Annotated in this window: 48 protein-coding genes, 4 tRNA genes and 1 pseudogene (1 of these 53 running past the window's edge); 28 read left to right on the forward strand and 25 right to left on the reverse strand. The window is 63.7% G+C overall.

From position 1 onward, the window contains the following. The 12 genes from E2583_RS01775 to hemH all read right to left on the reverse strand — a co-directional run. A partial coding sequence (locus E2583_RS01775) for a rhodanese-like domain-containing protein (protein ID WP_291592625.1) occupies window positions 1-358 on the reverse strand: 358 nt, incomplete at its 3' end. A 215-nt stretch (window positions 359-573) separates the two neighbouring features. Then, the gene (locus E2583_RS01780; protein WP_291592626.1) at window positions 574-1,110 is read right to left on the reverse strand and encodes a (2Fe-2S)-binding protein; all 537 of its coding nucleotides are present in this window, start codon (window positions 1,108-1,110) and stop codon (window positions 574-576) included. Further along, the gene (locus E2583_RS01785; RefSeq protein ID WP_291592628.1) at window positions 1,107-3,389 is read right to left on the reverse strand and encodes a molybdopterin cofactor-binding domain-containing protein; all 2,283 of its coding nucleotides are present in this window, start codon (window positions 3,387-3,389) and stop codon (window positions 1,107-1,109) included. The genes E2583_RS01780 and E2583_RS01785 overlap by 4 nt, the downstream gene beginning before the upstream one ends. A gap of 6 nt (window positions 3,390-3,395) precedes the next feature. After that, window positions 3,396-4,193, reverse strand: coding sequence for an FAD binding domain-containing protein (locus tag E2583_RS01790; RefSeq protein ID WP_291592630.1), 798 nt, complete (start codon window positions 4,191-4,193; stop codon window positions 3,396-3,398). 24 nt (window positions 4,194-4,217) lie between these two features. Then, complete coding sequence (locus E2583_RS01795; protein WP_034410271.1) at window positions 4,218-4,730, reverse strand: nucleoside deaminase; 513 nt, start codon at window positions 4,728-4,730, stop codon at window positions 4,218-4,220. 20 nt (window positions 4,731-4,750) lie between these two features. Next, complete coding sequence (locus E2583_RS01800; protein ID WP_034357975.1) at window positions 4,751-5,512, reverse strand: ABC transporter permease; 762 nt, start codon at window positions 5,510-5,512, stop codon at window positions 4,751-4,753. Window positions 5,513-5,542: 30 nt separating this feature from the next. Then, a complete protein-coding gene (locus E2583_RS01805; RefSeq protein WP_043371228.1) occupies window positions 5,543-6,322 on the reverse strand; it encodes an ABC transporter ATP-binding protein in 780 nt (259 codons plus the stop codon). 68 nt (window positions 6,323-6,390) lie between these two features. Then, the gene (locus E2583_RS01810; RefSeq protein ID WP_291592647.1) at window positions 6,391-7,389 is read right to left on the reverse strand and encodes an ABC transporter substrate-binding protein; all 999 of its coding nucleotides are present in this window, start codon (window positions 7,387-7,389) and stop codon (window positions 6,391-6,393) included. 40 nt (window positions 7,390-7,429) lie between these two features. Continuing rightward, the gene (locus E2583_RS01815) at window positions 7,430-8,230 is read right to left on the reverse strand and encodes an alpha/beta hydrolase (protein WP_291592649.1); all 801 of its coding nucleotides are present in this window, start codon (window positions 8,228-8,230) and stop codon (window positions 7,430-7,432) included. 11 nt (window positions 8,231-8,241) lie between these two features. Continuing rightward, the gene (locus E2583_RS01820; RefSeq protein WP_291592651.1) at window positions 8,242-9,195 is read right to left on the reverse strand and encodes a 2-oxoglutarate and iron-dependent oxygenase domain-containing protein; all 954 of its coding nucleotides are present in this window, start codon (window positions 9,193-9,195) and stop codon (window positions 8,242-8,244) included. A 192-nt stretch (window positions 9,196-9,387) separates the two neighbouring features. Beyond that, the gene (locus E2583_RS01825) at window positions 9,388-10,365 is read right to left on the reverse strand and encodes a LysR family transcriptional regulator (RefSeq protein ID WP_291592652.1); all 978 of its coding nucleotides are present in this window, start codon (window positions 10,363-10,365) and stop codon (window positions 9,388-9,390) included. Between the two features lie 45 nt (window positions 10,366-10,410). Continuing rightward, complete coding sequence (gene hemH / locus E2583_RS01830) at window positions 10,411-11,508, reverse strand: ferrochelatase (protein WP_291592654.1); 1,098 nt, start codon at window positions 11,506-11,508, stop codon at window positions 10,411-10,413. Window positions 11,509-11,580: 72 nt separating this feature from the next. Here hemH and E2583_RS01835 point away from each other — a divergent pair, with 72 nt between their 5' ends. Genes E2583_RS01835 through E2583_RS01845 form a run of 3 tightly spaced genes read left to right on the forward strand, consistent with a single transcriptional unit; the run spans window position 11,581 to window position 13,487 of the window. Then, window positions 11,581-12,330: an HAD family hydrolase gene (locus tag E2583_RS01835; RefSeq protein WP_291592655.1), complete on the forward strand. Its 750-nt coding sequence runs from the start codon at window positions 11,581-11,583 to the stop codon at window positions 12,328-12,330. Window positions 12,331-12,375: 45 nt separating this feature from the next. Next, entirely contained in the window at window positions 12,376-13,224 is an 849-nt protein-coding gene (locus tag E2583_RS01840; RefSeq protein WP_291592657.1) for a DUF2189 domain-containing protein, read from the forward strand. Window positions 13,225-13,271: 47 nt separating this feature from the next. After that, complete coding sequence (locus tag E2583_RS01845) at window positions 13,272-13,487, forward strand: DUF2788 domain-containing protein (protein WP_003057514.1); 216 nt, start codon at window positions 13,272-13,274, stop codon at window positions 13,485-13,487. Window positions 13,488-13,608: 121 nt separating this feature from the next. On the opposite strand, the gene E2583_RS01850 is transcribed toward E2583_RS01845, so the two are convergent. The 4 genes from E2583_RS01850 to hpnC form a co-directional block, all read right to left on the reverse strand. Further along, window positions 13,609-14,631: a tripartite tricarboxylate transporter substrate binding protein gene (locus E2583_RS01850; protein WP_291592663.1), complete on the reverse strand. Its 1,023-nt coding sequence runs from the start codon at window positions 14,629-14,631 to the stop codon at window positions 13,609-13,611. A gap of 149 nt (window positions 14,632-14,780) precedes the next feature. Continuing rightward, window positions 14,781-16,127 carry a hydroxysqualene dehydroxylase HpnE gene (gene hpnE / locus E2583_RS01855; protein WP_291592665.1) on the reverse strand — a complete coding sequence of 449 codons (1,347 nt, stop codon included), beginning with the start codon at window positions 16,125-16,127 and terminating at the stop codon, window positions 14,781-14,783. A gap of 9 nt (window positions 16,128-16,136) precedes the next feature. Further along, window positions 16,137-16,976: a presqualene diphosphate synthase HpnD gene (gene hpnD, locus E2583_RS01860; protein ID WP_291592666.1), complete on the reverse strand. Its 840-nt coding sequence runs from the start codon at window positions 16,974-16,976 to the stop codon at window positions 16,137-16,139. Between the two features lie 132 nt (window positions 16,977-17,108). After that, window positions 17,109-17,990: a squalene synthase HpnC gene (gene hpnC / locus E2583_RS01865; protein WP_291592736.1), complete on the reverse strand. Its 882-nt coding sequence runs from the start codon at window positions 17,988-17,990 to the stop codon at window positions 17,109-17,111. Between the two features lie 190 nt (window positions 17,991-18,180). Between hpnC and E2583_RS01870 the strand changes: the two genes are divergently transcribed. From E2583_RS01870 to E2583_RS01915, 10 genes are all read left to right on the forward strand, one after another. Next, a complete protein-coding gene (locus E2583_RS01870; RefSeq protein WP_291592667.1) occupies window positions 18,181-19,419 on the forward strand; it encodes an efflux RND transporter periplasmic adaptor subunit in 1,239 nt (412 codons plus the stop codon). Beyond that, on the forward strand, window positions 19,416-22,625 hold the full coding sequence (locus E2583_RS01875; protein WP_291592669.1) for an efflux RND transporter permease subunit: 3,210 nt from the start codon (window positions 19,416-19,418) through the stop codon (window positions 22,623-22,625). Before E2583_RS01870 ends, E2583_RS01875 begins: the two co-directional genes overlap by 4 nt. An 85-nt stretch (window positions 22,626-22,710) precedes the next feature. Beyond that, window positions 22,711-22,797, forward strand: a tRNA-Leu gene (locus E2583_RS01880). A gap of 344 nt (window positions 22,798-23,141) precedes the next feature. Then, window positions 23,142-24,452 (forward strand): trigger factor, encoded by a 1,311-nt coding sequence (gene tig, locus E2583_RS01885; RefSeq protein WP_291592671.1) that lies wholly within the window; start codon window positions 23,142-23,144, stop codon window positions 24,450-24,452. Window positions 24,453-24,585: 133 nt separating this feature from the next. Continuing rightward, entirely contained in the window at window positions 24,586-25,194 is a 609-nt protein-coding gene (gene clpP / locus E2583_RS01890; RefSeq protein WP_291592673.1) for an ATP-dependent Clp endopeptidase proteolytic subunit ClpP, read from the forward strand. 176 nt (window positions 25,195-25,370) lie between these two features. Continuing rightward, window positions 25,371-26,633: an ATP-dependent Clp protease ATP-binding subunit ClpX gene (gene clpX / locus E2583_RS01895; protein WP_291592675.1), complete on the forward strand. Its 1,263-nt coding sequence runs from the start codon at window positions 25,371-25,373 to the stop codon at window positions 26,631-26,633. Window positions 26,634-26,785: 152 nt separating this feature from the next. Then, entirely contained in the window at window positions 26,786-29,200 is a 2,415-nt protein-coding gene (gene lon, locus E2583_RS01900) for an endopeptidase La (RefSeq protein ID WP_291592677.1), read from the forward strand. 109 nt (window positions 29,201-29,309) lie between these two features. Then, window positions 29,310-29,385, forward strand: a tRNA-Gly gene (locus E2583_RS01905). A gap of 57 nt (window positions 29,386-29,442) precedes the next feature. After that, window positions 29,443-29,518: transfer RNA gene (locus E2583_RS01910), tRNA-Gly, on the forward strand. Between the two features lie 16 nt (window positions 29,519-29,534). Further along, window positions 29,535-29,608 (forward strand) — tRNA-Cys (locus tag E2583_RS01915). Between the two features lie 158 nt (window positions 29,609-29,766). Here E2583_RS01915 and E2583_RS01920 read toward each other — a convergent pair. Further along, window positions 29,767-31,389 (reverse strand): annotated as a pseudogene (locus tag E2583_RS01920) (5-methyltetrahydropteroyltriglutamate--homocysteine S-methyltransferase); the annotation flags it as partial. 152 nt (window positions 31,390-31,541) lie between these two features. Next, window positions 31,542-32,759: an MFS transporter gene (locus tag E2583_RS01925; protein ID WP_291592679.1), complete on the reverse strand. Its 1,218-nt coding sequence runs from the start codon at window positions 32,757-32,759 to the stop codon at window positions 31,542-31,544. Window positions 32,760-32,909: 150 nt separating this feature from the next. Here E2583_RS01925 and E2583_RS01930 point away from each other — a divergent pair, with 150 nt between their 5' ends. Further along, on the forward strand, window positions 32,910-33,476 hold the full coding sequence (locus E2583_RS01930; RefSeq protein ID WP_291592738.1) for a TetR/AcrR family transcriptional regulator: 567 nt from the start codon (window positions 32,910-32,912) through the stop codon (window positions 33,474-33,476). 755 nt (window positions 33,477-34,231) lie between these two features. Here the strand turns inward: E2583_RS01930 and E2583_RS01935 are convergent. From E2583_RS01935 to E2583_RS01945, 3 genes are all read right to left on the reverse strand, one after another. Further along, window positions 34,232-35,092, reverse strand: a complete 861-nt coding sequence (locus E2583_RS01935; RefSeq protein WP_291592681.1) for an isocitrate lyase/PEP mutase family protein — start codon at window positions 35,090-35,092, stop codon at window positions 34,232-34,234. A gap of 128 nt (window positions 35,093-35,220) precedes the next feature. Beyond that, window positions 35,221-36,213, reverse strand: a complete 993-nt coding sequence (locus E2583_RS01940) for a tripartite tricarboxylate transporter substrate binding protein (RefSeq protein ID WP_291592683.1) — start codon at window positions 36,211-36,213, stop codon at window positions 35,221-35,223. Window positions 36,214-36,287: 74 nt separating this feature from the next. Further along, complete coding sequence (locus tag E2583_RS01945; RefSeq protein ID WP_291592684.1) at window positions 36,288-37,262, reverse strand: tripartite tricarboxylate transporter substrate binding protein; 975 nt, start codon at window positions 37,260-37,262, stop codon at window positions 36,288-36,290. Between the two features lie 183 nt (window positions 37,263-37,445). On the opposite strand from E2583_RS01945, the gene prpR reads away from it, so the two are divergent. Both prpR and E2583_RS01955 read left to right on the forward strand, forming a co-directional pair. Continuing rightward, window positions 37,446-39,455: a propionate catabolism operon regulatory protein PrpR gene (gene prpR / locus E2583_RS01950; protein WP_291592686.1), complete on the forward strand. Its 2,010-nt coding sequence runs from the start codon at window positions 37,446-37,448 to the stop codon at window positions 39,453-39,455. Window positions 39,456-39,648: 193 nt separating this feature from the next. Next, window positions 39,649-40,596, forward strand: a complete 948-nt coding sequence (locus tag E2583_RS01955; protein WP_291592688.1) for a sensor domain-containing diguanylate cyclase — start codon at window positions 39,649-39,651, stop codon at window positions 40,594-40,596. Between the two features lie 50 nt (window positions 40,597-40,646). On the opposite strand, the gene prpF is transcribed toward E2583_RS01955, so the two are convergent. The 4 genes from prpF to prpC all read right to left on the reverse strand — a co-directional run bounded on the left by prpF (window position 40,647) and on the right by prpC (window position 46,389). Beyond that, a complete protein-coding gene (gene prpF / locus E2583_RS01960; protein ID WP_291592690.1) occupies window positions 40,647-41,840 on the reverse strand; it encodes a 2-methylaconitate cis-trans isomerase PrpF in 1,194 nt (397 codons plus the stop codon). A 193-nt stretch (window positions 41,841-42,033) separates the two neighbouring features. Beyond that, window positions 42,034-44,661, reverse strand: a complete 2,628-nt coding sequence (gene acnD, locus E2583_RS01965) for a Fe/S-dependent 2-methylisocitrate dehydratase AcnD (RefSeq protein ID WP_291592692.1) — start codon at window positions 44,659-44,661, stop codon at window positions 42,034-42,036. A 65-nt stretch (window positions 44,662-44,726) separates the two neighbouring features. Next, on the reverse strand, window positions 44,727-45,170 hold the full coding sequence (locus E2583_RS01970) for a GntR family transcriptional regulator (RefSeq protein ID WP_291592694.1): 444 nt from the start codon (window positions 45,168-45,170) through the stop codon (window positions 44,727-44,729). A gap of 13 nt (window positions 45,171-45,183) precedes the next feature. After that, window positions 45,184-46,389 carry a 2-methylcitrate synthase gene (gene prpC, locus E2583_RS01975; protein WP_291592695.1) on the reverse strand — a complete coding sequence of 402 codons (1,206 nt, stop codon included), beginning with the start codon at window positions 46,387-46,389 and terminating at the stop codon, window positions 45,184-45,186. A gap of 170 nt (window positions 46,390-46,559) precedes the next feature. Here prpC and E2583_RS01980 point away from each other — a divergent pair, with 170 nt between their 5' ends. From E2583_RS01980 to E2583_RS02035, 12 genes are all read left to right on the forward strand, one after another. Then, entirely contained in the window at window positions 46,560-48,035 is a 1,476-nt protein-coding gene (locus tag E2583_RS01980; RefSeq protein WP_291592697.1) for a short-chain fatty acyl-CoA regulator family protein, read from the forward strand. Between the two features lie 224 nt (window positions 48,036-48,259). Beyond that, the gene (locus E2583_RS01985; protein WP_291592699.1) at window positions 48,260-48,991 is read left to right on the forward strand and encodes an SDR family NAD(P)-dependent oxidoreductase; all 732 of its coding nucleotides are present in this window, start codon (window positions 48,260-48,262) and stop codon (window positions 48,989-48,991) included. Between the two features lie 12 nt (window positions 48,992-49,003). Continuing rightward, window positions 49,004-49,771 carry an SDR family NAD(P)-dependent oxidoreductase gene (locus E2583_RS01990; RefSeq protein ID WP_291592701.1) on the forward strand — a complete coding sequence of 256 codons (768 nt, stop codon included), beginning with the start codon at window positions 49,004-49,006 and terminating at the stop codon, window positions 49,769-49,771. A gap of 16 nt (window positions 49,772-49,787) precedes the next feature. After that, on the forward strand, window positions 49,788-50,435 hold the full coding sequence (locus E2583_RS01995; protein ID WP_291592703.1) for a nuclear transport factor 2 family protein: 648 nt from the start codon (window positions 49,788-49,790) through the stop codon (window positions 50,433-50,435). A 9-nt stretch (window positions 50,436-50,444) separates the two neighbouring features. Next, the gene (locus tag E2583_RS02000) at window positions 50,445-51,527 is read left to right on the forward strand and encodes an alkene reductase (protein WP_291592705.1); all 1,083 of its coding nucleotides are present in this window, start codon (window positions 50,445-50,447) and stop codon (window positions 51,525-51,527) included. A 282-nt stretch (window positions 51,528-51,809) separates the two neighbouring features. After that, window positions 51,810-52,712 (forward strand): VOC family protein, encoded by a 903-nt coding sequence (locus tag E2583_RS02005; protein WP_325801716.1) that lies wholly within the window; start codon window positions 51,810-51,812, stop codon window positions 52,710-52,712. A gap of 16 nt (window positions 52,713-52,728) precedes the next feature. Continuing rightward, window positions 52,729-53,607: a CoA transferase subunit A gene (locus tag E2583_RS02010; RefSeq protein ID WP_291592709.1), complete on the forward strand. Its 879-nt coding sequence runs from the start codon at window positions 52,729-52,731 to the stop codon at window positions 53,605-53,607. Between the two features lie 12 nt (window positions 53,608-53,619). After that, entirely contained in the window at window positions 53,620-54,390 is a 771-nt protein-coding gene (locus tag E2583_RS02015; RefSeq protein WP_291592711.1) for a ketoacid CoA transferase, read from the forward strand. A gap of 1 nt (window position 54,391) precedes the next feature. Next, complete coding sequence (locus E2583_RS02020) at window positions 54,392-55,294, forward strand: enoyl-CoA hydratase (protein WP_291592713.1); 903 nt, start codon at window positions 54,392-54,394, stop codon at window positions 55,292-55,294. Beyond that, window positions 55,291-56,379 carry a nitronate monooxygenase gene (locus tag E2583_RS02025; protein ID WP_291592715.1) on the forward strand — a complete coding sequence of 363 codons (1,089 nt, stop codon included), beginning with the start codon at window positions 55,291-55,293 and terminating at the stop codon, window positions 56,377-56,379. Before E2583_RS02020 ends, E2583_RS02025 begins: the two co-directional genes overlap by 4 nt. A gap of 22 nt (window positions 56,380-56,401) precedes the next feature. Then, complete coding sequence (locus E2583_RS02030; RefSeq protein ID WP_291592717.1) at window positions 56,402-57,160, forward strand: enoyl-CoA hydratase family protein; 759 nt, start codon at window positions 56,402-56,404, stop codon at window positions 57,158-57,160. A 28-nt stretch (window positions 57,161-57,188) separates the two neighbouring features. Further along, window positions 57,189-57,377, forward strand: the 5' portion of a protein-coding gene (locus E2583_RS02035) for an acyl-CoA dehydrogenase family protein (protein WP_291592718.1). Its footprint extends 966 nt past the window's final position; only the first 189 of its 1,155 coding nucleotides appear in the window; it begins with the start codon at window positions 57,189-57,191; the stop codon falls past the right edge of the window.

Here is a 57,377-nt window from a genome sequence, read left to right on the forward strand (position 1 = left end):
ACACACGCGCCGCGGCACCGAAGTCCGTGGCATCGGCACCGCTGGAGATCACGATGGCATGCGTGGCTGGCGTCAGGCCCAGGGACTGGACCAGCGCCACCAGCTTGGCCTGATCGGGCAACTCACCGGGATTGGTGGCCGGGCCGCGCCATTTGCCGTAGGGGGCGTTGGCAGCCTGGGCGATGTGGCCGGCCTCGAAGGCTTTGGGGTCGCGGATATCGATGAGGCGGACATCGGCCTGCTGCAGCAATGGCTGCAGCTGTTCGGGGTTGAGCAGGGGCTGGGCCGCGAGCGCCCAACTGCTGGTGCCCAGGCTCAAGCCCAGACCCAATGCATAGCTTGTCAGAGAGTTTTTCATGGCAGGAGTCGGCAAAGCCGATTCGTCAGGGGCATGGCTATGCCCAGGGCCTCTATTGTCCGGCCTTGCCGCGACAGGGCCAACCAAGAAAAACTTGTCTGTTTATTGCCTGGGGTCATGAATAGGCGAACAAACAGCGTGGTTTCTGATAACTGTGGTTAAAAGTGGCTGATTCGCTTTGTGAGTAAGCGATTGCAGCTATCAAACTTGAGCAATCATGCGCTCTGCCCGGCCGGAAACAGCTCCTGCACCGCCCGCCGGATGCCGCCATAGCCCGTACAGCGACAAAGGTTTCCGCACATCTGGGCCTCGGCCTCGGCGGCGGTGGGACGGGGCTGCTGCTGGTGCAGCCAGCTCATGCTCATGACCATGCCGGAGGTGCAATAGCCGCATTGCACGCCGCCGCAGCGCGCCAGCGCGTCGCGCACGGGTTCGCTGGCGCTGTCCTGTGCCACGGACTCGATGGTGCGCACCGTCTGGCCCTGGATCTGATAGGCCATCAGCAGGCAGGCATTCACGGGCTCGCCGTTGAGCCAGACCATGCAGGCGCCACAGCGTCCCACTTCGCAGCCGGGCTTGGCCCCGGTGAGGTGCCAGTGCTCGCGCAGCAAGGTCAGCAGCCGGGTGTCGGGGCTGCAGCTGGCGATGACCGGCTGGCCGTTCAGATTCAGCTGCAGCACAAAAACCGAGGCCTCCTTTGCGCAGGCTGGGGGTGGCTTGCCGCCGTGCTCCGGGATGTGGGTCGTCGTCATGGTGTGGAGGACTCCGCGCCCGCCTCCAGCAACGCGATCACGCGCTCCGGGGTCATGGGCAGTTGCGTGATGGGATGCTGCAGTGCGGCGGCCAAGGCATTGGCCACCGCGGGCAGGGCCAGGTTGACGCTGATCTCGCCGGCTCCGCGCGGGCCGATGGGATCGCCCTCGGGAAGGTTCTCGATCGCCAGCACCTGCATTTCAGGGGCATCGGCCAGCGTGGGGATCAGATAGCCGTCGAGATTGCGAGCCTGGTAGTGGCCGTCCAGGCAAGCCAGCTCCTCCAGCGTGCCCATGGCCAGGCCCATGAGGGCGCCGCCTTCCATCTGGCCCAGATAGCCCTGGGCCGATGCCACGGGGCCAAGGGCCGAGCACATCACCAGCCGCTGAACCTGGACCATGCCGCTCCAGGTGTCGACGCGAACCTGGGCAATGGCGGCGCAGGCTCCGAAGACGAAGTGGGTGTCATGCGCGTTGTCCTCCGGGTCTTCGGCCTTGAGGTCGATGAAGATGCAGGGGAGGCGTTCGCCCGATGCCTTGGCCAGATCGGCGTAGCTCAGGCACAGGCCCGCAGCGCTTTCCAGGCCCCATGCGCCGCAGCGCAGAGGGATATCGGGCAGCAGTCTTGCGGCGGCCAGGCGCAAGGCTTGCTGCCAGGGCCGGGCGGCCTGCTGCAAGGCACGCCATACCAGCGTGGTGGCGCGCGAGGCGGCCACCGGGCCCGAGTCGGGCGTGAGCCGCGTATCTCCGAGCACGGGCCGGATCGCGTCGGCAGCACAGCCCAGATGCCGAGCCCCCAGGCTCTGGATGGTCCCGACCAGGTTCTGTCCCAGCTCGGTGAAGCCGCAGCGCAGCTCGATCGCACCATCGGCGGCCAGGGCCAGCTCCATGCGGCAGTCACTGGGGCCACCCTTGCCAAAGCCATCGCTGCGATGGATCAGCGTGAGGCCCACGCCGTGCAGATGACGGCCGTCCGCGCTGACCCAGCGATGCGGCCCGCGCCACAGCGCCTGCTGGCGTGCGACATCGAGTGCGCGCCGGGCGCCGTCAAACGGCGCGACATGCTGGCCCAGCGGGCCGGGTGCCTCGGGAGCGGCGAGGTTGAGGGCGCGAAACGCATCGGGCGTCATGCCGACCAGCGCAGCCAGTCTGTCGATCTGCTGCTCAAGTGCAAATTGCACCTGCACGGCACCGAAGCCGCGAAACGCACCGGCGATGCCGTTGTTCGTATAGGCCAGCCTGGCGCCGAGGTCCAGCGCCAGATACCGGTAGGGGCCGGGGGCATGTTCGAGCGCGGCATCCAGCACTTCGGGGCCATGCGTGGCGTAGGCCCCGGTGTCGGCCACTATCCGCACCTGGTGGTAGGTGAGCCGCCCTTGTGCATCGCAGCCGGTCTGCATTTCGATCTGCATGGGATGTCTCTTGACACCCAGATCCACCGATTGCGGACGTGTCAGGTGCAACCGCACGGGGCGCTGCGCCCTCCAGGCCAGCAGGGCCGCGATGGGTTGAATCGTCAGCTCGTCCTTGCCGCCGTAGGAGCCGCCCACGGGCGTGGCCACGGCGTGAACCCTGTCGTGTGGCAGGTCCAGCATGTCGGCGATGACCTGCTTTTCCCGCGCTGGGTTGTGGCCGCCGAAGAACAGGCGCAGGCCGCCCGCGCCATCGGGCTCGGCTACACCGCCTTCGGTCTCGAGAAAGGCATGCATCTGGCGTGGCGTGACATAGCTGTCCTGTACCCGGTGCACTGTGCTTGCCCGGGCTGCAGACATGTCTCCCTGGCGGTGGCTGGCGGCATGCAGCAGATTGCCGTCCTGATGGACTGGCTGCTCGGAGGCCGCTGTGTCGTCAAGGGCGGCGACCGGGTCGCAGACAGGGGGCAGGGGTTCGTAGTCAACCCGGATCAGCGCCAGAGCCTGCCGCGCCGTCTCCATGTCCACGGCCGCAACGGCGGCGACCGGGTCGCCCACATGGCGCACCTTGTCGATGCAGAGCACGGGCCGGTCCACCTTGCGCAATCCATAGTGCTTGATGCCGGGGATATCGGCATGGGTGACCACGGCATGGACGCCTGGCAGGGCTTGGGCGGCGCTGGTATCGATATGCAGAATGCGCGCATGGGGATGAGGGCTGCCGAGAATCGCTCCGCGCAATTGACCCGGCTGAATGCGGTCGCTCAGAAAGCCCGGGTTGCCGCCGAGCTTGGCCTTGGCATCGGGCCGGACCGGCAAAGTCTCCAGGCCGAGCTCGCGGATGTGATGAGGGGTGGGGAATTCCATGATGGTTCAGGCCAGCAGCCCGCAATGTCCGGCAATCAGGCGGCTGGCAATCCGGGCCAGATCGGGAGGCAGGCTTTGCTCGCAGGTGGTACGTATATCGCCGAGGGAGGGCCGGATCTGCAACTCCTGCGCATAGCTCAGCAGCTTTTCCGTGGCTTGCAGGCGGTGCACGCCTATGCCAGGGGCCGCCGCAGCAATGCGGTCCAGGTTCAGGCGCTTTTGTGCATCGCTCCAGCGCAGGGCCATGCGCAGCCGCGCGGGGGAGAATGCCGCGCGATAGCCGACCTTCTCGAACACCAGTGGCCGGGGCTCCATCACATCGCTGCGCGGCAGCAGGAACGAGAGCATCAGAGGCCGGTCCATGAGCTTGAGCGTTTGCGCCAGCGACTGCAGGTTGCCGTCCGTCAACTCGACCTGCGCATCCATGGCCAGCAATACCGGGCAGCAGTCGCCTTCGCCCCAGCCTATATTGCCGCCCAGGGTTCCCAGGCGGCGTACTCCCATGGCCCCTAGCTGGTCCAGGGCCTGGACGAGCACGGGGGCGTGCTGCTGAACCCAGGGGTGACGGCGCACGGCCTCCAGCCGCATGCCTGCACCGATGTGCAGATATTGCGGGCCGAGGTGGATCTGCTGCATCTCGGGCCAGTGCATCACATTGATGAAATGCGTGGCCGACGGCGCCAGGCGAGGCTCTGCCCATGACTGCTGCAGCAGCGTGCCCCCGGCGATGAAGCAGGCGGCATCGCCGAGCTTGCGGGCCAGGGCCTGCGCGGCCTGGGGTGACGAGGGGTGGGTAAGCAGCATGGCAGCCTCCTGCTGGCGTGATCCTCAGCGCTGCGCCCAGAAGGCTTGCTGCTGGGCGGCGATCTCGGCCTCCATCTCGGGTACGGGGCCGATCAGCTCCACGGCCTTCTGGCAATGGTCGAAGACATAACGCGACGAGACACTCATGGTCGGGTTCTCGCCATGACTGCCCGTGCATTCCAGCAGACGGTGCTCGGTCATGCCGAACACGATGCGACCGATATTGGCCCAGTAGGCCGTACCGGCGCACATGCAGCAGGGCTCCACATTGGTGTAGAGCGTGCAGCTCCAGAGAAACTCGGCCGTGTAATTGGTGGCCGCCATGCGCGCTAAGGTCGATTCCGCGTGGTTGACGGTGTCGATATTGCACTGCTCCATGAGCACGGTCTCCTGGTCGGGGCCCACCAGTACCGCGCCGAAGGGGTGGTGGCCCATCTCGGTGGCGCGCTGGGCCACGGCCTGCGCGCGACGCAGATTGCGCTGGATTTGTTCGGCAGAGGGCGTCAGGCCCTGCGGGGGAAAGTTCTTGTCTGTCATGGTGGCGGTCCTTGTGTCGGTCATGCGGGAGTGCTCTGGCTCCAGGGAAAGAGGCGCTTGTGCAGCTGCTGCACCCCCCCATAGAGCAGCAGGCTGCACAGCACCAGCAGTGCCAGTGCGGCAAAGGCCACGGGTACCTTGAAGGAGGAGGTGGCAAACAGGATCAGATAGCCCAGGCCTTTTTCCGCCGCCACGAACTCGGCGACCACGGCGCCCACAATGGCCAGCGTGATGGAGACCTTGAGGGCCGAAAACACATAGGGCACGGCAAACGGCATGCGAATCTGCCAGTACTGGCGGCTGGTGGTGGCGCGCAGTGAGCGCGACAGCTCCACCAGCTCTGCCGGCACCGAAGCCAGGCCCAGGGCCGTGGAAACCACCAGCGGGAAAAAGGCAATCAGCGTGGTGATGACCACGCGGGGCAGCAGGCCTGCACCCAGCGTGACGACGATGATGGGAGCGACGGCCACGATGGGGGTGGACTGGATCACCACCAGCCAGGGCATGATGATTTTCGAGAGCAACTGCGAGCGCGTGATGGCGATGGCCAGCGGAATGGCCAGAGCGATCGCCAGCGCATAGCCTATGAGCGCGACCTGCAAGGTGGCCGTGACATGCTCCAGCCAGCGCTGCAGCCCCATCTCGGCAGCAGCCAGCCAGATCTGGCTGGGAGCGGGAAAAATGTACTCGGGTATATGCGCCAGGCGGCAGGCGCACTCCCAGAACAGCAGGACGGCGAGGAAAACCAGCAGCGACGCATGGCGTTGTATGAGGGCAGACATAGGGGGCCTCTTGGGGCTGCGGGAGGATCTTCAGGCGTGTGCGGGGTGTTTGCTGAAGACCTGGAGACGAATCTCGTTGGCCATTTCGGTGAACACGGGATCGGCCAGAGTGGCCATGCTGCGCGGGCGTGCCAGCGGCACATCGAGGATGTCGGCCACGCGGCCCGGGCGGGCGCTCATGACCACGATGCGGTCGGATAGCAGCAAGGCCTCCTGGATGGAGTGGGTCACAAAGACCACGGTCTTGGGGCGCTCGTTCCAGATGCGCAGCAGCTCCAGGCTCATTTCGTCGCGGGTGAGTGCGTCCAGCGCCGAAAAGGGCTCGTCCATCAGCAAGATGTCCGGGTCGTGGAGCAAGGAGCGTGCAATCGCGACGCGCTGCTGCATGCCGCCCGAGAGTTCGTGGGGCCGCTTGTGGCCGAAATCCCTGAGGCCGATCATCTCCAGCAACTGCTGGGCGCGGGCCTCTTCCTTCATTTCCACATGGCCGTATTTGTGGCGCATGGGGAAGGTGATGTTGTCAAGCACCGAGAGCCAGGGCAGCAGCGTGGGCTTCTGGAACACCATGCCGATCTCGTCGCGTGGTTCGGTCACGGGCAGATCGAAGATGCGTACCTCGCCGCTGCTGGGGCGGATCAGGCCCGCAATCAGGCGCAATATGGTGGACTTGCCGCAGCCCGAGGGGCCGATCAGCGAGACGAATTCGTGGCGGCGCAGATGCAGGTCCACGCCCTGCAGGGCCGTGACAGGGCTGCCATCGCTGGAGACAAAGGTCTGGGTGACCGCGTTCAGATCGATTACGTATTGCATGGCAGGCGATCAAGGAAAGAACAAGGGCGGGAGCGTGAGGGCGGCGCTGTGCCGCCCTCGCATGGGATTTACTGGCTCAGAAAACGGCGATCCACCAGCGTTTCCGGGTCGACCTTCTTGAGGTCGTAGCTCATGGACTGGGCCACCCAGCCCCAGGTGGCAGCCAGCAGCCGGGGCTCGAATTTGCCAAGGCCGTCGCGTTGGCTGATCTCGTTCCTGAGCAGCGGGATGGAGGCTTCAAATTCGGCCTTGACCACGGCCGTGTCGGCCTCGGGCACCTGGGCCTTCAGCGACTCGGCCGCCTTTTGCGGGTTCTGGATGGAGAACTCCAGCGACTTGCCCAGTGCTCGCACATAGCGCTTGAGCACGTCGGGGCGGTCCTTGATGGTCTTGTCGCTGGCCATGACGGACCAGCCATAGCCGTCGAGACCGAACTGCGTCCAGGGCAGGACCGACAGTTCCTTGCTGGCCTGCTTGAGCACGGAGCCGAAAGCCGGAGCCACGGTCACCCAGTTGATGGTCGCGTCCACGCGGCCCTGGGCCAGCATGGGTGCCAGCGTCGCCGGGTCCGACTTGATGACCTTGATCTTGCTGGCGTCCACGCCGTTCTTCTGCAGCACGATGGGCCACAGGGCATTCGACGAGGAGAAGGTGGGCATGGCCACCGTCTTGCCTTCCATGTCCTTGAGGCTCCTGATCTTGCTGTCGGCGCGCGTGAAAAGCGCATCGGGCTGTTTGGAATACAGCGACATCACGGCCTTGACGGGAATCCTGCCTTCGGCAGCGGCCATCATCAGCGCCGAGATGCCGCCAAAACCCACATCGGCAGAGCCAGAGGCCACCTTGGTCACGGCATCGGCCGAGCCTCGGCCGGGAACGATCTTCACGTCCAAGCCTTCGTCCTTGAAAAAGCCTTGCTGCACGCCGGCATAGACAAAGGACTTGTCGCCCCCGGGCAGCCAGTCGAGCTGCACCGTGAGCTTGTCGGCTGCCTGGGCCGCTGCGCCACAGGCGACGAGCAGGGTGGCAAGAACGGGGCGTCTGAAGGAAGTCGGGGGGCGTGTCATGAATAACTCCTGAAGCATGTGAGGCTGGGACGACTGGTTGCTATGTATTGATGAGCGGCATGCGCAAGCTCATAAAGGGTTTCGATTGAGCTTCATCCAAGACCGGGAGCAAGGCATCGCTCAGCGCCTGCGGACAGGCCAGCTGGGGCACATGGCCGCAATCGAGGCTGACGCGCCTGGCGCCCGGCGTGAGCTGCTGCATGCGTTGCTGCACGGGAAGCGTCACCGAACGGTCCTGGCGACATTCCACATAGATACGTGGCACCCGGCCAAAACGGTCTGCAGTGAGCCGGTTCACCATGGTCCGCCCCGTCTCGGGCTGGACGCAGAGACGGCTGGCCGCCTTGAGCGCTGCGGTCGGAGGGCAGTCATGCAGGAACAAGGCCATGGCGGCTTCCAGCGGCACACTGCTGGCATTGCGCTGCTCGTTCCATGCCAGATGCGGGCCTATGCCCTGGTAGTCAAAGCCCGGATCGGCGGCGCGGCATTGCGCGATCACATCGCCATAGCTCATGCCGCTGGGCAGCATCATTCCGGCCAGGTAGACCAGGGCGCTGACCCGCTCGGGGGCGGCCTGGGCGACCTGAGACGCCGTCATGCCGCCACCGCTGTGACCGACCACCACGGCAGGGCCATCCAGCGATTCCAGCACGCGCAGCACATGGGCGGTGTAGCCGTCGAGATTGGCGCAGCTGTCGTCTTCGGCGGCGGCATCGTTGCCCGGCAGATTGACAGCAAGCACTTTCCAGCCTCGGGCCTGCAGCAGCGGCGTCCAGGCGGCAAATGCCCAGCTGCCCTGCCAGGCCCCGTGGATCAGCACCATATGGCGTGAGCGTGTCATGGCTGTCTCCGTCAACCGTAGGTGCGGCGATAGCACTCGATCTGGTGCTGCTCCACCGTGACGGGCGCATACCGGGGTTGCTCGCCTTCATCCAGGCAGGTGGGAATGCACTCCACCTTGTGCAACGGGTTGCCCGTGAAGAAGAAGGGGACGGAATAGCGCTCGCGCCCCGAGACATTGATGACCCGGTGCAAGGTGGAGACATAGCGGTCATTGGTCCAGCGCGCGAACAGATCGCCGATGTTGACGACAAAGGCACCGGGCACCGGGGGCGCGTCGATCCAGCGGCCGAGATCTTTGTCCCAGACCTGCAGGCCGCCGGCCTCGTCCTGCAGCAGCAAGGTCACGCCCCCGAAGTCCGTGTGCTCCCCGCAGCCTTTCTCGCCGGGTTCGGGGTTGGCAGGCTGGGGCGGGTAGTGTAGAAGGCGCAGCGTCGCGGCAGCGTCCTTGAGATAGCCGTCAAAGTGGCTGACGGGCACGCCCAGCGACAAGGCCAGGCCGTGCACGATGGTCGCGCCCAGGCCATGGGCGGCCTGGTAGTAGTTCTGCATCACGGCGCGGAAGTCGGGCAGGGTTTCGGGCCATTGGTTGGGGCCGGTATTGAAGCGGCCCGACAGCACGCGCGCATCGTCGGTCGCCACCTCGGCACCGACGTAAAAGCTTTCCTTGAGATCGGGGGGGGCACCGCTTTCCAGCGTCTGCGCACGCAATGGCTCGTAGCCGCGATTGCAGCGCGAGAGCTTCTTGTCCACGGCCAGCTTTTCCGCCATGGGCAGGTCGAAAAAGCGCTGGCTGGCCGCAAACAGGCTGTTGATCAGCGCGGGGTCTATGCCATGGCCGGTGATATAGAAGAAGCCGCGCTGCTCGCAAGCCTGGCGCAATTGCTCGGCCACCATGTGCTGATCCACAGGGTCATGGCTGCGCAGGCCGCTGATGTCGATGATGGGGAGGGCAGAGGTGCTCACAAATCGCTTCCGGAAACTGAAGAACTGGACCCAGTTTAGAAAGCGCAGCCCGTGCTGGATAGCGCAGCTTTTGCTGCGGGGTGATCTAAAAATGTGAGCGACAATCGTTGATAGGAAAAGCACTGCACGGCATTGGTGCATTCGCAGAAGGCGATGCGCACAATGCCGGTGCGGACACAGGCAGGTGGGGGCTCAGCCCCGGGGCAAGTCCGCCTGAGCGGCAGTCTGCGTCCTTGCCACCCATTCGCGCAGGGCGACGCTTTCCTCATCCTCGCGGGTTTCGATGGCGTCGGCCACAATGCGGTTGAAGGCGTCGAGCGCCGATGGCAGCGTGCGCCCTGCACGCACATAGACGCCGAGTTCGGAGTACAGCGTGGTGGGGGTGTCCAGCGGCACATGGACCAGCCGGCCTTCGCGCAGTTCGCGCTCCAGCCCCAGGCGGCTCTGGAAAAAAATGCCCACGCCGCGTTCGGCAAGGCTTTTGGCCAGCTCGATGGACGAGGTTTCCAGCAATACCTGCAATGCACGTTTGTGGTGCGCCAGCAGGGGCTGCAGCAGCTCGTGCATGGAGAGTTCGGGCGTTGGCAGAATCAGCGGAAAGGCCGCGCATTGTGCAAAGTCCACGCGCTCCAGCAGGGCGATCGGGTGCTTGGGCGGCACGATGGCGCCCAGCGCAAAGCGGCCCATGGTGCATTGGCGCAGATTGTCGTGGCGCCTGACCGAAAAGCCTATGCCCACGTCCGCATCACCCTGAATCACGGCCTGTGCCGCCTGCTGGGAGCCGCAGGTGCGCACATGGATCTGGATCGTCGGGTAGCGCCGGTGCATCTGCGTGAGCACGGCCGGCATCAGGTCGGCGTTCAGGCCTTCCACGGCGGCCACGCTGACCGAGCCGCGACGCACGCCGCGCAGCAGCTCCAGTTCGGTGCTGAGGCGGTGCTCGTCCTGCAGCACCGTGATCACATGGCGCGAAAACACTTCGCCAGCAGCCGTGAGCCGCAGGCCCGAGCTCAGGCGCTCGAACAGCGGGCTGCCGATTTCGTCCTCAAGCTGCAGCAACTGGCGGTTGACTGCCGACGAAGCCACATGAAGATGGCGTGCGGCTTCCCGTATGGAGCCGCAACGGCGAATCATGTCGAAATAGCGAATGGAGCGGGCGTGAATATGCATGCTGCCAGAGGCAGCATATGCCGTGCCAGTTCGCTGGATGGCCGCCTACAGCGGCGCGCCGGCCGCCTTGGCGTGCTGGGCGCGGGCCTTGAGCTCGACATCGTCCTCGCGCCCGGTGGGCCAGCCTTGCATATGCCGTTGGGCAATATCGCTGAGCGCGGTGATCCAGGGCGCACTGTCGTTGAGGCAGTCTATGTATTCGAACTGCTGGCCGCCCGCATGCAGAAAGGCTTCACGCGCCTCCTGCTTGATTTCCTCCAGCGTCTCCAGGCAGTCGCTGGTGAAGCCGGGGCAGACCACATCGACACGCCGGACGCCGGCCTGGGCCATGGCAATCAGGGAGGGTTCGGTATAGGGCTCCAGCCACTTGGCCTTGCCAAAGCGCGACTGGAAGGTCACCAGATACTGCTCGTTGCCGAGCTTGAGCCGCTCGGCCAGCAGGCGTGCCGTCTTGTGTGATTCGCAGTGATAGGGGTCGCCCAGATGCAGGGTGCGCTCGGGCACACCATGAAAGCTCATGACCAGCTTGTCCCCGCGACCATGGGCGCGCCAGTGGGCTTCGATGCGCTGTGCCAGCGCTTCAATATATCCGGCATCGTCGTGGTAGCGGTTGACGAAACGCAGCTCGGGAATATGGCGCTGGGTTCTGGCCCAGTCATAGACGGCGTCGAATACGCTGGCCGTGGTCGTGCCCGAGTACTGGGGGTAGAGCGGCAGGATCAGGATGCGCGTCACGCCGTCTTTCTTGAGGGCATCCAGCTGGGCCGCAATGGACGGCGTGCCGTAGCGCATGGCCGGCAGCACCAGCACATTGTGACCGCGTTCGCCCAGCCATCCGCGCAGCAAGGCGGCCTGGCGCGTGGTCCAGTGCAGCAGCGGGGAGCCGTCCTTTTCATGCCAGACGGTGGCGTATTTGGCGGCCGACTTGGCAGGGCGGGTCCGCAGGATGATGCCGTGCAGAATCGGCCACCAGGCGAGCCTGGGAATCTCCACCACGCGATCATCGCCAAGAAACTCCGCCAGATACGGGCGCACGGCCGCAGCCGTGGGGGCGGCTGGTGTGCCCAGGTTGCACAGCAGGATGCCGGTGCGTGCGGATTGATCGTGGCGGAAGCGGGGTTCGGGCGCAAAGCGTGATGGCATGGTGCAATTGTGTCAGCTAATCGGATAGGCGCATCCGTTCTGCGGCATTGGGCGGAGCGCTATTCTTCGGGCATGCCATCCCAAGACACCACAGACATTGCCATTGAAACCCTGAAGCGCCTGCGCCATAGCGGCCAGATTCGCGCCATCAGCCTGGATCTGGACGACACGCTCTGGCCCATCTGGCCCACGATCGCCAAGGCAGAGGCCGTTTTGCTGCAGTGGCTAGCCAAACATGCTCCCGCGACGGCAGAGCATCTGGGCGATACGGACAAGGTGCGCGCCTTGCGCCATGAAATCGTGACATTGCGCCCGGATCTGAAAGCCGACCTCAGCGGTTTGCGCCGCGAGTCCATCCGGCTGGCGTTGACCCGCGCCGGCGACGATCCTGCCCTGGCCGAACCGGCCTTTGACGAGTTCTTTGCCGCTCGCCAGCGGGTCGAACTGTTTGACGACGCCTTGCCGGCGCTGCAGTTTCTCTCGCAGCGCTGGCCGGTGGTGGCCCTGTCCAATGGCAATGCGAATGTGCATGTGGTGGGTATCGGCGAGCATTTTCGCGCCTCGCTGTCTGCCAGCACAGCCGGCATGGCCAAACCCGATACGCGGTTTTTCCAGGCCGCAGCGGATGCGGCCGGCGTGGCCCCCGAGCATGTGCTGCACATCGGCGACGATGCGCAGCTGGATGCCCGGGGCGCCATGGATGCGGGTATGCACGCAGTCTGGCTCAACCGCGGGCAGGTAGCATGGCCTTGCGTGGGTCCTGAACCCCACGTCACAGTCGCCAGCCTTTGGCAGTTGTGTCAGGGGCTGGCAGATCGTTGACCGGGACGAGCGGGAGCTTTGCGGGTCAGCGAACAAGGACCGCCTATGCCTACCTGTCTGTCTGCCTGCCTTCTCACGCCACCTCCGCTGGCACCTGTGCGAACCATTGCCTGGAGCCGGCCTCTGGTGTGGCTGTCCAGAGCCTTGCAGGACATTTCTAAGGCTCCGTTAATCAGTCTGGCTCATGGTCTGGCCTTGATCCTGATCGGTGCAGCAATCCTGACCCTGGGGCACAATCGCTTCTGGTTGATGGCAGGAGCCTTGTCGGGCTTTCTGGTGGTGGGGCCTCTGGTGGCCACCAGCCTCTATGCCATCAGCCGGGCCATCGAGCGCGGTGAGGTGGCAGACTGGGGTCTGATCCGCCGCACCTGGACGCAATGGCAGAGCTGCCATGCCACGGGCCGGGGAGGGTACTGGTGCATGGTTCGGTTTGGTGCCTTGCTGGCGCTGGCGGCCACGGGCTGGGTGCTGATTTCTGCGTCGCTGATCACCGTGATGTCGCCCGTGCGTGTGCAAACCCTGCAGGATTTCATGGTGCATGTCGTGCTGGCCAGAGATGGTCAGCTGTTTGTGCAATGGATGGCTTTGGGCAGCTTTCTGGCTGCTCCGATTTTTGCGTCCAGTGTGGTGGCCATGCCGCTGATGCTGGACAGGCGAGTGACCGTGCGTCAGGCCGTGTTGACCAGTTGGTCCGTGGTGCTGGCCAACCCGGGCCCTATGGCCTTGTGGGCGGCGCTGATTGTGATGTTGACTTTGCTGGGCCTTGGCAGCTATCTGCTGGGGCTGTTGGTTGTGATGCCCCTGCTGGGCCATGCCAGCTGGCATGCCTATCGCGACCTGGTGGATGCCTCTGCATTCCCCGCCAGGGAGGACGCGACGGGGCCTGTCGTCTGAGTGTTTGGCGGCCAGGGCCTGGCAAAGGCTGTAAGGACCTGGTTGTCGTGATATTCGGTTATACGGAAGAGCAGATTGCCCACTTTTTCCTGACCTGGGGCGTGGGCGCCTTCATCTTGTTCATGGTGTTCATCATCCTGCAGCTGGCGCGTCAGTCCAAGGCAGGCAAGTTCGGCACCTTTGTGATTTTTCTGGGTCTGGGCGTGGGCTTTGTCGGCTATCTCGCCAAAATCATCATCCAGTGGTGGATAGAGAGCCACTGAGCCGCGCCACGCGCTGTGCCATAGGGCGCTGACCGGCCCAGGAGATCGCGCAAGGCCGGCCCCGCAATGAGGATTTCTCACCCCTTCCGAAAAGAAGGGGGAAGGCGAGATGCCTCGGGGTTCAACCCGGTTTCACCTGTGCGCGCTTGAGCACTTTTTGCCAGCGGTTCTGTTCCGCGGCGATGAACTGTGCAAACTGCTCTGGGGTGCTTCCAATGGGCTCGGCCGCATCGCCCTGCAGGCGCTTGAGCGCATCAGGTGCCTTGACGGCCTTGGCGCATTCTGCGGCCAGCTTGTCCACATGGGCGCGAGGCAGGCTGGAAGGGGCCAGCATGCCGTACCACTGGGTCATCTCGAAGCCTGCAAAGCCCTGCTCGGCCACCGTCGGGACGTCAGGCAGTTGCGGCAGTCGCTTGGTCGAGCCGGTGGCGATGCAGCGCACCTTGCCGGCCTTGATGAAGGGCAGCAGTGCAGCGGCACCGACCGAGGCCGCGTCAAGACGGCCCGAGAGCAGGTCGGTCATCATCGGACCGGTGCCGCGATACGGTACATGGAGCATGAAGATGTCGGCCGTCATCTTCAGATATTCGAACGCCAGGTGACCTGCGCTGCCATTGCCTGCGGAGCCATAGCTGAGTTTGCCGGGGTTTTTCTTGGCGTAGGCCACCAGATCCGCGATGTTCCTGACGGGCAGATCGGGATGCACCACATAGAGGCTGGGAACCTTGGCCAGCAGGCTCACAGGCACAAAGTCCTTTTTCGGGTCCCAGGACAGCTTGTCGAAAATATAGGGGTTCACGGCCAGTGTTCCGATATGGCCGAGGATGACCGTGCTCTGGTCATCGGCGCGAGCCACTTCCTGCATGGCGATGTTGCCCGCAGCGCCGGGCTTGTTGTCCACGAATACGTTCTGGCCGATGGTCTTGGACAGTTCGGCCGCAGTGGAGCGGGCCACGATTTCAGAGCTTCCGCCCGGTGCGAACGGTACGACAAAGCGGATCGGACGGCTGGGCCAGCTGTCATCGGCAGCGCGGGCCAGGCCGGGCAGCAGGCTGCTGCAGGCCAGGGCTCCGGCGCCGGTCAGCAGATGGCGGCGCGAAATGCTCAGAACTTCGCGCGTGGAATGGTCGAACGTGGATGCCATGGTGTCTCCGTTGCTTTGGGCTCTATTCGGCTGAGGGCTTGCCTCTCCAGCCATGGTTGCAACTATGGCTGTCAAATCGCTGTCAAACCTGTTGCAGCAGGACTGTCCAGGCATCAGGATTGTCCTGATAGGGTTTGCGCTAGAGTTGCTCATCCCAGGGCCATCCGGGCCAGGTCTTCGGCAGCCGTGGCTCCGCAGCGCACCGCACCTTCCAGCGTCGCCGGGTAGGGGCCGCTTACATAGTCGCCGCAAGCCCAGAGGCCATGGCCGAGTTCCATGCCGGGGCGCCTCACGCCGGGTCTGCAGGCAAATGTGGCACGCTTTTCCACCACGGTCAGCACTGCCTGAATGTCCTCCCAGCCCAGTTGTTGACGGGCTTGCTCCAGCACCTGCTTCTCCAGGGCCAGGCGATCCGTGCGGCAGTCGCTGATGACAAAGGCCATCAGTCCTTGCTGGGCAGCTTCTGCGGGTCGCAAGTGCCCGCGGTCAAACACGAACTGGGCCGGAGCCTGCGTTGCGGGCTGCAGTGCCAGCCAGGGCAGCTCGGCGGCAAGGCGATGGCGGGTGCGGGCATAGACGGTGCCAATGGCCGTGTGCTCCAGGGCCAGTGCGCTCTGTGCCCAGTGCTGGTAACGCACGCCGTCGCGCGCGGGCAGGCGCGGATCTTCGGCCGCCAGCAGGGCCAGGCGAGCGGCTTCCTGCGGCGGGCAGGCCAGCAGTACGGCATCAAAGCGCAATTGCTCAAGCACCGGTGCAAGGGCGGGGTTGGCGCTGCGCAGCAGCCATTGCGGTCCCTGGGGACTCAGTTCCTGGATGCGGCTGGCCCTGTGCACGGCATGGCCGCGGCCCTGAAGCCATTGCGCAGCCGGGATGGGAAACAGATCGCCCAGGCCGCTGCGCGGCACCAGAAAGTGCGAGCCGCCCGTGCCGGCAAACAGCGCGTCATGCAGCACCCGCAAGAAGATGCTGCCACTTGCCTGCACGGCCGGAAGATTGAGGGCTGATACACACAGCGGCTCGATGAACTCGTCGAGCAGGCGCCCAGGCAGACCACTGCAGATATCGGCAACGGTTGCCGTCTCCGCGCAGCGAAAGCCCTGCACCCGCCAGCGCAGCGCGCGGCCCAGAAGGGCGGCACGTTCACGCAGTGACCAGCCGCTCGCTGCGGCAATGCCGATCAAGGCGTCCAGTGGTGCCGGCAGGTTGGGAAAGGACAAGCCGCTGCCCTGGGCGTAACGCATGGCAAGTGGTCTGCGCAGCAAGGCATGCTCGGGCGCAGCGCCCACTGCGCGCATGAGTCGCAGGCACTCGGCATAGGCACCAATCAGGATATGCTGGCCGTTGTCGGCCAGGGTTGCGCCCGGCAGTTCCAGATTGCGGGCCCGACCGCCCAGTTGGCGGCCGGCTTCGAAAACCGTGGGCTGATGGCCGTTGAGAGAGAGCTGTACCGCGGCGGCCATGCCGGCCCATCCGCCACCGATGATGGCAACGTGCATGGTGTGCGCTTACATGCGCCCCAGCGCCTGCATCTTCCAGACCAGCCAGAACTTGCGCAGCGGCGTGAGGCTGATGCGCTGGTGCAGTACCTGGAAGTTTTCGGACTCGATTTCGCGCAGCAGGGTGCGATAGATGCTGGCCATCATCAGACCGGGTTTTTGCGCGTGACGATCCGCGTCGGGCAGCAGGCCGAGTGCCTTGTCATACAGGCTGTGGGCGCGTTCGGCCTGAAATCGCATCAGCGCCGTGAAACGCTCCGAATACTCGCGCTTGTTGATCTCGTGGGCCTTGACGTCGAACTGCTGCAGTTCGCTGATGGGCAGGTAGATGCGCCCGCGCATGGCATCCTCGCCTACGTCGCGGATGATATTGGTCAGCTGCAGGGCCTGGCCCAGCGTGTGGGCGTATTCGGTGGTGCGCTCGTCGGTCTGGCCGAAGATGCGGGCGGCGACTTCGCCGACCACGCCGGCGACCAGATGGCAGTAGCGCTGCAGGCCGGCAAAGTCCAGATAGCGGGTCTGATCCAGATCCATCTGGCAGCCTTCGATGACGGCCTGCAGATGGCGCTCTTCGATGCCATAGGTCTTGGCGTGGGGCATCAGTGCCTGCATCACAGGATGGGCGGACTGGCTGGTGAAGGCCCTGTGCACCTCGGTCTTCCACCAGGCCAGCTTGGTGGCGGCCACGCCGGGGTCCGTGACCTCGTCGACCACGTCATCCACTTCGCGGCAGAAGGCATAGAAAGCCGTGATGGCGGCGCGGCGCTCCTTGGGCAGGAAGAGAAAGGCGTAATAGAAGCTGCTGCCTGAAGAGGCGGCTTTGTCTTGGACGTACTGATCCGGATTCATAGGGGGAGCATTGTCCCATGACCCGGACCGTTGGCCGATACAACCGTGGAATGTGCAGCGTGCGACTGACCGGTTCTCACAATCAACAGCGTCCTGCGAGGTGACGAAGAGGCTCTGGGCTGTCTGCTTCGATCACATGCGCATGGCCTGCCAGAGCATGGCGGCCATGTCGCGCTTGCCCAGCTTGATGCGCTGATAGAGGTTGCGCCCCTGCATGGCGTCCAGCCTGTCCAGAATGCGCAGGCCACCTTGCACGACCAGGCGCAGCTCCCAGCCTGCGCGTCCGGGCAACTGATGCACCAGAGGGGCGCCATGGTGCATGAGGCTGCGGGCCTGGCGGTTGAGCTCGCCGAGCAGGGACTGCAGCTCGGGCGTCAATGCCGCTGCGTCCGGCCGGATGGCGATTCGCGCAATCCCGTGGCGGGCCAGGTCTGCATCGGGCAGGTAGTGGCGCTGGCGCGGCAAGTCCTGGCTCAGGTCCTGCCAGAAGTTGATCAGCTGCAGCGCTGTGCAGATGGCATCGCTCTGGATCAGCGCCCTGGCATTGCCCACGCCGTAGAGATGCAGCAGCAGGCGACCGACCGGGTTGGCCGAGCGGCGGCAATAGTCCAGCAGTTGGGCCATGTCGGCGTAGCGGGCCTGGGCGGCCGTCATGCGCACATCCTGTTCGAAGGCGCTGAGCAGGTCGGCCAGCAAGGGCTTGGGCAGACCGTGGGCCTGAACCTGGACTGCCAGCGGGCCAAAGACATGCGGCCAGGCGGTACGCATCAGCATGGCGGCTTCGCCGGCGCTGCCCAGTTGCTGCAGGTCGGCGGCATATTGCTGCAGTAGCGCCAGGCGCTGCCCGGCGCTGTGATCGCCCTCATCGGCCAGGTCGTCGGCGGTGCGGGCAAAGTGGTAGATGGCGGCGATGGGGGCACGCAGCCTCGGCGGACACAGCCAGGAGGCGACGGGAAAGTTTTCGTAATGGTTGATGCTGGCCGGGGCGCTGGCGGCGCGGCTGGCTGGGGGCAGATGGTTCACGCCCGTATTGTGGACCGACCGGAGCGGTTGACGGGGGCGGTCCATAAAAAGGCGGCGCAAAAGCGCACGTGCGTGCACAATCTGCGCTGACTTTGGTGCACCAGCCTATCCGGCAGATGCGCTTTTCCTGTTTTTACAAGTCCAGAACACCATGGCTGTTTCGTCTTCTCGTCGTTTTGCAATGTTGTCTTTGCCGTGCCGGCCTGCAGTGCCCCTGATCGGGCTGTCCATCGTGGCGGCAGCGGCCATGTTGTCGGCCTGCTCGAAAAAGGATGCTGCGCCTGAGCCGGTACGTGCGGTCAAGCTGGTGACCGTGGGTGAGGGACAGATCGAATCTGCCCAGGAATATTCGGGCGATGTGCGGGCCCGTGTGGAGTCTCGTCTCGGCTTTCGCGTGGCGGGCAAGATCACCAGGCGTGAGGTGGAGCTGGGTCAGCGTGTGAAGGCCGGACAGGTGCTTGCGCGACTGGATGCGCGCGACTATCAGCTCGGTGCCGATGCCGCGCGAGCCCAGGTGGCCTCGGCCACCACGCAGCGCGATCTGGCGCAGGCCAATGCCCAGCGTTTTCGTGCCTTGCGTGCCCAGAACTTCATCAGTGCCGCAGAGATGGAGCGCTACGAGGCCAATCTGAAGGCGGCCCAGGCCTCCCTCGATCAGGCCCGAGCCCAGCTCTCGAGCCAGTCCAACCAGGAAAACTACACCCAGTTGCTGGCCGATGCCGATGGCGTGGTCACCGCCGTGGAGGCCGAGCCCGGCCAGGTGGTTGCGGCCGGCACACCCGTGGTGCGGATCGCCCAGGACGGCGCTCGCGATGCGGTGTTCAGCGTGCCGGAAGACCGGCGCAGCGCCTTCAGGCCGGGCCAGGGCGTGAAGGTGCGTCCCTGGTCGGACGAGTCGCGCGTGATCGACGCCCTGGTGCGCGAGGTGGCGGCCAGTGCGGACCCGGCCACGCGCACCTATGTGGTCAAGGCGTCACTGCAAGGTGCCGACCTGCCCGCATTGGGTGCCACCGTGCGTGCCGTGCCAGAGGGCATGGGCGTGAGCCGCGACGCCGTCGGAAGTCAGGTCATCAAGCTGCCGACCACGGCCCTGCGCCAGGAGGGGGGGCGCGGCCAGGGCACGGCCGTCTGGCTGTACGACGCGGCCAGCAGCTCGGTGAAGCTGCAACCCGTGCAGATCGCCAGCGCCGACGGCAACGAGGCGGTGATTGCCTCGGGGCTGCAGCCCGGCATGCAAGTGGTGGCCACGGGCGTCCATGTGCTGACCCCAGGCCAGAAGGTGACGGTGTACCGCGATAAATATGCCCGGCCGCTGCAGGGCTCTGTATCCGTTCAGGCTCCAGCAATGGCGGATAAAGCGCAGAACGCTCCCGTGTCCGGAGCGTCTCAGTCTGCGGCAGCTGCGGAGGCTGGAAAATGAGCGGCGCCGGACATAAAAAAGCCGGTGGTGCGCATTTCAATCTTTCCCGCTGGGCGCTCGACCATGTGGCGCTGACCCGGTATTTCATCGTCGTCCTGATGTTGCTGGGCTTTGCGGCCTTTTTCCAGCTGGGGCAGGACGAGGATCCGCCATTCACCTTTCGTGCCATGGTCATTCGCACCTACTGGCCCGGCGCGACGGCCGAGCAGGTGGCGCAGCAGGTGACGGACAAGATCGAGCGCACGCTGCAGGAAGTGCCCTATGCCGACAAGATCAGCAGCTACTCCAAGCCCGGCGAGTCGCAGGTCATCTTCCAGGTCAAGGACTACTCGCCCCCCAAGGAAGTGCCGCAGCTCTGGTACACGGTGCGCAAGAAGGTGGGCGATATGCGCTACACCCTGCCGCAGGGCGTGCAGGGGCCGTTCTTCAACGACGATTTTGGCGATGTCTATGGCGTGATCTATGCGCTGCAGGCCAAGGGCTTCAGCTACGCAGAGCTCAAGACCCTGGCCGACGATGTGCGTCAGCAGCTGCTGCAGGTGCCCGATGTGGCCAAGGTCGAGCAGTTCGGCGTGCAGGACGAGAAGGTCTATGTGGAGCTGTCGCACAAGGCCACGCAGATGGGGCTGAATCTCAAGCAGGTGCTCGACCAGCTCAACCAGCAAAATGCCGTGGCATCGGCCGGTACCTTGCAGACGCCAGCCGAAACCATCGTGCTGCGGGTGCAGGGCCAGTTCAACGATCTGGAGCAGCTGCGTGCCATGCCCATCATCGGCCAGGGCGGGGCGCAGTTCAGGCTGGGCGATATCGCCGAGGTGTACCGCGGCTATGCCGACCCGGCGAATGTCATGGTGCGTTTTCAGGGGGAGCCTACAGTGGCCCTGGGGGTGTCCATGGTCAAGGGGGGCGACATCATTGCCCTGGGCAAGGCCTTGACCGAGACCACGGATCGCATCGCCAAAAGCCTGCCTGTGGGCGTGACGCTGAGCAATATGCAGAACCAGCCCAAGGCCGTGGCCGACTCGGTCAACGAGTTTCTGCAAGTGCTGATCGAAGCCGTGGTGGTGGTGCTGGCTGTGAGCTTTCTGAGTCTGGGCCTGCACAAGCGCCCGGGACAGCAGCCGCTTTGGAAGCGCTGGTATATCGACCCGCGTCCTGGCCTGGTGGTGGGCATCACCATTCCGCTGGTGCTTGCCGCGACCTTCCTGGCCATGTGGTACTGGAATATCGGTCTGCACAAGGTGTCGCTGGGCTCGCTCATCATTGCGCTGGGCCTGCTGGTGGACGATGCCATCATTGCCGTGGAGATGATGGTGCGCAAGATGGAGGAAGGCTACGACAAGTACCGTGCCGCCACCTTTGCCTATGAAATCACCTCCAAGCCCATGCTGACCGGAACGCTGATCACGGCAGCGGGCTTTCTGCCCATCGGCATGGCCAAGTCCATGACGGGCGAGTACACCTTCGCCATCTTCGCGGTGACGGTGATTGCACTGGTGCTCAGCTGGTTTGCCTCCGTCTACTTCGTGCCTTACCTGGGTCTGCTTCTGCTCAAGAAGCCGCCGCATGCGGCCAAGCTGCCGCCCGAGGTGGCGTCCGGAGAAGTGTCGGCCGAAGAGGCGGGAATCAACACCGATGCTGGCGAGCACGAGCTGTTCGACACCCCGTTCTACAACCGTTTTCGCCGCACGGTGAACTGGTGCGTGCAGCACCGCTGGCTGACGATCGGGGCGACTGTGCTGGTTTTCGTGCTGGGTCTGGCCGGCATGGGCAAGGTGCAGCAGCAGTTCTTCCCTGACTCCAGTCGCCCCGAAGTGCTGGTCGACATATGGTTTCCCGAGGGCACTTCCTTGCAGGCCAACAAGGACGTGACACTGCGTGTGGAAAAGCGCTTTCTGCAGCTCGACGGTGTGGAGTCCGTCAGTGAATGGATCGGCTCCGGAGCGCCACGCTTTTATTTGCCGCTGGACCAGGTTTTTCCGCAGAACAACGTCTCCCAGTTCATTCTGGTGGCCAAGGACCTGAAGGCCCGCGAGGAAATCCGCAAGCAGCTCCCTGCGCTGATGGCCGAGGAGTTCCCCGAGGTGCGGGCGCGCTCCAAGCTGTTGCCCAACGGGCCGCCCGTGCAATATCCGGTTCAGTTCCGAGTCATGGGCTCGGACCCTGCCAAGCTGCGCACTTACGCCGATGAAGTCAAGGCGATTCTGCAGTCCAATGCCGACATGCGCGGCGTGAACGACAACTGGAACGAGTCCGTCAAGGTCATACGCCTTCAGGTCGATCAGGACAAGGCGCGTGCCCTGGGGGTGACCAGCCAGTCGATCGCCGAAGCTACCGGCATGAACTTCAGCGGCACGACCGTGGGGCAGTTCCGTGAAGGTGACAAGCTGATCGATATCGTGATGCGTCCGCCCCAGCGGGATCGCGATGCCATCACCGATATCGCGGGGGTCTATGTCACCACGGCCAACGGGCAGTCCATTCCGCTTACGCAGATTGCCAAGCCTGTCATGGTCTGGGAGCCTGGCGTGATGTGGCGTGAAAAGCGCAACTTCGCGATTACCGTTCAAGGCGATGTGCGTGAAGGTCTGCAGGGGGCCACGCTGACCAGCGCGCTGTTGCCGCAACTGCGCAAGATGGAGAGTGGCTGGCATGCGGCAGGTGATACCGGCTATCGCATCGAGGTGGCCGGTGCCGTGGAGGAAAGCTCCAAGGGCTCCGGCGCCATCGTGGCGGGCGTGCCGGTATTGCTGTTTCTGACCTTCACGTTGCTCATGCTGCAGCTGCGCAGCGTCAGTCGTTCGCTGCTGGTGTTCATCACCGGTCCCCTGGGCATCCCCGGTGTGGCGGCGGCCCTGCTGCTGCTGAATCGCCCCTTTGGCTTTGTGGCGCTGCTGGGGGTCGTGGCCTTGATGGGCATGATTCAGCGCAATTCGGTGATTCTGATCGATCAGATCGAAAGCGGGCGAGCCCGGGGGCTGCCGGCCTGGGACGCGATCGTGGAGGCCGCCGTGCATCGCCTGCGTCCTATCGTGCTGACAGCAGCGGCGGCCGTGCTGGCCATGATTCCGCTGTCGCGCAGCGTGTTCTGGGGGCCCATGGCCGTGGCCATCATGGGGGGGCTGATCGTGGCGACCGTGCTGACGCTGCTGGCGCTGCCCGCCATGTATGCTGCGGCATTCCGCATCCGAAAGGGCACGGCCTGAGTCTGCATTGTGCGAAAAAGTGCCGGTTTTGCGGCTAGAATCTGCGCCTTGACCTCGGCAAGCGTATATTTGCGCATTGCTGACCGCGCGGGTGGCGAAATTGGTAGACGCACCAGGTTTAGGTCCTGACGGTGGCAACACCGTGCCGGTTCGAGTCCGGCTCCGCGCACCAGATACAGGCACTCTCTGCTGCCCAAGCCCGTAACCCCAAGCCGTTACGGGCTTTTTCTTTTCCCGGCCCCTGCTGTGCAGCTGCGGTGTCAGCTTTTAAGGCAAACCCCTGTAGGGCGATGGCGGAGCCTGCGCGGCGCCTCGTTATAATGGTCGGCTTCGCCTGTTCCTGAATTGAACAAATGCCCGGCGCCAGACGCGGGTGCCAATGACCGGGGCAGGCTCTGGAAATTTGTGGTGCCGCATGTCCCAGGCGATCCCGGGCGTGCGCGCACTGTGACTTTGCGCAACACGGTGCGGGTTGTTAGTCAATCTGCACGGTCCTCATCCCTCTTAGGAAAAATCATGGCCGTTAACGTTGAAACTCTTGAAAAGCTCGAGCGCAAGATCACGCTGAGCGTGCCCCTGTCGGCAATCCAGTCCGAAGTGGATGCCCGCCTGAAGAAGGTGGCGCGCACGGTGAAGATGGACGGCTTCCGTCCTGGCAAGGTGCCCATGAGCGTTGTGGCTCAGCGTTACGGCTACTCCGTGCAATACGAAGTGCTGAACGACAAGGTGGGCGAGGCTTTTGCCGCTGCTGTCAACGAAGCCGACCTACGCGTTGCCGGTCAGCCCAAGATCACCGAAAAGGAAGGTGCCCCCGAAGGCGAAGCGCAATTCGAGGCCGTGTTCGAAGTCATGCCCGAAGTCAAGATCGGCGATCTGACGGCTGCGGAGGTGGAAAAGCTGTCCACCAGCGTGGACGAAGCCGCCATCGACAAGACCGTGGACATTCTGCGCAAGCAGCGTCGCACCTTCACCGAGCGCGCAGCCGGTGAAGCTGCCGTGGACGGCGACCGCGTGACCGTGGACTTCGAAGGCAAGATCGACGGCGAGACTTTCTCGGGCGGCAAGGCAGAAGACTTCCAGTTCCTGGTCGGCGAAGGCCAGATGCTCAAGGAGTTCGAAGACGCGACCCGTGGCATGAAGGCCGGCGAGTCCAAGACTTTCCCCCTGGCTTTCCCCGCTGACTATCACGGCGCGGACGTGGCCGGCAAGACAGCCGATTTCCTGGTGACCGTCAAGAAGGTGGAAGCTCCCAACCTGCCCGAAGTGAACGAAGAGTTCGTGAAGACTCTGGGCGTGGAAGGCGGCTCCGTTGAAGCCCTGCGCGACGACATCAAGAAGAACCTGGAGCGTGAAGTGAAGTTCCGCGTTCAGGGCCGCAACAAGCAGGCGGTGATGGACGCTCTGGTGTCCGTGGCCGAGCTGGATCTGCCCAAGGCTTCCGTGCAGGCTGAAGTGGGCCGTCTCCTGGAAGGCGCGCGCGCCGAACTGGAACAGCGCGGCATCAAGGATGCAGCCAAGGCTGAAATCCCTGAAGACATCTTCCTGCCCCAGGCCGAGCGCCGCGTGCGTCTGGGCCTGGTGGTGGCCGAGCTGGTCAAGACCAACAACCTGCAGGCCACTGCCGAACAGATCAAGGCGCACGTGGAGGAGCTGGCCTCCAGCTACGAGAAGCCCGAAGACGTGGTGCGCTGGTACTTTGGCGACCGCAACCGTCTGGCCGAAGTGGAAGCCGTTGTGATCGAAAACAACGTGACCGAGTTCGTTCTGGGCAAGGCCAAGGTCACCGACAAGGCCGTTTCCTTCGACGAGCTGATGGGCCAGGCCTGAGAGCCGGATCTTCTATCGGTGCTTGCCCTAGGTGAGTTCCGATAACTTGAATTGCGGGGCTTGTGCTTTTGCGCGCAAGCCCCATTTTCTTTTCAGAATGCGGCTACAGTAGGCGCATAGCACTGGAGAAAACATGAGCGCATTGGATACATTGGGTTTGGGCATGGTGCCCATGGTCATTGAACAGTCGGGTCGCGGTGAGCGCTCCTACGACATTTATTCGCGTCTGCTCAAGGAGCGCGTGATTTTCCTGGTGGGCGAGGTCAACGATCAGACTGCCAACCTGGTGGTCGCCCAGTTGTTGTTCCTGGAAAGCGAAAATCCTGACAAGGATATTTCCTTCTACATCAACTCTCCCGGCGGCAGCGTGACGGCCGGCATGGCGATTTTCGACACCATGAACTTCATCAAGCCCGACGTCTCGACACTGTGCACCGGCATGGCAGCGAGCATGGGCGCTTTCCTGCTCTCGGCTGGAGCCAAGGGCAAGCGCTATGCGCTGCCCAATGCCCAGGTGATGATTCACCAGCCGCTGGGCGGTGCCCGTGGTCAGGCGACCGAAATTGAAATCCATGCCCGCGAAATCATCAAGACCCGCGAACGCCTGAACAAGATTCTGGCCGAGCGCACCGGCCAGCCCCTGGAAAAGATCCAGAACGACACCGAGCGTGACTATTTCCTTTCCGCCGACGAGGCTAAGGACTATGGCCTGGTTGACCAGGTCATCAGCAAGCGTTCGTGAAATGCATAGCACCCAGGCCCCTGTCTGATTGGGTTCGAGGGTGCAGGCAATGAAATTCCTGGGAGGTGCTGACCGGCTCCCGGGACCTGCTCGGCGGCGTTTGTCCCTGAAGGGCTGCGCCGCCTTGTCTTTGGTTATCATTAATTTTCGTTTTTTCGTAACGAGGCACAGCCCCCATGGCCGATAAAAAAGGCTCTTCCACCGAAAAGAATTTGTATTGCACCTTCTGCGGCAAAAGCCAGCACGAGGTCAAAAAGCTGATCGCCGGCCCGTCCGTGTTCATCTGCGACGAGTGCATCGACTTGTGCAATGAGATCATTCGCGACGAACAGCCTGCCGCCGATGCCAAGGAAGGCCGGGGCGATCTGCCTACGCCTGCCGAAATCAAGGCCAATCTCGACAACTACGTGATTGGCCAGGAACAGGCCAAGCGCACGCTGGCCGTGGCGGTCTACAACCACTACAAGCGACTGAACCACAAGGACAAGGCCGGCAAGGACGATGTGGAGCTCAGCAAGAGCAACATCTTGCTGATCGGCCCCACGGGTTCGGGCAAGACCTTGCTGGCGCAGACGCTGGCGCGTCAGCTCAATGTGCCCTTCGTGATGGCCGACGCCACCACCCTGACCGAAGCTGGCTATGTGGGCGAAGACGTCGAGAACATCATTCAGAAGCTGCTCCAAAGCTGCGAGTACGATGTCGAGCGCGCTCAGCGAGGCATTGTCTATATCGACGAAATCGACAAGATCTCCCGCAAGTCGGACAACCCCAGCATCACGCGTGATGTCTCAGGCGAGGGCGTGCAGCAGGCGCTGCTCAAGCTGATCGAAGGCACGATGGCCAGCATTCCGCCGCAGGGAGGGCGCAAGCACCCCAATCAGGACTTTCTGCAGATCGACACCACGAATATCCTGTTCATCTGCAGCGGCGCGTTCGCGGGACTGGAGAAGGTCATTGAAAACCGCACCGAGGCTTCGGGTATCGGCTTTGGCGCGACCGTCAAGAGCAAGAAGCAGCGTTCCATCTCGGAGATGTTCCTCGAGATCGAGCCTGAAGATCTGATCAAGTTCGGCATCATTCCTGAACTGGTCGGCCGTATGCCTGTGGTGACGGCCCTGGCCGAACTCAGCGAAGAGGCGCTGGTGCAGATCCTGACCGAGCCCAAGAATGCACTGGTCAAGCAGTACAGCAAGCTGCTGGCCATGGAAGGCGTGGAGCTGGAAATCCGCCCGGCTGCGCTGAAGGCGATTGCTCGCAAGGCGCTGGCCCGAAAGACCGGTGCCCGTGGACTGCGCTCCATTGTCGAGCAGGCGCTGATCACCACCATGTTCGAATTGCCAACCGCAGAGAACGTGGAAAAAGTGGTGGTGGAAGAGGCCACCATCGAAGACGGCAAGGAGCCGCTGCTGGTTTACCGCGAAGCGGCCAAAAAGGCCTGATACTGTGATTGCATGCAAGGTGCTTCTTCAAGGGGCGCCTTGCTGCTTGAGACGGAAAGGCAATGCCCCTGCGGTGGCAAAAACAATTTGCACGCAGGGGTTGAAATACACCGGTAGGCGGACCATCTTCCGCTGATAAACCGAGGATACCTATGTCTGGACAAACCCCTTTGCCTTCCACCGAGCTGGATCTGCCACTGCTGCCCCTGCGGGATGTGGTGGTGTTTCCGCACATGGTGATTCCGCTGTTTGTGGGGCGCGCCAAGAGCATCAAGGCTCTGGAGCTGGCCATGGAAGGCGATCGCCGCATCATGCTGGTGGCGCAGAAGACGGCCTCCAAGGACGAGCCTGCAGCGGAGGACATGTTTGATGTGGGCTGCGTGTCCACCATCCTGCAGATGCTCAAGCTGCCCGACGGCACCGTGAAGGTGCTGGTCGAGGGCCAGCAGCGCGCTCTGGTCAAGCAGGTCACCGACGAAGAGTCTCATTTCACCGCGTCCGTGACGCCTGTGGAAGCTGATGACAACGCCCATGAGCAAAGCGAGATCGAAGCGCTGCGCCGCGCGGTGACCCAGCAGTTCGATCAGTATGTCAAGCTCAACAAGAAGATTCCCCAGGAGATCCTGACCTCGATCGCCAGCATTGACGATGCCGGCCGTCTGACGGACACCATCGCAGCGCACCTGCCTCTGAAGCTGGAGAGCAAGCAGGCCGTGCTGGATCTGGTGGACATCAAGGAGCGCCTGGAAAATTTGTTCGAACAGCTCGAGCGCGAGGTAGACATCCTCAATGTCGACAAGCGCATCCGAGGCCGCGTCAAGCGCCAGATGGAGAAGAATCAGCGCGACTTCTATCTGAATGAGCAGGTCAAGGCCATCCAGAAGGAGCTGGGTGAGGGCGAGGATGGTGCCGACATTGAGGAGATCGAGAAAAAGATCAAGCTCGCCAAGATGCCTGCCGAGGCCCGCAAGAAGGCCGAGGCCGAGCTCAAGAAGCTCAAGCTGATGTCGCCCATGTCGGCAGAAGCGTCGGTGGTGCGCAACTATATCGAAGTGCTGACCGGCCTGCCCTGGAGCAAGAAGACCAAGATCAAGCACAACCTGGCGAATGCCGAAGAAGTGCTCAACGAAGATCACTTCGGCCTGGAAAAGGTCAAGGACCGCATCCTTGAATATCTTGCCGTGCAGCAGCGTGTGGACAAGGTCAAGGCGCCCATTCTGTGCCTGGTCGGACCTCCCGGCGTGGGCAAGACCTCGCTGGGGCAGTCCATCGCCAAGGCCACGGGTCGCAAGTACGTGCGCATGGCGCTGGGCGGCATGCGTGACGAGGCGGAGATCCGTGGCCACCGCCGTACCTATATCGGTGCCATGCCCGGCAAGGTGCTGCAGAGCCTGGAAAAGGTCGGTACGCGCAATCCGCTGTTCCTGCTGGATGAAATCGACAAGCTGGGCATGGATTTCCGCGGCGATCCTTCGAGCGCGCTGCTTGAAGTGCTCGATCCTGAGCAGAACAGCAAGTTTGGTGACCACTATGTGGAGGTCGACTTCGATCTGTCCGACGTCATGTTCGTGGCGACATCCAACTCCATGAACATTCCCTCGGCCCTGCTGGACCGCATGGAAGTGATTCGTCTGTCTGGCTATACCGAAGACGAAAAGACCAATATCGCCATGCGCTACCTGCTGCCCAAGCAACTCACCAACAACGGTGTGAAGGAAGGCGAGCTGGAGGTGACCGAAGCCGCGATCCGCGACATCGTGCGCTACTACACCCGTGAAGCGGGCGTGCGCTCGCTGGAGCGCGAGCTGTCCAAGATCTGCCGCAAGGTGGTCAAGGGTTTGCAGCTCGGCAAGCTCCAGCCCAAGGTGGAGGTGAATGCCGACAACCTGAACGACTACCTGGGGGTGCGCAAATTCAGCTATGGACGCGCAGAGCATGCCAATCAGGTGGGGCAGGTGGTGGGTCTGGCCTGGACCGAAGTCGGCGGGGATCTCCTGACCATTGAAGCCGCCACCATGCCCGGCAAGGGTGTCATCACCCGCACAGGCTCGCTGGGCGATGTGATGAAGGAGTCGGTGGAGGCCGCCCGTACCGTGGTGCGCAGCCGCGCTCGCCTGCTTGGCATCAAGGATGAAGCCTTCGAGAAAAAGGACATCCACGTGCATGTGCCCGACGGTGCCACACCCAAGGACGGTCCCAGCGCCGGTGCGGCCATGACGACGGCTTTTGTCTCGGCGCTCACGGGCATCCCCGTGCGTGCCGATGTGGCCATGACTGGCGAAATCACCTTGCGTGGCGAAGTCACGGCGATTGGCGGTCTCAAGGAAAAGCTGCTGGCGGCTCTGCGTGGCGGTATCAAGACCGTGCTCATTCCCGAAGAAAACGTCAAGGACTTGCAGGACATTCCCGATAACGTGAAGAGCGGTCTGGAAATCGTCCCCGTGAAGTGGATCGACCAGGTTCTCAAGGTGGCCCTGGAGCGTGTGCCCGACCCTTTGTCTGAGGAAACGGTAGCCGCCGTGGCGGCCACCGATGCCAAGCCGGTCGAAGCTGCCATCAAGCATTGATGCCTGTTTTGTGAAAATTGTGGCGTTTTTTCTGAGAGGGCTCAGAACTGCGCTACAATTCATCCATCGCAGCAAACGACGTTGTACAATGTTGGGCTTCGGTGGTTATGCGGGAATAGCTCAGTTGGTAGAGCGATACCTTGCCAAGGTATAGGTCGACGGTTCGAACCCGTTTTCCCGCTCCAGGTTTTCAGAGCCTGTAGCAATACAGGTTCGCATCGGAAAGCGAAAGCTTTCTGAATGCGGGAATAGCTCAGTTGGTAGAGCGATACCTTGCCAAGGTATAGGTCGACGGTTCGAACCCGTTTTCCCGCTCCAGGTTTTTTGTGATAGCGGCGCGATAGCAAAGCGGTTATGCCCCGGATTGCAAATCCGGTTAGACCAGTTCGACTCTGGTTCGCGCCTCCAGACTTGTGGCATAAGCCCTGCAGATGAAAGTCTGCAGGGCTTTTTGTCTTGTGCGCCGGGCATCAAGGTGACGAGCATGTGTCATGCACCGCCGCAGGTCTTGGCTGCGGCTGCCGCATCTGCGGCGAACTTCGCAACGTCGGCGGCTGAAGTTCTCTTCATCTCGCCCTGAAAAGCCCGGGACAATGTCCTGGGCATATCGGAGAAGGCGGGAGCGATGACTGCGCTCGGACGGGCTCGGCCAGCTTGATCCTCTGGCGCAATGTCTTGGCAGCCTCCACCATTTGCCGCAGGGCAGGAATCACCTCGGCCCACTGACGTGTCTTGAGGCCGCAGTCGGGGTCGCCCCAGAGGCGTTCGGCAGGAATGCGCTGCTTGCTGCATGAGCTGCACGATGTCTGCCCTGTCGGGGATGCTGCTGGAGTGGATGTCATAGCCGCCCGGGCCGATTTCGTTGGGATATTCGAAGTGTTCGAAGGTCTTCGGCAACTTCAAGTCCGAGCGCGCAGTCTCCGGGGTGATCACGTCGGTGTCCATGTCTGCAATCGCAGCGATGATGTCGTTGAACTTCGAATAGCACATATGGGTGTGAATCCGGGTTCCATCGGCAACGCGTTGGCGCTGATCCGGAATGCCTCCATGGCCCAGAACAGGTATTTCCTCCATCGGGATTTGCGCAGCGGCAGGCCTTCGCGCAGCGCGGCTTCGTCAATCTGGATCACGCGCAGGCCGGCTCTTTTCAGATCCCGAACCTCTGCACGAATCTCCAGTGCCAGCGGATGGCAGGATGTGGAGCGCGGCTGGTCGTCACGCACGAATGACCAGCTCGGGATGGTGAGTCAACATGCCCTTCACGGGCTTGCACGTCAAGGACTGGTCGGACAGTATCCATTCTGTCGTCATTGCCCTGGTGTGTGGGATGTCGCCGAACAGGATGGGCGGCTTGAGGCAGCGTGAGCCATAGGACTGGACCCTGCCGAACTGACTGAAGGCATAGCCGTCGAGCTGCTCGTCGAAATATTCGACCATGTCGTTGCGTTCGGCCAGCACGTCCAGCACCAGAGCCTTCAGCTGTCGGGCTTGCAGGGCGCACGCCGTAGTTGCTGCGGCGCTTGCCCAGCCCTGCGCTGATCTGCTTGACGGCAGCCTGCACCAACGTGTTGTGGACGCAGGGCGAGTTGCGGCGAGCGGCCACAACGGCGGCGTTGTCGTCCCGTTCGGCGTTGATGCAGTCCGTCCGTGACGCAAAGCCTTGTCCAGCCCGCGCAGCTCATCCAGTTTCTGCAGCGCGCAGGCCGGCCAGGACTTGATGTCGGCATCCGGGGATTGTTCACAGTTCAGAGTCACGGGCACATGCTGAAGGGAGCACGATAGCTCCCTCCACAGACGCTCGGCCAGCGGTACCATCCGGTCCAGCACGGCAGACAGGTCGGTTTCCAGATATTGCGGCCGTTGATCACGCCCAGGCACAACACCTTGTGCGCGGGCCGCAGACCCGGCAGCTGCTGCGCATCGTCCTAGCCGTTGACGGCATCGATGTGCAGACCGGCGACTGGCAGGCTCGCTGCCAGATACCTGTTCTCGGCCAACTGGCCGAAATACGTCGCCAGCAGCAGCTTGATCCCGCAGCTCTTGAGGTGGTGGTATGCGGTGTTGAAGGCATGTTGCCAGTCGGCATCAAGCTCGGTGCCCAGGATGGGCTCGTCCGTCTGCACCCATTCCACGCCCCGGGCTGCCAGCGCATCCAGCAGTTCGGCAAGGGGATTGCCAATCAGCTGGGGGCGCGCAAGGCAGAGCTGCATACCGACTGTCTGCAGGCCTTTATGGCGCTGGCACGAGCGCCGGGCCTGGCTCTGCCGGCTACCGCCCCCCACGCGGAAAGGCTCTTGAAGGAGGGCGGTGATCGATCGCTGAACAAGCGATGGCGGCAGATTCACATGTTGATCACGGTAACGCCCGTGGGCGATACCCGGTCGGCTTGCCGGCCGGCCTGCACGCCCCACAGCCACATGGCGCCGCCCGCGAGGAGCGTCAGCACAAACGATTGCTGTGCCCCCCAGTGGTCGATCAGCCAGCCTGCGGCGGCGGCACCCAGGGCCACACCACTGGCGAGGCCCGTCAGCAGCCAGGTCATGCCTTCGGTCAGGCGGTTGGCTGCGACCTGCTGCTCCACCAGGCCCATGGCCACCGTGATCGTCGGGCCAAAGGTAATGCCTGCCAGCAGCACGGCCAGCGTCAGGGCGGTCAGGTTGCTGGCCAGCAGCAGGGGCAGTGCGGAGATGGCGACCGATGCACCGACCCAGACGATCTGGCGGCTGAGGGGCATCTGCAGGCGCAGCGTGCCGAACAGCAAGCCCATGGCGCAGGAGCCCAGTGCATAGAAGGACAGCACCACACTGGCCATGCCGGGCTGGCCCTGAGCCGTGGCGAACGCCACGCTGGCGACATCGATCACGCCCACGATGACGCCTTGCGCCAGCATGAACAGCGCCAGCGTGCGCACCACAGGCTGACGCAGCATCGACGAAACCCGGCCTTTTTCCGTGCTGGCAGGCGGGATCACGGGTGGTTCGGTGCGACGTTGCACCACGAACAGGCCGACACCGATGACCAGGAACAGCGCCGCCGCCAGCGGCCCGGCCTCGGGGAACAACAACATGCTCAGGCCCACCGACAGCGGCGGCCCGACGATGAAGGCCAGGTCGTCGAGCACGCCTTCGAGCGCAAACGCGGTCTGCAACTGGAGCGTGCCGCCGTAGATTGCCGTCCAGCGCGCGCGGACCATGGCGGGCATGCTGGGCAGGCTGCCCACGGCAGCAGCCAGCAGCAGCAGCAACCAGTCCGGCCCCTGCCAGTGGGCACAGGCCAGCAGCGCCAGCATGGACAGCGCACTGCTGGCGGCAGCGAACGGCAGCACCTTGAACTGGCCGTAGCGGTCAACCAGCGCAGAGATGCGCGGGGCCAGCACGGCAATCGAGAGCGCAAAACAGGCCGACACCATGCCTGCCAGCGTGTAGGCGCCCCGCTGCTGGGACAACATGGTGATCAGGCCGATCCCCGTCATCGACAGTGGCAGTCGCGCCAGCAGACCGGCCAGCACAAAGCCCTTACTGCCCGGCGCGGCGAACAGCTGTCGGTAAGCATTCAACATGGAAACCCTTGCTCAGATTTATTTACATACACTGTGTATGCGAGTGACATTCTAGGAGTCTGGGGTCTGGCGCGTATGATTGGCATACGCTTTGTATGTGAATATTGCCTGGAGTTTGCAGTGACCCATGTTCGCCAGAGTCGTGCCCGCATGATCGAAGCCACACGGGCCAAGCTGATCGGTGCAGCGCGCAGCGCTTTTGCCGAGCGTGGCTACGCCCAGGCCTCCATGGACGATCTGACCGCGCAGGCGGGCCTGACGCGTGGCGCGCTCTACCATCACTTTGGCGGCAAGCCCGGCCTGCTGGCGGCCGTGGTGGCGCAGATGGACGAGGAGATGGACCAGCGGCTGGAGCGTGTCCTGAAGGCCCATGCCGATCCCTGGGAGGGTTTTCTCGCCTATTGCCGGGCTTATCTGAGCATGGCGCAGGAGGCCGAGATCCGCCGCATCGTGCTGCAGGATGCGCGCTCTGTGCTCACCGGTACAGACCAGGGTCAGCAGCACCAGCGATGCATAGCATTTATTGCCACCTTCTTGCAGGAGCTCATCGACCGGGGCGTCATCGTGAATGCCAGTGCGCCGGCCCTGGCCAGGCTGCTCAACGGCTGCCTGATCGAAGCAGCCTTCTGGATTGCGGAGGAGGGAGCGCCGCCCCAGCGGCTGGACGAGGCCTTGCAGGCGCTGGATCTGATGCTGCAGGGATGGAAGGCGGCCTGAGCCGGCAACAGGGTGAGACTCCAAGCTGAGGCCGGCCATGCGCTGCTTCGTGGGCGGGGGCTTTGACGACCATCTGAAGGATGGCTGAAGGTCTGGGGCTGGCTTGAAGGGCGTCGAACCGGTGCTGCATCCGCTGCAGTCTGGACACGGCTTGCCAGGCAGGGCGCGCTCCTTGCAAGGCGAGTGCCATCCAGGGCAATCCTGGTGGGTCAGCAGCAATGCGTTCTTTGTCCAGGCATCTTCCGGAACCAGGCGCTTCCGGCGCGGGATTGCTTGGCCGGCCATTGAAACTGCGCACGGCAATTGCACAGGAGATTCAGGGAACTGCGTCCTGCTATCCATCGATCAGGAAAACCGGCGGAAAACCGGTCACGCGCGGCCTCCAGATTCTCGATCGCCTGCGTGGCAGAAGACAGCTGAAACAGGTCGCATGCCTCTAACGCGATCATGGTCATCGGAATGCGCTGGCGGCCCGCGAGAGAGCGCAGTCAGGCACTCCATAGGGCCACTTGCTTCGCGCCGGTAGTGAGCGCGGCTTGACGCGATCCCCCTGCTGGTTTCGGCCCCGCTTGACGGCAGGCAGCGGCCTTGGTCGGGCCGGCCCATCGCGTGCTGGCCTGGCTTGTGGGAGATCCGGTCCGCGCCCTTCGGACCATGGTGCGTCCGCTTTGCTGGAAGCTCTCAGAAAAATACGGCGTGCAGGGCGTGAGGGCAAGCGCTGCACGCCCTCCAGATGTCAGGACTGCACCGGAGCGTTATTGGTACTTCCGCTCCAGCCCGTCCCAGAAATCCTTGTTCACCAGGCGCTGGCGCTCGAGAAACGGAGCGACGATGGCGGGGTCTTCGTCCACCTTGTGGTCGTCGCGCAGCAGCGTCAGGCACTTCTGCATGCCGGCCACGGCCCCTTGCAGTGCGGCATTGGCATAGAGCACAAAGCCATAGCCCAGCCCGCCCAGCTCGTCGGCGTTGAAGATCGGCGTCTTGCCGCCGATGACCATGTTCATGAGCTGGGGCGCTTGCAGGCGTTGCGGCAGGGCGCGTACTTCTTCGGCCTGGGTGACGGCTTCGACAAACAGGATGTCGGCACCGGCTTCCTGGAATTGATGGGCGCGTTCGATGGCCGCTTCGAAGCCGTGGACGGCGGCGGCATCGGTGCGGGCCATGATGAGCGTGCCGCTGTCGCGGCGCGCATCGACTGCGGCCCTGATCTTGCCCAGCATTTCGCCGGTTTCGATCACGGCCTTGCCGTTGAAATGGCCGCAGCGCTTGGGGCTGACCTGGTCTTCGAGCTGGATGCAGTCGGCACCGGCGCGCTCCAGTGTGCGCACGGCATGGTAGGTGTTGACGGCATTGCCGAAGCCGGTGTCGGCATCGACCAGCAGCGGAACCTCCACGGCGTCTCGGATACGCGCGGTGTGGTCGGCGATGTCGCTGAGACCCATAAAGCCCTGGTCGGGCATGCCGAACCACATATTGGTCACGCCGGCACCGGTCACATAGATGGCTTCAAAGCCCAGGTCGGCAATCAGCCGCGCGGACATGGCGTTGAAGGCTCCGGGCACGATGACGCCACGGCGGGCATCGGCGAGGGCCTTGAGTTGTTGCTTGGGATTCATGAGATTTCCTGATGAAAAAGACTCTGATGCATGTCTGCCGGACGCCTCCGGCGGTCTGCCTTGACGAGGCAGGGCGCAGCCGGTCTGCAGCCGCCGCGCGAACAGGGCTGACCAGCGGCTCAGGGCGATCAGTCCAGCGAAATATTCGCGTTCTTGATCACAGGCCCCCACTTGGCGCGCTCGGCTTCCAGGTATTTGCCATAGGCCTGGGGCGTGCCGCCCATGATCTGACCGCCGCTGCTTTCGATCATCTGGCGCAGAGACTTGTCGTTCTTGAGCGCCTCGTTGACGGCCTGATTGAGCCGGGTCACCACGGCGTCGGGCGTGCCGGCCGGCGCAATCATGCCCAGCCAGTTGTAGGACTCAAAGCCCTTGACCCCGGCTTCGTCCAGCGTGGGTACCTCGGGCAGCACGGACAGGCGGGTCTTGCTGGAAACGGCCAGGGCATTGATCTTCCTGGCCTTGATCGAAGGCAGTGCCGAGTATCCCATCTCGAACATCATGGCCAGATGGCCGCCCATGAGGTCGGACGCTGCCAGCGAGCCGCCCTTGTAGGGTACGTGGGTCAGCTGGGTCTGGGTCTGGTAGGCCAGCAGCTCGCCCGACAGATGGTGAGCCCCGCCCACGCCCGAGGATCCATAGGTCAGATCGCCGGGTTGGGCCTTGGCATGGGCCAGCAGTTGCTGGACGCTCTTGAAGGGCTGGTTGGGAGCGGTGGTCAGAAACAGGGGGGCCTGCTCGATGAGGATGATGGGCTTGAACGCCGTCCTGGCGTCATAAGGCATCTTCTTCATCAGCATGGGGTTGGTGACCAGGGGGCCGGGCGAGCCGAAGCCGAAGGTGTGGCCGTCGTTGGCCTTGGCGATGGCATCCGTGCCCGTCACGCCACCGGCACCGCCGCGGTTGTCGATGATCACAGGCTGGCCCAGCACCTTGCCCAGCGAGTCGGCAATCAGGCGTGCGCGGGTATCGGCATAGCCGCCTGCCGCATAGGGCACGATGAGCTTGACGGTGCGGGTGGGCCAGGCTTCGGACCCCTGGGCCAGCGCGGCAGAGGAGCCGCCCAGCAAGGCGGCTGCGCAGGCAGTGGCGCGCAGCAAGGCGTTTCTACGGGAAATCATGAATCAGCTCTCAGTACTGTTTTCGGTTTCAGCGCACATGGTCAATGCGCTGGCTGCTAGGTTATTCAATCTGCCTACTTTTCCTGCATATGCGCTGCCTTGACGATCTCGCCCAGGCGCCTGCGCTCGGCATCGGCAAACTTCACGAATTCCGCGCGTGTGCCGCCGACCGGCTCGATGCCCAGTCCCTTGAGCTTCTCGACGGTGGCAGGCTCCTTCATGGCCTTGTCCACGGCGGCTGCCAGCTTGTCCAGAATGGCGGGTGGCGTGCCCTTGGGTGCATGAATGCCGGCCCAGTGTGCGATCTGCAGATCGGCAAAGCCTTGCTCCACAGCAGTGGAGAGCTGGGGGTAGGCCGAGATGCGCTGTGTCCAGGTCGTGGCCAGAGGCTTGAACTTGCCCTCGTGAATGATGTGCGGCAGCGCGATGATGCTGGCTTCCGAGGTGCCTTCGACCTGGCCGCCCAGCACGGCCGTGGTGCTCTCCGAGCCGCTCTTGTAGGGCACGGGCTGCAGCCTGGCACCGTATTTCACATTCAGCATCTCGGCCACGAAGTGCGGCGTGCTGCCCGTGCCGGCGGTGGCAAAGTTGAAGCCTGCGCCCTTCTTCGAGGCTTCGACGAAGTCGCGCAGATTGTTGTAGGGCGCGTTCTTGGGCACCACGATCACCGAAGGTGCCAGACCGATCATCACCACGGGCTGCAGGGCATCATCCTTGAAAGGCATGGTCTTCTTGATCATGCTGTTGGAGATGACGCCGGCTGCGCTGACCAGCAGCGTATAGCCATCGGGCTGGGCCTTGGCCACGATATCGGCGCCCACGGTGCCGCCCGCGCCTGGACGGTTGTCGATCACCACGGGCTGACCGAGGATCTTGGAGGCGCCTTCGGCGGCCGATCGGGCCATCAAGTCATTGGCTCCGCCAGCCGAGAACGGCACCACGAGGCGAATGGGGCGCGCAGGCCAGTCGGCAGCCTGGGCCAGTCCTGCGGGGGCCATAACGGACAAAGCCAAGGCCTGTAGAACAAGATTGCGGCGGTTCAAAAACATCGGTATCTCCTGGATCCCCATTCATCGGGGTATGGCCTGTGAGCGCAAGCAGCGTGCCAGCAGGTCCAGGGGTAAACCCTTGGTGACTCAAGTGATTGAAATCATTGGGTTTCGGGGGGTGTTGCGCCACAGGTGGCAGGGCTTGTGTATTGAGTGGATTTCATTGATGAAATAATTTCTTTCATGAATGAAACATCACTGTTGCAGGGCTCTGGCGTCAAGCCTGTGCCGGCAGCCGGCCGGCAGCATCTTCCCCATATCGTGACCGTAGGCCGCTACCGTGTGGGGCGGGTGCTGGAGAGGCTGGCACAGCCCTGGTCGGGCGAGGCCAGGTTCTCGCATATCTCGGCCTCCTTCGACGATGCGGTGACCCAGGTGCAGGCGCTCAATCTGCGCCAGCCGATCGACGCCCTGGTCGGTGCAGGGGCCAGTGGTGCCTGGATTCGCGAGCGCGTGGACATGCCGCTGGCCATGGTCGAAGTGCGCGGCCTGGATCTGCTGCAGGCGCTGCGCCAGGCCAAGCTGCAGACCTCGGAGCAAGCCCCGCGCGTGGGCCTGGTCAACTTCGAGGTACCGTCGCCCGTGGTGGCCCAGTTCGACAGCCTGTTCGGCCTGGGTCTGGTGCAGTTCGCCTACCAGGGGCCGCATGATGCCCCGGCCTGCGTGCAAAAGCTCAAGGCTGCGGGCGTGGGGGCTGTGGTGGCGCCAGGTCTGGTGGCGGACCTGGCAGAGCAGGCGGGCATGGCCAGCGTGCTGCTGTATTCCGATATTTCGGTGCGTCAGGCGCTCAGCGACGCCATGCTGCTGGCCCGCCATCGACGCGCAGAGCGCGACCGGCATCAACTCCTGGAGACCGTGCTGCATCAGTTGCAGGACGGGGTGGCGGCCGTGGACGAGCGCGGCCGCATCTGTGCGCTGAACCCGCGCATGGCGTCCCTGCTCGGGGCTCCGCTGGAAGCCTTGCATGGCCGCCTGCTGGACGAGGTGGCCCCGGCTCTGGGGTTGGTCCAGGCATTGGCCGGTGAGGAGGGCGGCGAAGAGGTGGTGCAACTGGCCTTGCGTACCCTGGTGGTGAGGCGTGCGCCGATTGTGGAGAACGGGCGGGTGACCGGCGCCTTGCTGGTCTGCCGCGATCCCGCCGTCATCCAGCGCGCCGATCGAAGCCTGCGTGCCAGCCAGCGGCAAAGAGCCTCGGCCGTGCGCTGGCGCATCGATGACTATCTGGGCCGCAGCGCTGCGGCCCAGCGCGTGCGTCAGCTGGCCAGGCAGTACGCGAACAGCGATGCCACGGTGCTCATCCTCGGCGAAAGCGGGACCGGCAAGGAGTTGGTGGCGCAGGGCATCCACGGTGCGGGGCGGCGTGCGGAGCAGCCTTTTCTGGCCGTCAACTGCGCAGCGCTCAGCGAAAGCCTGCTGGAGAGCGAGCTATTCGGTTACGAAGAAGGGGCTTTCACCGGGGCCAGGCGCGGAGGCAAGACCGGGCTGATCGAGGCCGCACATACCGGGACCCTGTTTCTCGATGAAATTGGCGACATGCCGCTTGCGCTGCAGTCGCGGCTGCTGCGCGTGCTGCAGGAGCGCGAGGTGCTGCGCGTAGGGTCCACCACCCCCATTCCTGTGGATGTCCGCGTGATTGCCGCCACCCATGCGGATCTGGCGGATCTGGTGGATCGCGGTCATTTCCGGCGCGATCTCTATTACCGGTTGGCAGTGCTGCGCCTGGACACGCCTTCGCTGCGAATGCGTGGTGCCGACGACATTGCGGAACTGGGCCGCTCCATGCTGGCTCAGCGCCTGAGCGCTGCAAACCGGCTGCCCCGCACACTGCATGACAGGGAGGAGCATCAGCTCGATGCGTTGCTTGCCAGAGCTGCGGGGCATGACTGGCCCGGCAATGTGCGTGAGCTGGACAATTGGGTGGAGCGTCTGCTGGCCTGCAGCGACTATCTGGCCCCGGACCGGGGAGGCCTTCTGGACATGGCGCGCCTGCTTGAAGTCTTCCCGGAGTGCGCCGACGGGCTGGCCTTGGACGAGCCGGCTGCGGCCCGCAGAGTGCAGCTCAGAGACACGCGCAGACTGGCCGAGCAGAAGCGGCTGCGCGAGGTGCTGGAGTCGGTCAACGGCGATCAGCGGCAGGCCTGCGAGATTCTCGGCATCAGCCGGGCCACGCTGTGGCGCCGCATGAAGGCCTAGCCTCAGCGCTGCGCGGTCACGCGTGGTATTTCAGCCAATGGCTGGGTCGCGTGGCCTGAAATCTGGCATCCGGCGCAACAATCTCCTGCAAGCCTCGGGCCTTGAGGGTCTGGAGGACCGGAGGCGGCAAGGTCGGGGATTGACCACAGGGCAGGCCGGGGTTCATCGATGGGGATCGGGAGATAGACGGCTTATGTCCGATGTGAGCGAGCTGGAGAGCGAGAGCACGGTCTATAGAACCTTGCTGGAGTCCACCAGGGCCATTCCCTGGAAGATTGACTGGGCGACCATGAAGTTCGCCTATATCGGCCCGCAGATCGAGAGTCTGCTCGGCTGGAGTCGCGACAGCTGGGTCAGCGTCGAAGACTGGGCCATGCGCATGCACCCCGAGGACCGCGAATATGTGGTGAATTTCTGCGTGAGCCAGTCCCAGGCGGGCGTGGACCATGAGGCAGATTATCGCGCCCTGACCAAGGACAACGGCTACGTCTGGATTCGCGATGTGGTCCATGTCGTGCGCAATGCGCAAGGCGAGGCTGAAGCGTTGATCGGCTTCATGTTCGACATCAGCGAGCGCAAGAAGACCGAGGAAAGACTGCTGAGCCTGCAAAAGGAGCTGGAAGTGCTCTCCTTCAGGGACGGTCTGACCAGCATTGCCAACCGGCGCTGCTTCGATACCAGTTTCGGGCGGGAATGGGAGCGCGCGCGCAGCGAGGGCAAGCCGCTGTCCATGTTGCTGTTCGACGTTGACTTCTTCAAGCAGTACAACGATTTGTACGGCCATATCCAGGGCGACAAATGCCTGGTCGATATTGCCCAGACCCTGAGTCTGGCGCTGGACGGGCAGCGTGATCTGGTGGCGCGTTATGGGGGCGAGGAGTTCGTGGTGCTGCTGCCCGAAGCCGATGCCGAAACCGCGCAGAAAGTGGCCGAGCGCTGCCAGCGGCTGATCCAGAAGCAGTCCATCGTGCATGCGCTGTCGCCCCATGGCCGGAGGGTGACCGTGAGCATTGGCGCGGGCACGGTGTTGCCGGCAGAGCATATTCGACCTGCCGGCTTCATCGAGGCGGTGGACCGGCAGCTGTATGCGGCCAAGAACAAAGGCCGCCACCGGATAGAAAGCGTGACCTTGATCGACTGAGCCTTGCCGCTGCCTGCACGCCGCAGGCGGGCGGCAGGGCAACACCCGGTTCAGGCCTGCAGCACCTCGGCCGGCACCCGTACCCAGCCTTCCATCAGAATGCGGGCACTGCGGCTCATCAAGGCCTTGGTGACCTGCCATTGGCCATGCTCGCTCCTGGCTTCTGCCCCCACACGCAGGCTGCCGCTGGGATGGCCAAAGCGCACGGACTGGCGCTCGCCCCCGCCCGCCGCGAGGTTGACCAGCGTGCCCGGAATGGCGGCAGCCGTGCCGATGGCGACGGCTGCTGTGCCCATCATGGCGTGGTGCAGCTTGCCCATGGACAGCGCCCGCACCACGAGATCGATGTCCTCGGCGGCAATGGCTTTGCCGCTCGATGCGATATAGCTTTGCGCAGACGCCACAAAGCCGATCTTGGGCGTGTGCTGGCGTGTGGCGGCTTCACCCAGATCCTTGATCAGGCCCATCCTGAGTGCACCGTGGGCGCGGATGGCCTCGAACCTGGCCAGTGCGGGGCCGTCGCCGTTGATGGCCTCCTGCAGTTCGCAGCCGGTGTACCCCAGCTCTGCAGCATCGAGAAAGACGGTCGGAATGCCGGCGTTGATGAGGGTCGCGGAAAAGCGGCCGACGCCGGGCACATCCAGTTCGTCGCAAACATTGCCGGTGGGGAACATGGCGCCGCCATCCTCGCCTTCATCGGCAGGATCCAGGAACTCCAGGGCCACTTCGGCAGCGGCAAAGGTCACGCCGTCAAGTTCGAAGTCCCCGGTTTCCTGCACCTGGCCGTCGCGGATCTGCACATGGCTGATGATGGTCTTGCCGATGTTGGCTTGCCAGATGCGAATGGTGGCCACGCCGTCGTGCGGAATCCGGTCGGCGGCAATCAGACCCATGTGAATGGCGCAGGGGCCGACGGCAGCGCTCAGGTTGCCGCAGTTGCCGCTCCAGTCCACCAAAGGCTGATCGATGGAGACCTGGCCGAACAGATAGTCGACATCGTGATCGGCGCTGGCGCTCTGGCTGAGGATCACGCCTTTGCTGGTGGAGGATGAGGCATTGCCCATGCCGTCAATCTGTTTGCCATAGGGGTCTGGGCTGCCCAGTGTGCGCAGAAAGATGGCGTCCCGAACGGGGCCGGGCTGCCGGGCCGCTGGGGGCAGATCCTGCAGGTTGAAGAACACCCCTTTGCTGGTGCCTCCGCGCATATAGGTGGCGGGAATGCGGATTTGCGATGTGAAAGACATGGAATGGCTGACAAACAGGAGGGGGCAAAGCTCAAGCCAGGGCTTGCACCTTGACCCCGTGAAACAGGCCTGGCGGAGCGCAGCGCGAAGCAGCCTCTTGTCCGGACCCCAGGCGCTGATCCGGGCCGGATGCGGGCGATGAACTGCCGGGGCAGGTCACAACCCGCAGGCATGCCTGGCCCATAGCTGCTCGCTAGCGCACCAGTTCCGCCGCTGACGCGGGGGCGGCTGCGGTGCCTTGCTCCAGGAAGTCCAGGGCAAAGCGCTGCAGCACGCCGCCGGCCTCGTAAATCGAGACCTCTTCCGCGGTATCGAGACGGCACAGAACCGCTATCTCGATGCGGACACCCGTCGTGCGGTGGATCAGAAGTGTAAGCGTGGCCCGGGGTTGACGCCGGCCGATGACATCGAAGCTCTCGGTGCCATCCAGCGCCAGTGTATGGCGGCTTGTGCCGGACGGGAATTGCAGCGGCAGCACCCCCATGCCGATCAGATTGGTGCGGTGGATGCGTTCGAAGCCCTCGGCCACGATGGCTTCCACACCGGCCAGGCGCACGCCCTTGGCAGCCCAGTCACGGCTAGAGCCCTGACCGTAATCGTCTCCGGCAATGATGATCAGCGGCTGCTTGCGCTGCATATAGGTTTCGATGGCTTCCCACATGCGCATGACCCGGCCCTCGGGCTCGACACGGGCCAGAGAGCCCTGGCGCACCTTGCCCTGCTCGTCCAGCACCATTTCGTTGAAGAGCTTGGGGTTGGCAAAGGTGGCGCGCTGTGCGGTCAGGTGGTCGCCGCGGTGCGTGGCGTAGGAGTTGAAGTCCTCCTCCGGCAGGCCCATCTGGTGCAGATATTCGCCGGCAGCCGAGTCCATCAGGATGGCGTTGGACGGCGAGAGGTGATCGGTGGTGATGTTGTCGGGCAGTATGGCCAGAGGGCGCATGCCGCGCAGCGTGCGCTTGGCGGCCAGCGCGCCCTCCCAGTAGGGCGGGCGGCGGATGTAGGTGCTTTGCGGGCGCCAGTCATAGAGTGCATCGACCTTTTCGCCCTGGTCTGAGCGGATGGCAAACATGGGCTCGTAGACCGCGCGGAACTGCTCGGGTTGGACGGCAGCCGCATCCACGGCATCGATTTCCTCGTCGCTGGGCCAGATGTCCCTGAGACGGATCTCCCGGCCCTGGAAGATGCCCAGCACATCGTTCTCGATATCGAAGCGGATGGTACCCGCAATCGCATAGGCCACGACCAGGGGCGGCGAAGCCAGGAAAGCCTGTCTGGCGTGGGGGTGGATGCGGCCGTCGAAGTTGCGGTTGCCCGAGAGAACGGCCGTGGTGCAGAGGTCACGTTCCACGATTTCCTGCTGGATGGCGGGGTCGAGAGCGCCGCTCATGCCGTTGCAGGTGGTGCAGGCAAAGGCCACCACGCCGAAGCCCAGTGCCTGCAGGTCTTGCAGCAGGCCCGCCTGCTGCAGATAGAGCGGCACGGTCCTTGAGCCGGGGGCGAGAGAGGTCTTGACCCAGGGCTTGCGCACCAGGCCCAGATTGCGTGCGTTGCGCGCCAGCAGACCGGCTGCGATCACATTGCGCGGGTTGCTGGTATTGGTGCAACTGGTAATGGCGGCAATGATGACCGCTCCATCGGGCATCTGGCCCTCGGTCTGCGTCCATTCACCGGCAATGCCTTGGGCTGTCAGTTCGCGGGTTGCCAGATGGGCGTGCGGATGGGAGGGGCCAGCCATGCTGCGCACGACGGCGGACAGGTCAAAGCCCAGCGTACGTTCGTATTCGGCATGCTCCAGGCTGTCCGCCCACAGGCCGGCCTGTCTGGCATAGGTTTCCACCAGCTGCACCTGGGCGGGCTCGCGCCCCGTCAGGCGCAGATAGGCGATCGTCTGCTCGTCAATCGCGAACATGGCGGCCGTGGCACCATATTCCGGCGCCATGTTCGAGATGGTGGCGCGGTCGCCGATGGAGAGGCTGCGCGCGCCTTCGCCATGGAACTCCAGATAGCAGCCCACCACTTTCTGCCGGCGCAGGAATTGGGTCAGGGCCAGCACGATGTCGGTGGCGGTGATGCCGGGTTGCCGCCTGCCCGTGAGCTGCACGCCCACGATCTCGGGCAGGCGCATCCATGAGGCGCGGCCCAGCATCACGTTCTCGGCTTCCAGTCCGCCCACGCCCACGGCGATCACTCCCAGTGCATCGACATGTGGCGTGTGGCTGTCGGTGCCCACCAGAGTGTCCGGATAGGCTTCGCCATCGACAGCATGGATCACAGGGCTCAGGCGCTCCAGATTGATCTGATGCATGATCCCGTTGCCTGGCGGAATCACTTCCACATTCTTGAAGGCCTGCTGGCACCATGCGATGAAATGAAAGCGGTCCTCATTGCGCCGGTCTTCGATGGCGCGGTTTTTCTCTAAGGCCTGGGGATCGTGACCGCCGCACTCCACGGCCAGCGAATGGTCCACGATCAGTTGCACGGGCACTACGGGATTGACGGCGGCGGGGTCGCCGCCTTGCCTGGCAATCGCATCGCGCAGGCCGGCCAGATCCACGAGAGCAGTCTGGCCCAGGATGTCATGACAGACCACGCGGGCCGGAAACCAGGGGAAGTCGCGCTCGCGCTTGCGGTCGATGATCTGCACGAGGCATTCGTCCAGAATGGCCGGGTTGCAACGGCGCACCAGGTTTTCGGCATGGACGCGGCTGGTATAGGGCAGTGTGTTCCAGCTGCCGGGGCGTATGGCCTCGACTGCAGATCGGGCGTCGAAGTAATGCAGCGCCGTTCCGGGCAAGGGTTGACGGTAGGGATGGTGGGTCATGGTCTCGGGGGCCTCTCGGGGCATCAAGGGGGCGGGTCGGAGCTGAGGCGGCAGCACTGCGGGGACTAGGGCTTCACTGGAGCAATGCCGGCTGTCCCCGACGCGGACATGAAAGCCTGGCTGGCCCGTTGCGAGCCCAGCGCCAGCTGCAGCCGCGCCAGGGACACGCGCAACAATTGTTCGCCCAGTTGCGTGCAGGCGGCAGGCGTCTGCCGTTGCTGCACCAGATGCCCGACCAGCAAGCGGCTTAGCAGGCAGGCCTCTGCCAGCTGGGCGGCACTGAGGCGGGTGACGCTCAACCCGCGCCGGGGCAGGGCCGTGAGCAGGCCTTCATGGCATAGCAGCTTCATGGCCTCGCGCACGGGAGTGCGGCTCACGCCGAACTCCCTCGCCAGTGCGCCGTCGTTGAGGTCCGAGCCGGGCGGCAAACGGTGGCTCAGAATGCGCTCGCGCAGCTTGTCGGCGATGGCAATGCACAAGGAATGGACTTGAATGGGCTGGGCAGGCATGGTGCGCAAAGGCTTACTCGCGGGCTTCGATGGGAACGAACTGGAGGTCGTCCGGGCCCACATAGTTGGCGCTGGGGCGGATGATCCTGTTGTCCTGTCGCTGTTCGATGATGTGGGCTGCCCAGCCGCTGGTGCGCGCAATCACGAAGAGCGGCGTGAACATGGCAGTGGGCACGCCCATCATGTGGTAGCTGACGGCACTGAACCAGTCGAGGTTGGGGAACATGGCTTTCACCTCCCACATCACCGACTCCAGGCGCGCGGCAATGTCGTACAGCTTGGTGCTTCCGGCTTCCTCCGACAGTTTTCTGGCGACGCGCTTGATGACGGCATTGCGGGGGTCGCTCACGGTGTAGACCGGGTGGCCAAAGCCCGTCACGACCTCCCTGGCATCCACGCGGCGGCGAATGTCGGCCTCGGCTTCGGCCGGGCTGTCATAGCGCTTCTGGATCTCGAATGCCGCCTCGTTGGCGCCGCCATGCTTGGGGCCGCGAAGTGCGCCAACCGCAGCGGTAATGGCCGAATACATATCGCTGCCCGTGCCGGCCACCACGCGGGCCGTGAAGGTGGATGCGTTGAATTCATGTTCGGCATACAGATTGAGCGAAGTATGCATGGCATGCACCCAGCTTTGGGAGGGGGGGGCGCCATGGAGCAGATGCAGAAAGTGCCCACCGATGGAGTCCTCGCTGGTTTCGACTTCGATGCGGCGGCCCGCGTTGCTGAAGTGATACCAGTACAGCAGCATGGAGCCCAGGCTGGCCATCAGGCGGTCGGCAATATCGCGTGCGCCCGCAAGGCTGTGGTCGTCCTTTTCCGGCAGCGCGCAGCCCAGGGCCGAGACACCGGTGCGCATCACGTCCATGGGGTGGCTGGCGGCGGGCAGTTGCTCCAGCGCCGTCTTCACGCTGCCGGGCAGGCTGCGCAGAGCCTTGAGCCTGGCTTTGTAGGCCTTGAGTTCGGCCTGCGTGGGCAGCTTGCCGTGGACCAGCAGATGGGCGATCTCTTCAAACTCGCAGACCTCGGCAATGTCCAGGATGTCGTAGCCCCGGTAGTGCAGGTCGTTGCCGGTCCTGCCCACGGTGCAAAGCGCGGTATTGCCTGCCGTGATGCCAGACAGGGCAACCGATTTCTTGGCTGTGAAACCGGCCGAGGTGCTTGTCGGAATCTGCTGGCTGGCACGGCTTGCGGTGGCCGATGCCGTGGTTGCGGTGTGCATGGGTGTCTCCTTGAAGTGGTGGTTTCGGACGCTGCATGGTCTGCGATACTTCGCAATCTACGCATTTGTTTTGTTGGCGTACATAGCTGAATTGGCGAACATATGTGAAGAAAAATCCATATGTTTGCGAATTTTGCGAATTTCCAGGGCGACATTTAAGGAGCAAGCCAATGGCCAAGACCTTCATGGGCGTACGCCTGCGCAGCCTGCGCGCCGAACGTGGGCTGACGCAGGCTGCGCTTGCACAGGCACTGGAGTTGTCACCCAGTTACCTGAACCAGATCGAGCAGGATCAGCGTCCGCTCACGGTGTCCGTGCTGCTCAGGATTCACAAGGTTCTGGGCGTCGATATCCAGCAGTTCTCAGAGGATGAGGAAGCTCGCCTGCTGGCGCAGCTGCGCGATGCGGTGGCAGCCATGCCTCTGACCGCAGGTGCGGTGCCGCTGCCCGAGCTGCGCGAGGTTGCGGCCAGGCTGCCACAGATTGCACAGACACTGCTGGCCATGCACCGGCGCCACCTGGCCGATGCCCAGCGGCTGGAAGCCTTGAGCGCCCATCTGGGTGACAGCCGTGCCGGTCAGGATGCAGGTGGCGCCGTCAAGGGCAAGCAGGCATTGAGCGGCTTGCTGACCGAGCCCTCGCGCCAGATGCCGTTCGAGACCGTACGGGACTTCTTTTTTGCCCACCGCAATTATTTCGATGGGCTCGATCGGGCGGCCGAATCACTGGCTCGGCAGGCCGCGGAGCAAGGTGCTCATCTGCAGGACTGGCTGCAAGACCGGCTGCTGGCGCGGCATGGGGTACAGGTCCTGCGCGCCCCTGCGCGAAGCGCCGAGACGGCCGGCAGCCATAGGCGCTACGATGCGGCCACACGCACCCTGCATGTGGCAGCGCAGCTCAGTCCCATGCAGCAGGCATTCCAGCTGGCCACGCAGCTGGCGCTGCTGGAGTTTGATGTGCTGATCGCCACGGAGCTGCGCGGCGCGCCCTGGCAGGACGAGGCCACGCGGCGGCTGGCGCGGCTGGGACTGGCCAACTATGTGGCAGGGGCGTTCCTGCTGCCATATGGCGAGTTCCTGCATGCTGCCGAGGGCCTGCGCTACGATATCGACCTGCTGGCCAGGCGTTTCGGCGTGGGCTTCGAGACCGTCTGCCATCGCCTCTCCACCCTGCAGCGCGCCGATGCACCGGGGGTGCCGTTCTTCCTGATTCGTGTGGACCGGGCAGGCAATATCAGCAAGCGCCAGTCGGCCACGCATTTCCACTTCTCCAAGACCGGCGGCACCTGCCCGTTGTGGGGCGTGTACGAGGCCTTTGCCCAGCCGGGACGCATCGTGCCCCAGCTCGCCAGCATGCCCGACGGGCGGATCTACCTGTGGGTGGCCCGCACCATCAGCCATGGGGGCCCGGGGTGGGGAGCGCCGGGCAAGACCTTTTCCATCGGCCTGGGCTGTGACTTGCAGCATGCAGCACGGCTGGTGTATTCCCAAGGCATGGATTTGCGCAATACCGCCGCTGCGACTCCCATCGGCATGGGCTGCAAGGTCTGTGAGCGCGGCGCTTGCCCGCAACGCGCCTTTCCCTATGTGGCTGCCCCTCTCAAGGTCAATGAAAACGAGAGCGGTTTCGTGCCCTATGGCGGTTAGAGGCATGCCTGCGAAGCCTGGCCGAGGCCGCTGCGGCGAGATGGATGGAGCCCGCTGATCCAACGCCACAGAAACTCGGTGGAGCGCCATGCCGTCTGGCGCTGAAGCTGTTGATGCAGTCGCGATGCGCGCCAATTTGCTTAGTCTTGTTGGACGATGGGCGCAGGCAGATTTCTTTTTACGCTGTCTTCACGTTTTGATTGCACATCAACCAGGAGACAACAATGCGTTTAGCAGGAAAAGTGGCCGTGGTCACGGGAGCAGGCCAGGGCATGGGGCGTGCGATTGCACAGCGCTTTGCCGATGAGGGGGCGACCGTGGTGGCCGTGGACCTGAACGGTGAAGCTGCCAGACAGACTTTGGAAGGCAAGGATGGCCAGCACCTGGCCCGTTCCGTCAACGTGGCTGACAGCGCAGCGGTCGACACGCTGTTTGTCGAGATCCGCGAAAGGCTGGGCGCTGTCGACGTGCTGGTGAACAATGCCGGCGTGGGTTCGGTAGACCAGTTTGCCGATATTCCCGACGCAACCTGGGAGCGCGTGATCGGCGTGAACCTGAACGGCGCGTTCTACTGCGCCCGTGCGGCGGTCAGGCACATGCAGCAAGGCAAGGGCGGAGCCATCGTCAACATCTCCAGCACCTCGGCAGTCAGCGGTGACGGTCCCGCGCATTACTGTGCTTCCAAGGCGGCTCTGATGGGGTTGACCCGTGGCATGGCCAAGGAGCTGGCCTCCAGGAAGATCCGTGTGAACACCCTGGTTCCTGGCCCCACCAACACGCCCATGATGCAGGGCATTCCCCAGGAATGGGCCGACACCATCATTGCCGGCGTGCCCATGGGCCGAATGGCCGAGCCGGAAGACATCGCCAAGGTGGCGGTGTTTCTGGCCAGCGACGACAGCGGCTTTGTCACGGGGCAGAACCTGGCGGTCAACGGCGGCAGCGCCTTCTTGTAAGGAGAGACAGGCATGAGCAAGCGTCTGCAGGGCAAGATTGCATTTGTGTCGGGTGGCGGCTCCGGTATCGGTGCGGCGACGGCCGAGCGTTTCGCGCAGGAGGGGGCGACGGTGGTGATCTGCGGTCGCCGCAAGGAGCCTCTCGATGAGGTCGTGGCCAGGATCCTGGCGGGTGGCGGCAGGGCCGAGGCCATCGTGGCCGACGTAGGCAACGAAGCCCAGTTTGTCGGGGCGCTGGAACAGACGGCCCAAAAGCATGGCAGCCTGGACATTCTGGTCAACAACGCCATGGCCTATACCTGGGGCGGTATCGACGGCATGACCACGGCGGACTGGCATGCCAACTTCACCACGTCGGTGGACGGCACGTTCTGGGGCACCCGCACGGCACTGAAGCTGATGGGCGCCAAGGGCGGCTCCATCGTCAATATCAGCTCCATCTGCGGCACGCTGGGCACGCCTTACATGTCGGGCTACTCGGCGGCCAAGGCCGCCATCATCAACTTCTCGCGTGCTGCGGCCGCCGAAGGCGCGCCCTCAGGCATCCGTGTGAACGTGGTGATTCCCGCCGTGGTGGAAACCCCCTCCACGGCCGGCATGCTGGCCGACGATGCCTCACGCAAGAACACCGAAAAGCTCATTCCCATGGGGCGTGTGGGCCAGTCCGGCGAGCTGGCCAATGCCGTGCTGTTCCTGGCCAGCGACGAAGCCAGCTATGTGACGGGGGCCGCCCTGCCCGTGGATGGCGGTCGTTCCGCCGTACTGGTGACTGCGCTGTGAGAAAGAGTCTGAAGAGATGACTGAATCCGTGAATCAGTGGCCGCAAACGCTTGAAGAGCGCATCGACAGGCTGGAGTCGCTGGATGCGATCCGGCAGCTGGCCGGCAAGTACTCCCTGTCGCTGGACATGCGTGACATGGATGCCCATGTGAACCTGTTTGCTCCCGATATCAGGGTGGGCAAGGACAAAGTGGGCCGCGCGCATTTCATGGCCTGGCAGGACAGCACGCTGCGGGACCAGTTCACCGGGACCTCGCACCACCTGGGTCAGCACATCATCGAGTTCGTGGACCGGGATCACGCCACCGGCGTGGTCTATTCCAAGAACGAGCATGAGTGCGGTGCCGAGTGGGTGATCATGCAGATGCTGTACTGGGACGACTATGAGCGCATCGACGGTCAGTGGTACTTCCGCCGCCGTCTGCCCTGCTACTGGTATGCCACGGATCTGAACAAGCCGCCGATTGGCGACATGAAGATGCGCTGGCCTGGCCGGGAGCCCTACCATGGCGCTTTCCATGATCTGTTTCCCAGCTGGAGGGAGTTCTGGGCCCGGCGTCCCGACAAGGATGCACTGCCTCAGGTGGCGCCACCCGCGCCACTGGAGCAATTCCTCACAACCATGCGCCGTGGCACACCGGCACCGCGCATGCGCGTGCGCTAAGGAGCCGGCATGAGTCAAACGCTTTTCACGCCCGTCCATCTGGGCAGGATTGCTCTTCGCAATCGCGTGGTCATGGCTCCCATGACCCGCAACCGGGCCGATGCCGACGGCACGCCCACGGACATCATGGCCGAGCATTACGGGCAGCGCGGTGATGCCGGCCTGATCGTGGCCGAAGGGGCCTGGCCCGAGGTCACGGGTCAGGCCTACTGCCGCCAGCCCGGCATCGAGACGGCCGGTCATGTGCGCGCCTGGCGCCGTGTGACGGATGCCGTACATGCCCGAGGCGGCTCCATCGTGCTGCAGATCATGCATTCCGGGCGCATCGGCAGCCGCCATATCAAACCTGCTGGCGTGCCCACGGTGTCGGCATCTGCCATTCAGGCGCAGGGCAAGATCTGGACCGATGCTGCAGGCATGCAGGATTTCGACCCGCCCCAGGCATTGACCACCGAAGAAGTGCGGAAGACGATCGCCGGGCATGCCGCCGCTGCCAGACGCGCGATGGATGCCGGCTTTGACGGTGTCGAGTTGCACGGCACCAGCGGCTATCTGAGTCTGCAGTTCCTGCACTCCAGTACCAATCGGCGCACCGACGAGTATGGTGGCAACGCCCGCAGCCGCTCGCGTTTTGCCGTGGAGTGCCTGGGCGCCATGGGGGAGGCCATCGGCATTGACCGTGTGGGGCTGCGCCTGAACCCCGGCAACACATTCAATGACACGGCCGACGAAAACTCGGCGGAAACGCATGCCGAGCTGATGCGGCAGGCCGCCACGCTGGGTATTGCCTATCTGCATGTGATGCGTGCGGTCTTCGATCCTTCCATTGATGCCTTCAGGCTGGCACGAGAGAACTTTGGCGAGAACCTGATTCTCAACGACGGATTTGATGCGCAAAGCGCCGAAGCAGCGCTTCAGGCCGGCGAGGGCCGGGCGGTGTCGTTTGCGCGGCATTTCATTGCCAACCCGGATCTCGTGAAGCGCTTGCGCCTGGGTCTGCCTCTGTCGAAGTTTGACCGCAACACGCTCTACACCCCCGGTGCTCGGGGCTACAACGACTATGCATCCTCGGATGAGGTGCAGGCCGTCTGATCGGTCCCAAACGGAGTTCATCGTGTTGGCCGCATTCCCTCGGGGATGCGGCTTTTTTTGCGGGTTTTCACGGCTGTCGCCAGAGTGTCGGAGCCGCCCGTGCCAAAGGCGTGAGCTCCTCTAGTCCGTTCTGTTCAATCTATTGCAGGTCATGGAGTGAATGCTATGAAATTTGGGTGAGTCAGCCGCGAATCGTTAGTCTCAATGGACGATGTTTGCCAAGACTGTCCTCTCCAGAATCCTCTGCATCACGACAGGATTTGGGTTGGAGGCCCCGACATCATGATGGAAATACGTGGACTTGCGTACGTTGTCGCCGAGAGCTCTGATTTGGATCGCTGGGTCCGCTACGCACGTGATGTGCTTGGCATGATGCCCAGCATCACGGCCGACGGCGATCTGCTGATCAAGATGGACGAGCGCCAGTTTCGCTTCCAGGTGCAGCCCGGCAGCAACGACAGGTACAGCGCCTCGGGCTGGGAAGTGGCGGGCAAGGATGCGTTCGAGCAGGCGCTCAAGGCGCTGGCGGCCGCCGACGTGCGCTATGAGATGGGCAGCCCCGAGCTATGCGCCAAACGCCATGTGCAGCAGCTGGTTGTGGTGACCGATCCGTCCGGCAACCGGCACGAGATCGTCTGGGGCTTCAAGTCCGACTTCGGCCATTTCGCGTCGCCGCAGGGGGTGGCGCGCTTCGTCACCGGTGACTATGGCCTCGGACATACCGTGCTGCCTGCTCCCGACTTCGACAGGACCGTGGCCTTTGTGCGCGATGTGCTGGGCTTTGGTCTTTCGGACATCTACAACTTCAAGCCTGCAGGCGATGCCGGTCCCACGGTCCGCATCCATTTCTTCCACTGCGCCAACGGCCGTCACCACAGCCTGGCACTGGCCGAGTTCCCTTCCGCGTCAGGCTGCGTTCACGTGATGGTGGAAGTGGACAACATGCCTGACGTGGGCCGCGCCATGGACCGCATGCAAAAGAGCCAGGTCAAGCTCTCCGCCACCCTGGGCCAGCACACCAACGACAAGATGATCTCGTTCTACATGAAGACGCCCTCCAACTTCGACTTGGAGTTCGGCTATGGCGGCGCCATCATCGACTGGGATCACCACATCACGCATGAGTTCACGACCGTAAGCCTCTGGGGGCACGACTTCAGCGTGGGCCGCCCCGAAAACAACTGATAGGAGGCTTGGAGACATGGCCAATAAATTGATGACAGCGAAGGACGTTGTGGCATCCATCAAGGATGGCATGACGATTGGTATCGGTGGCTGGGGTCCCAGGCGCAAGCCCATGGCCCTGGTGCGCGAGCTGTTGCGCAGCCCCGTCAAGGATCTGACCGTGGTGGCCTATGGCGGCGCCGATGTGGGCATGCTGTGCGCGGCCGGCAAGGTCAGCAAGCTGATCTTCGCCTTCGTGTCGCTGGACTTCATTCCGCTGGAGCCCTATTTCCGCAAGGCGCGCCAGAGCGGCGAGATCGAAGTCATGGAAATTGACGAGGGTCATATGGTGCTGGGCCTGAAGGCGGCCGGCATGCGCATTCCCTATATCCCGACCCGGGTCGGCCTGGGTACCGATGTGCTCAAGCACAACCGCTCCATCCGCCTGATCGAGTCGCCTTACGACGGCAAGGAATGGGTGGCGATGCCCGCCATCGATCTCGATGTGGCCCTGCTGCATGTGGATCGCGCGGACTCCCGCGGCGTCTGCCAGATTGCCGGCCCCGACATCTATATGGACGACCTGTTTGCGCGCGCCGCGACCAACACCTTTGTGAGCTGCGACGAACTGGTCGAGAGCAGCAGCTTCGAGTCGGAGCAAGCCGCGCGACTGGTGTTCTGGGAGCGTTCCGAAACCACGGGCGTGGTGCACCTGCCAGGTGGTGCCCACCCATCGTCCTGCGCGCCCCTGTATGGCTTCGATGTCAAGCACTTCAAGGAATACGTGGCCAGCAGCAAGGAAGAGGGCGGCTGGGACAGCTACCAGCAGAAATACGTGCAGTGCACGGAGCAGGAATATCTGGAAAAAGTGGGTGGCATGGACGCGATCAAGCGCCTGCCCCTGCCTGTGTTCTGAGGAGGCCAAGAGATGAGTGAAATTGCATTGGTAGATCGCGTCATCTGCGCTGCGGCACGTGCCTGGGAAAACGACGGCGAGGTGCTGGCCACCGGCATCGGGCTGGTGCCACGACTGGCGGCCTCGCTGTGCATGCGATCCCTCAACACCGATCTGATCATGACGGACTCCGAGGCCTGGGTGGTCAGCGAGCCGGTGCCTGTGGGCCCTCGCGGTGACTACAAGATCAGGCGAGAGAACTGGATGGGCTTCTCGCGCATCTTCGACAACGTTTGGGGGGGCAAGCGCCATGCCATGGTGGGGCCCGTGCAGGTGGACCGCTTCGGGCAGGGCAATATCTCCATGGTGGGTGGCGACTACGCCCGTCCCAAGTCCATGATGCTGGGCGTGCGCGGCTTTCCCGGCAACTCCATCAATCATGCCAATTCCTTCTTCGTGCCCAATCACAGCACCAAGGTTTTTGTGTCGGGCGAGGTCGATGCCGTGGGCAGCGTGGGCTACAACAGCGCGCGCCTGGCCAAGGGCTGGACGCTGGAGGAGACCACGGACATCCGCTTCATCTTCACCAATCTGTGCGTGATGGACTTTGGCGGTCCCGGCCATCAGGTGCGCCTGGTGTCGCTGCACCCCGGGGTGACGGCGGCACAGGTCAGGGAAGCCACCGGCTTTGAGATACACGTTCCCGAGAATGTGGGCGTGACACCCGACCCCACGCCCGAGCAGCTGGCCTTGCTGGCCCAGCTCGATCCGCACAATCTGCGCGCCATGGCCATGGGAGCCTGATATGCAGCATGCATCCAGCGAATTTGTGACGCGCGAGGACAACGCCGTCTATGAAACCGGCGAGCCTGTGCTCTATGGCGTGGACAACGGTGTTGCCACGGTCACCATGAATCGGCCCGCGTTCCACAACGTGCAGAACTCGCAGATGACCTATGCGCTGGATGCCGCCTTGCGCAAGGCGACCGACGACGACAGCGTCAAGGTCATCGTGCTGCGCGGCGAGGGCCGGCACTTCAGCGCAGGTCACGACATCGGCACGCCCGGCCGCGACATCAACAAGCCGTTCGACCGCGTTCACCTGTGGTGGGATCACACCAACAAACCGGGGGGCGAGCAGCTGTTTGCCCGCGAGCAAGAGGTCTATCTGGGCATGTGCCGGCGCTGGCGCGAGATCCCCAAACCCATGATTGCCATGGTGCAGGGCGCATGCGTGGCGGGCGGCCTGATGCTGGCCTGGGTCTGCGATCTGATCGTGGCCAGCGACGATGCCTTCTTCCAGGACCCCGTGGTGCGCATGGGCATTCCCGGCGTGGAGTACTTCGCCCATGCCCACGAGTTGCATCCGCGCATTGCCAAGGAATTCCTGCTTCTGGGCGAGCGCATGCCGGCAGAGCGCGCCTACCAGATGGGCATGGTCAACCGCGTGGTGCCGCGTGCCGAGCTTGAGGACCAGGTCTATGCCATGGCCCAGCGCATGGCGGCCCAGCCGCGTCTGGGCATGGCGCTGACCAAGATGGTCGTCAACAAGGCCGAGGAACTGCAGGGCCTTCGCTCCACCATGGACATGGCTTTTGGCTACCACCACTTTGCCCACGCGCACAGCCAGGCGATGGGCATGGGGCAACTGGGCGGCCAGGACGCCAGGTCCATGGCAAAGGCCAACAAAGAAGCGTCAAAGGCATGAGCAATATGAACGACATGGGCAGTCTGCGCACTCCTCTTTGCGACCTGCTGGGATGCCGCTACCCCGTGATCCAGACGGCCATGGGCTATGTGGCCGGCGCCGATCTGGTGATAGGGACCACCAATGCCGGCGGCTTCGGATTCCTGGCAGGGGCCACCATTGCAGCCGACAGAATCGAGGCCGAAATCCTTCGCGTCAAGCGCGAGACCGACGACCAGCCTTTCGGACTGAACTTTCACATGTTCCAGCCCAATGCCCAGCAACTGCTGGATCTGGCCGTGAAGTACCGTCTGCGTGCAGTCAGCTACGGCCGTGGCCCGGACAAGAAGGTAATAGGCCGCCTGCGCGAGGCCGGCATCGTCTGCATGCCCACCGTGGGAGCCCTGAAGCACGCTCAAAAGGCCATCGAGATGGGGGCCAACGCCATCACCGTGCAGGGCGGTGAAGGGGGCGGCCATACCGGCAGCGTGCCCACGACGGTGCTGCTGCCCCAGGTGGTGGATGCGGTCCAGGTTCCGGTGGTTGCCGCTGGCGGCTTCTATGACGGCCGCGGTCTGCTGGCCGCACTGGCCTACGGCGCATCGGGCATTGCCATGGGCACGCGCTTTCTGATGACCAGTGACTCCAAGGTCCCGCAGGCCACGCTGCAGCGCTATCTGGCCGCCAGGGATGCGGAAAAGATCGCCATCTCGCATCTGGTCGATGGCATGCCGCAACGCATGATTCCCAACGAATACCTGGCCATGCTGGAAAAGGCCAGTCCCATGAAACGCTTGCGCATTGCCCTGAGCCTGGCGCTGCAGTGGAAGGCCGAGACCGGCATGACCACGGGCCAGGCCCTGAGCATCTTCATGAAGGCCCTGCGCGAGGACTCTTCTTCGGTGGCCCAGACCGTGATGGCCGCCAACGCACCCATGCTGCTGCAGCGCTCCATGGTGGATGGAAACCCGGCCGATGGCGTGATGTCAGCCGGTCAGGTGGCCGCGCTGATCGGCAGGCTCGACAGCTGCGAGGACATGATAGGCGGCATTGTCCGCCAGGCCATGGAGCGTCGCAACGCACTGAACGCATTGACTCCCGCATAACAACAAGCCAACGAGACCGGATATGTCCACTCAACAATTTCATTCCCATATTCATGACAACGGCGTGGCAGAGCTGGTGATCGACCGCGCTCCGGTGAATGCCCTGAATGCCGCCGGCTGGAATGGTCTGGCCCGGGAAATCCAGGCGCTGGGCGACAGGCCCGAGGTGCGCGTGATCGTCATTCGCGCCGAGAACCGGGGCTTCTGTGCCGGTGTGGACATCAAGGAGCTGGCCGAGAACGACAAGCTCATCCTCGACGTGAACGCCGGCAACTACGCGACCTTCAAGGCCGTGCATCTGAACCGGGTGCCCGTGATCACCGCCGTGCACGGCTTTGTGCTGGGCGGCGGCATCGGTATCTGCGGCGCATCCGACATCGTGATCGCGGCCGAAGACGCCACCTTCGGCCTGCCCGAAGTGGACCGCGGCGCCATGGGCGGGGCCGCCCATCTGCAGCGCATGTTCGGCGTGCAGAAAACCCGCTACCTGTTCTTCACGGGCGAGATGATCGCTGCGGCAGAGGCCCTGCGCCTGGGGGCCATCGAGCGTGTGGTTCCCCGCGAGCAACTGCGCGACACCGCCATGGACATCGCCAACCGGATTGCCGCCAAGAGCCCCGCCATGATCCGCATCGCCAAGGAGGCGCTGACCGGCATCGAGGACGGCAATCTCGAAGACAAGTACCGCTGGGAGCAGGGTTTCACCCTGCAAGCCTATATGAGCCCCGACTCCGCCGAGACGCGCAGCGCCTTCGTGGAAAAGCGCGAAGCCAAGTTCTGAGCACCGATAGCGCGAAGAGGAGACGACCATGGATTTGACATACACCCCAGCGCAGAAGGCCTTCCGTGCCCAGGTGCGCGAGTGGCTCAGGGACAACGTGCCCAGGCAGCGTCTGCAAAGCTATGACACCCGCGAGGGCTTCGAGCAGCACCGCCAATGGGAAGCCCGGCTGGCAGACGCAGGCTACAGCGCCGTGACCTGGCCCAAGGAGCTGGGC

Origin of the sequence: Comamonas sp. (assembly GCF_009360615.1) — a bacterium.
In the GTDB taxonomy this organism is placed as follows: domain Bacteria; phylum Pseudomonadota; class Gammaproteobacteria; order Burkholderiales; family Burkholderiaceae_C; genus Comamonas.

Coding starts and splice junctions, on each gene's coding strand:
- E2583_RS01780 (WP_291592626.1), bottom strand. CDS start 1,110: ATGACGACGACCCACATCCCGGAGCACGGCGGCAAGCCACCCCCAGCC.
- E2583_RS01785 (WP_291592628.1), bottom strand. CDS start 3,389: ATGGAATTCCCCACCCCTCATCACATCCGCGAGCTCGGCCTGGAGACT.
- E2583_RS01790 (WP_291592630.1), bottom strand. CDS start 4,193: ATGCTGCTTACCCACCCCTCGTCACCCCAGGCCGCGCAGGCCCTGGCC.
- E2583_RS01795 (WP_034410271.1), bottom strand. CDS start 4,730: ATGACAGACAAGAACTTTCCCCCGCAGGGCCTGACGCCCTCTGCCGAA.
- E2583_RS01800 (WP_034357975.1), bottom strand. CDS start 5,512: ATGTCTGCCCTCATACAACGCCATGCGTCGCTGCTGGTTTTCCTCGCC.
- E2583_RS01805 (WP_043371228.1), bottom strand. CDS start 6,322: ATGCAATACGTAATCGATCTGAACGCGGTCACCCAGACCTTTGTCTCC.
- E2583_RS01810 (WP_291592647.1), bottom strand. CDS start 7,389: ATGACACGCCCCCCGACTTCCTTCAGACGCCCCGTTCTTGCCACCCTG.
- E2583_RS01815 (WP_291592649.1), bottom strand. CDS start 8,230: ATGACACGCTCACGCCATATGGTGCTGATCCACGGGGCCTGGCAGGGC.
- E2583_RS01825 (WP_291592652.1), bottom strand. CDS start 10,365: ATGCATATTCACGCCCGCTCCATTCGCTATTTCGACATGATTCGCCGT.
- hemH (WP_291592654.1), bottom strand. CDS start 11,508: ATGCCATCACGCTTTGCGCCCGAACCCCGCTTCCGCCACGATCAATCC.
- E2583_RS01835 (WP_291592655.1), top strand. CDS start 11,581: ATGCCATCCCAAGACACCACAGACATTGCCATTGAAACCCTGAAGCGC.
- E2583_RS01840 (WP_291592657.1), top strand. CDS start 12,376: ATGCCTACCTGTCTGTCTGCCTGCCTTCTCACGCCACCTCCGCTGGCA.
- E2583_RS01850 (WP_291592663.1), bottom strand. CDS start 14,631: ATGGCATCCACGTTCGACCATTCCACGCGCGAAGTTCTGAGCATTTCG.
- hpnE (WP_291592665.1), bottom strand. CDS start 16,127: ATGCACGTTGCCATCATCGGTGGCGGATGGGCCGGCATGGCCGCCGCG.
- hpnD (WP_291592666.1), bottom strand. CDS start 16,976: ATGAATCCGGATCAGTACGTCCAAGACAAAGCCGCCTCTTCAGGCAGC.
- E2583_RS01870 (WP_291592667.1), top strand. CDS start 18,181: ATGTTGTCTTTGCCGTGCCGGCCTGCAGTGCCCCTGATCGGGCTGTCC.
- E2583_RS01875 (WP_291592669.1), top strand. CDS start 19,416: ATGAGCGGCGCCGGACATAAAAAAGCCGGTGGTGCGCATTTCAATCTT.
- tig (WP_291592671.1), top strand. CDS start 23,142: ATGGCCGTTAACGTTGAAACTCTTGAAAAGCTCGAGCGCAAGATCACG.
- clpP (WP_291592673.1), top strand. CDS start 24,586: ATGAGCGCATTGGATACATTGGGTTTGGGCATGGTGCCCATGGTCATT.
- clpX (WP_291592675.1), top strand. CDS start 25,371: ATGGCCGATAAAAAAGGCTCTTCCACCGAAAAGAATTTGTATTGCACC.
- lon (WP_291592677.1), top strand. CDS start 26,786: ATGTCTGGACAAACCCCTTTGCCTTCCACCGAGCTGGATCTGCCACTG.
- E2583_RS01925 (WP_291592679.1), bottom strand. CDS start 32,759: ATGTTGAATGCTTACCGACAGCTGTTCGCCGCGCCGGGCAGTAAGGGC.
- E2583_RS01930 (WP_291592738.1), top strand. CDS start 32,910: ATGATCGAAGCCACACGGGCCAAGCTGATCGGTGCAGCGCGCAGCGCT.
- E2583_RS01935 (WP_291592681.1), bottom strand. CDS start 35,092: ATGAATCCCAAGCAACAACTCAAGGCCCTCGCCGATGCCCGCCGTGGC.
- E2583_RS01940 (WP_291592683.1), bottom strand. CDS start 36,213: ATGATTTCCCGTAGAAACGCCTTGCTGCGCGCCACTGCCTGCGCAGCC.
- E2583_RS01945 (WP_291592684.1), bottom strand. CDS start 37,262: ATGTTTTTGAACCGCCGCAATCTTGTTCTACAGGCCTTGGCTTTGTCC.
- prpR (WP_291592686.1), top strand. CDS start 37,446: ATGAATGAAACATCACTGTTGCAGGGCTCTGGCGTCAAGCCTGTGCCG.
- E2583_RS01955 (WP_291592688.1), top strand. CDS start 39,649: ATGTCCGATGTGAGCGAGCTGGAGAGCGAGAGCACGGTCTATAGAACC.
- prpF (WP_291592690.1), bottom strand. CDS start 41,840: ATGTCTTTCACATCGCAAATCCGCATTCCCGCCACCTATATGCGCGGA.
- acnD (WP_291592692.1), bottom strand. CDS start 44,661: ATGACCCACCATCCCTACCGTCAACCCTTGCCCGGAACGGCGCTGCAT.
- E2583_RS01970 (WP_291592694.1), bottom strand. CDS start 45,170: ATGCCTGCCCAGCCCATTCAAGTCCATTCCTTGTGCATTGCCATCGCC.
- prpC (WP_291592695.1), bottom strand. CDS start 46,389: ATGCACACCGCAACCACGGCATCGGCCACCGCAAGCCGTGCCAGCCAG.
- E2583_RS01980 (WP_291592697.1), top strand. CDS start 46,560: ATGGCCAAGACCTTCATGGGCGTACGCCTGCGCAGCCTGCGCGCCGAA.
- E2583_RS01985 (WP_291592699.1), top strand. CDS start 48,260: ATGCGTTTAGCAGGAAAAGTGGCCGTGGTCACGGGAGCAGGCCAGGGC.
- E2583_RS01990 (WP_291592701.1), top strand. CDS start 49,004: ATGAGCAAGCGTCTGCAGGGCAAGATTGCATTTGTGTCGGGTGGCGGC.
- E2583_RS01995 (WP_291592703.1), top strand. CDS start 49,788: ATGACTGAATCCGTGAATCAGTGGCCGCAAACGCTTGAAGAGCGCATC.
- E2583_RS02000 (WP_291592705.1), top strand. CDS start 50,445: ATGAGTCAAACGCTTTTCACGCCCGTCCATCTGGGCAGGATTGCTCTT.
- E2583_RS02005 (WP_325801716.1), top strand. CDS start 51,810: ATGATGGAAATACGTGGACTTGCGTACGTTGTCGCCGAGAGCTCTGAT.
- E2583_RS02010 (WP_291592709.1), top strand. CDS start 52,729: ATGGCCAATAAATTGATGACAGCGAAGGACGTTGTGGCATCCATCAAG.
- E2583_RS02015 (WP_291592711.1), top strand. CDS start 53,620: ATGAGTGAAATTGCATTGGTAGATCGCGTCATCTGCGCTGCGGCACGT.
- E2583_RS02020 (WP_291592713.1), top strand. CDS start 54,392: ATGCAGCATGCATCCAGCGAATTTGTGACGCGCGAGGACAACGCCGTC.
- E2583_RS02025 (WP_291592715.1), top strand. CDS start 55,291: ATGAGCAATATGAACGACATGGGCAGTCTGCGCACTCCTCTTTGCGAC.
- E2583_RS02030 (WP_291592717.1), top strand. CDS start 56,402: ATGTCCACTCAACAATTTCATTCCCATATTCATGACAACGGCGTGGCA.